This window comes from Paenibacillus sp. NPDC101420, from assembly GCF_050277435.1.
Taxonomy (GTDB): Bacteria; Bacillota; Bacilli; order Paenibacillales; family Paenibacillaceae; genus Paenibacillus_AQ.
The window spans coordinates 150224-207894 of record NZ_JBNNSE010000006.1; the positions used below are offsets into that span (position 1 = coordinate 150224).

The 57671-nt window shown below is 44.6% G+C and carries 48 protein-coding genes and 1 riboswitch (2 of these 49 running past the window's edge); of the genes, 33 read left to right on the plus strand and 15 right to left on the minus strand.

The annotated features are described in order from the left end of the window. From ACQKMP_RS23555 to ACQKMP_RS23570, 4 genes are all read left to right on the plus strand, one after another. Window positions 1–1323, plus strand: the 3' portion of a protein-coding gene (locus ACQKMP_RS23555; protein ID WP_036676586.1) for a sugar phosphate nucleotidyltransferase. Its footprint begins 51 nt before the window's first position; only the last 1323 of its 1374 coding nucleotides appear in the window; its start codon lies off the left edge, out of view; the stop codon is at window positions 1321–1323. 136 nt (window positions 1324–1459) lie between these two features. Further along, a riboswitch (cyclic di-GMP riboswitch) is annotated at window positions 1460–1539 on the plus strand. Between the two features lie 12 nt (window positions 1540–1551). Beyond that, the gene (locus tag ACQKMP_RS23560) at window positions 1552–3102 is read left to right on the plus strand and encodes a glycosyl hydrolase (RefSeq protein ID WP_427471311.1); all 1551 of its coding nucleotides are present in this window, start codon (window positions 1552–1554) and stop codon (window positions 3100–3102) included. Between the two features lie 153 nt (window positions 3103–3255). Further along, complete coding sequence (locus tag ACQKMP_RS23565) at window positions 3256–4776, plus strand: glycosyl hydrolase (RefSeq protein ID WP_427471312.1); 1521 nt, start codon at window positions 3256–3258, stop codon at window positions 4774–4776. A 51-nt stretch (window positions 4777–4827) separates the two neighbouring features. Next, window positions 4828–7533, plus strand: coding sequence for a discoidin domain-containing protein (locus tag ACQKMP_RS23570; protein WP_427471313.1), 2706 nt, complete (start codon window positions 4828–4830; stop codon window positions 7531–7533). A 436-nt stretch (window positions 7534–7969) separates the two neighbouring features. On the opposite strand, the gene ACQKMP_RS23575 is transcribed toward ACQKMP_RS23570, so the two are convergent. Further along, on the minus strand, window positions 7970–9016 hold the full coding sequence (locus tag ACQKMP_RS23575; protein WP_427471315.1) for a GNAT family N-acetyltransferase: 1047 nt from the start codon (window positions 9014–9016) through the stop codon (window positions 7970–7972). Window positions 9017–9210: 194 nt separating this feature from the next. Here ACQKMP_RS23575 and ACQKMP_RS23580 point away from each other — a divergent pair, with 194 nt between their 5' ends. Beyond that, entirely contained in the window at window positions 9211–10689 is a 1479-nt protein-coding gene (locus ACQKMP_RS23580; RefSeq protein ID WP_379423311.1) for a potassium/proton antiporter, read from the plus strand. A gap of 185 nt (window positions 10690–10874) precedes the next feature. Then, window positions 10875–11330: a Dps family protein gene (locus ACQKMP_RS23585; protein WP_042185198.1), complete on the plus strand. Its 456-nt coding sequence runs from the start codon at window positions 10875–10877 to the stop codon at window positions 11328–11330. 80 nt (window positions 11331–11410) lie between these two features. Here ACQKMP_RS23585 and ACQKMP_RS23590 read toward each other — a convergent pair whose 3' ends face one another. Together ACQKMP_RS23590 and ACQKMP_RS23595 are read right to left on the minus strand one after the other, a co-directional pair. Next, a complete protein-coding gene (locus tag ACQKMP_RS23590; protein WP_042185200.1) occupies window positions 11411–12115 on the minus strand; it encodes an AIM24 family protein in 705 nt (234 codons plus the stop codon). A 49-nt stretch (window positions 12116–12164) separates the two neighbouring features. After that, on the minus strand, window positions 12165–12632 hold the full coding sequence (locus tag ACQKMP_RS23595) for a hypothetical protein (protein WP_042185202.1): 468 nt from the start codon (window positions 12630–12632) through the stop codon (window positions 12165–12167). A gap of 226 nt (window positions 12633–12858) precedes the next feature. Here ACQKMP_RS23595 and ACQKMP_RS23600 point away from each other — a divergent pair, with 226 nt between their 5' ends. The 5 genes from ACQKMP_RS23600 to modB all read left to right on the plus strand — a co-directional run bounded on the left by ACQKMP_RS23600 (window position 12859) and on the right by modB (window position 17312). After that, window positions 12859–13545: a M50 family metallopeptidase gene (locus tag ACQKMP_RS23600; protein WP_076283905.1), complete on the plus strand. Its 687-nt coding sequence runs from the start codon at window positions 12859–12861 to the stop codon at window positions 13543–13545. 191 nt (window positions 13546–13736) lie between these two features. Then, a complete protein-coding gene (locus ACQKMP_RS23605; protein WP_379423307.1) occupies window positions 13737–14423 on the plus strand; it encodes a hypothetical protein in 687 nt (228 codons plus the stop codon). Window positions 14424–14622: 199 nt separating this feature from the next. Continuing rightward, a complete protein-coding gene (locus ACQKMP_RS23610; protein ID WP_042185208.1) occupies window positions 14623–15588 on the plus strand; it encodes a helix-turn-helix transcriptional regulator in 966 nt (321 codons plus the stop codon). 237 nt (window positions 15589–15825) lie between these two features. After that, on the plus strand, window positions 15826–16614 hold the full coding sequence (gene modA / locus ACQKMP_RS23615) for a molybdate ABC transporter substrate-binding protein (RefSeq protein WP_339245165.1): 789 nt from the start codon (window positions 15826–15828) through the stop codon (window positions 16612–16614). A gap of 35 nt (window positions 16615–16649) precedes the next feature. Then, complete coding sequence (gene modB / locus ACQKMP_RS23620) at window positions 16650–17312, plus strand: molybdate ABC transporter permease subunit (RefSeq protein WP_042185211.1); 663 nt, start codon at window positions 16650–16652, stop codon at window positions 17310–17312. A gap of 174 nt (window positions 17313–17486) precedes the next feature. On the opposite strand, the gene ACQKMP_RS23625 is transcribed toward modB, so the two are convergent. The 4 genes from ACQKMP_RS23625 to ACQKMP_RS23640 form a co-directional block, all read right to left on the minus strand. After that, a complete protein-coding gene (locus tag ACQKMP_RS23625; RefSeq protein WP_379423304.1) occupies window positions 17487–18458 on the minus strand; it encodes a substrate-binding domain-containing protein in 972 nt (323 codons plus the stop codon). 66 nt (window positions 18459–18524) lie between these two features. Next, the gene (locus tag ACQKMP_RS23630; RefSeq protein WP_231573388.1) at window positions 18525–19160 is read right to left on the minus strand and encodes a polysaccharide deacetylase family protein; all 636 of its coding nucleotides are present in this window, start codon (window positions 19158–19160) and stop codon (window positions 18525–18527) included. A gap of 166 nt (window positions 19161–19326) precedes the next feature. Then, entirely contained in the window at window positions 19327–19950 is a 624-nt protein-coding gene (locus ACQKMP_RS23635; RefSeq protein ID WP_379423301.1) for a class F sortase, read from the minus strand. Between the two features lie 42 nt (window positions 19951–19992). After that, a complete protein-coding gene (locus tag ACQKMP_RS23640; RefSeq protein ID WP_052404166.1) occupies window positions 19993–20298 on the minus strand; it encodes a hypothetical protein in 306 nt (101 codons plus the stop codon). A 188-nt stretch (window positions 20299–20486) separates the two neighbouring features. Here ACQKMP_RS23640 and ACQKMP_RS23645 point away from each other — a divergent pair, with 188 nt between their 5' ends. Continuing rightward, window positions 20487–21896: a deoxyguanosinetriphosphate triphosphohydrolase family protein gene (locus tag ACQKMP_RS23645; protein ID WP_379423299.1), complete on the plus strand. Its 1410-nt coding sequence runs from the start codon at window positions 20487–20489 to the stop codon at window positions 21894–21896. A 318-nt stretch (window positions 21897–22214) separates the two neighbouring features. After that, window positions 22215–27011 carry a glycosyl hydrolase gene (locus ACQKMP_RS23650; protein WP_427471320.1) on the plus strand — a complete coding sequence of 1599 codons (4797 nt, stop codon included), beginning with the start codon at window positions 22215–22217 and terminating at the stop codon, window positions 27009–27011. Between the two features lie 96 nt (window positions 27012–27107). Here ACQKMP_RS23650 and ACQKMP_RS23655 read toward each other — a convergent pair whose 3' ends face one another. Then, complete coding sequence (locus ACQKMP_RS23655) at window positions 27108–27503, minus strand: GrpB family protein (protein WP_339248433.1); 396 nt, start codon at window positions 27501–27503, stop codon at window positions 27108–27110. Between the two features lie 78 nt (window positions 27504–27581). Continuing rightward, complete coding sequence (locus ACQKMP_RS23660; protein WP_042185224.1) at window positions 27582–28538, minus strand: D-2-hydroxyacid dehydrogenase; 957 nt, start codon at window positions 28536–28538, stop codon at window positions 27582–27584. Between the two features lie 88 nt (window positions 28539–28626). Between ACQKMP_RS23660 and thpR the strand changes: the two genes are divergently transcribed. From thpR to ACQKMP_RS23675, 3 genes are all read left to right on the plus strand, one after another. After that, complete coding sequence (thpR, locus tag ACQKMP_RS23665) at window positions 28627–29229, plus strand: RNA 2',3'-cyclic phosphodiesterase (protein WP_379423294.1); 603 nt, start codon at window positions 28627–28629, stop codon at window positions 29227–29229. A 77-nt stretch (window positions 29230–29306) separates the two neighbouring features. Further along, window positions 29307–30197 (plus strand): cell wall hydrolase, encoded by an 891-nt coding sequence (locus ACQKMP_RS23670; RefSeq protein WP_042185228.1) that lies wholly within the window; start codon window positions 29307–29309, stop codon window positions 30195–30197. Window positions 30198–30271: 74 nt separating this feature from the next. Beyond that, entirely contained in the window at window positions 30272–30955 is a 684-nt protein-coding gene (locus ACQKMP_RS23675) for a metal-dependent hydrolase (protein WP_339245178.1), read from the plus strand. 70 nt (window positions 30956–31025) lie between these two features. Here ACQKMP_RS23675 and ACQKMP_RS23680 read toward each other — a convergent pair whose 3' ends face one another. Beyond that, entirely contained in the window at window positions 31026–32213 is a 1188-nt protein-coding gene (locus ACQKMP_RS23680; protein ID WP_042185232.1) for a UDP-N-acetylglucosamine--LPS N-acetylglucosamine transferase, read from the minus strand. A gap of 267 nt (window positions 32214–32480) precedes the next feature. Here ACQKMP_RS23680 and ACQKMP_RS23685 point away from each other — a divergent pair, with 267 nt between their 5' ends. From ACQKMP_RS23685 to ACQKMP_RS23705, 5 genes are all read left to right on the plus strand, one after another. Further along, window positions 32481–33056, plus strand: coding sequence for a TetR/AcrR family transcriptional regulator (locus ACQKMP_RS23685; protein WP_179085738.1), 576 nt, complete (start codon window positions 32481–32483; stop codon window positions 33054–33056). A 203-nt stretch (window positions 33057–33259) separates the two neighbouring features. Further along, entirely contained in the window at window positions 33260–35614 is a 2355-nt protein-coding gene (locus ACQKMP_RS23690; RefSeq protein ID WP_042185237.1) for a YhgE/Pip domain-containing protein, read from the plus strand. A 364-nt stretch (window positions 35615–35978) separates the two neighbouring features. Then, on the plus strand, window positions 35979–40574 hold the full coding sequence (gene gltB, locus ACQKMP_RS23695; RefSeq protein ID WP_427471325.1) for a glutamate synthase large subunit: 4596 nt from the start codon (window positions 35979–35981) through the stop codon (window positions 40572–40574). A 217-nt stretch (window positions 40575–40791) separates the two neighbouring features. Beyond that, a complete protein-coding gene (locus ACQKMP_RS23700; RefSeq protein WP_379423584.1) occupies window positions 40792–41703 on the plus strand; it encodes an ABC transporter ATP-binding protein in 912 nt (303 codons plus the stop codon). After that, window positions 41696–42484, plus strand: a complete 789-nt coding sequence (locus ACQKMP_RS23705; protein ID WP_427471327.1) for an ABC transporter permease — start codon at window positions 41696–41698, stop codon at window positions 42482–42484. Before ACQKMP_RS23700 ends, ACQKMP_RS23705 begins: the two co-directional genes overlap by 8 nt. Window positions 42485–42492: 8 nt before the next feature. Here ACQKMP_RS23705 and ACQKMP_RS23710 read toward each other — a convergent pair whose 3' ends face one another. Further along, window positions 42493–42942 (minus strand): bactofilin family protein, encoded by a 450-nt coding sequence (locus ACQKMP_RS23710; RefSeq protein ID WP_042185241.1) that lies wholly within the window; start codon window positions 42940–42942, stop codon window positions 42493–42495. A 40-nt stretch (window positions 42943–42982) separates the two neighbouring features. Further along, on the minus strand, window positions 42983–44101 hold the full coding sequence (locus ACQKMP_RS23715; RefSeq protein WP_256721598.1) for a peptidoglycan DD-metalloendopeptidase family protein: 1119 nt from the start codon (window positions 44099–44101) through the stop codon (window positions 42983–42985). A gap of 208 nt (window positions 44102–44309) precedes the next feature. Here ACQKMP_RS23715 and cls point away from each other — a divergent pair, with 208 nt between their 5' ends. Together cls and ACQKMP_RS23725 are read left to right on the plus strand one after the other, a co-directional pair. After that, window positions 44310–45740 (plus strand): cardiolipin synthase, encoded by a 1431-nt coding sequence (gene cls / locus ACQKMP_RS23720; RefSeq protein WP_379423287.1) that lies wholly within the window; start codon window positions 44310–44312, stop codon window positions 45738–45740. A 240-nt stretch (window positions 45741–45980) separates the two neighbouring features. After that, window positions 45981–46820 (plus strand): YitT family protein, encoded by an 840-nt coding sequence (locus tag ACQKMP_RS23725; RefSeq protein ID WP_231573468.1) that lies wholly within the window; start codon window positions 45981–45983, stop codon window positions 46818–46820. Window positions 46821–47057: 237 nt separating this feature from the next. On the opposite strand, the gene ligD is transcribed toward ACQKMP_RS23725, so the two are convergent. Then, window positions 47058–47942: a non-homologous end-joining DNA ligase gene (gene ligD, locus ACQKMP_RS23730; protein WP_427471330.1), complete on the minus strand. Its 885-nt coding sequence runs from the start codon at window positions 47940–47942 to the stop codon at window positions 47058–47060. Between the two features lie 143 nt (window positions 47943–48085). Here ligD and ACQKMP_RS23735 point away from each other — a divergent pair, with 143 nt between their 5' ends. The 4 genes from ACQKMP_RS23735 to ACQKMP_RS23750 all read left to right on the plus strand — a co-directional run bounded on the left by ACQKMP_RS23735 (window position 48086) and on the right by ACQKMP_RS23750 (window position 52071). Next, the gene (locus ACQKMP_RS23735) at window positions 48086–48667 is read left to right on the plus strand and encodes an RNA polymerase sigma factor (RefSeq protein WP_042193362.1); all 582 of its coding nucleotides are present in this window, start codon (window positions 48086–48088) and stop codon (window positions 48665–48667) included. Then, on the plus strand, window positions 48631–49821 hold the full coding sequence (locus ACQKMP_RS23740) for a hypothetical protein (RefSeq protein WP_427471332.1): 1191 nt from the start codon (window positions 48631–48633) through the stop codon (window positions 49819–49821). Before ACQKMP_RS23735 ends, ACQKMP_RS23740 begins: the two co-directional genes overlap by 37 nt. Before the next feature lie 598 nt (window positions 49822–50419). Beyond that, the gene (locus ACQKMP_RS23745) at window positions 50420–51235 is read left to right on the plus strand and encodes a hypothetical protein (protein WP_427471333.1); all 816 of its coding nucleotides are present in this window, start codon (window positions 50420–50422) and stop codon (window positions 51233–51235) included. Window positions 51236–51264: 29 nt separating this feature from the next. Next, entirely contained in the window at window positions 51265–52071 is an 807-nt protein-coding gene (locus ACQKMP_RS23750; RefSeq protein WP_427471335.1) for a hypothetical protein, read from the plus strand. 47 nt (window positions 52072–52118) lie between these two features. On the opposite strand, the gene ACQKMP_RS23755 is transcribed toward ACQKMP_RS23750, so the two are convergent. Beyond that, window positions 52119–53066, minus strand: a complete 948-nt coding sequence (locus ACQKMP_RS23755; protein ID WP_427471336.1) for a DNA ligase — start codon at window positions 53064–53066, stop codon at window positions 52119–52121. Window positions 53067–53078: 12 nt separating this feature from the next. Further along, the gene (locus ACQKMP_RS23760; protein WP_427471338.1) at window positions 53079–54050 is read right to left on the minus strand and encodes a Ku protein; all 972 of its coding nucleotides are present in this window, start codon (window positions 54048–54050) and stop codon (window positions 53079–53081) included. A gap of 139 nt (window positions 54051–54189) precedes the next feature. Here ACQKMP_RS23760 and ACQKMP_RS23765 point away from each other — a divergent pair, with 139 nt between their 5' ends. From ACQKMP_RS23765 to tsaD, 6 genes are all read left to right on the plus strand, one after another. Next, the gene (locus ACQKMP_RS23765; protein WP_156113056.1) at window positions 54190–54360 is read left to right on the plus strand and encodes a hypothetical protein; all 171 of its coding nucleotides are present in this window, start codon (window positions 54190–54192) and stop codon (window positions 54358–54360) included. Window positions 54361–54391: 31 nt separating this feature from the next. Continuing rightward, window positions 54392–54577, plus strand: a complete 186-nt coding sequence (locus ACQKMP_RS23770) for an H-type small acid-soluble spore protein (protein ID WP_042193364.1) — start codon at window positions 54392–54394, stop codon at window positions 54575–54577. A gap of 211 nt (window positions 54578–54788) precedes the next feature. Beyond that, complete coding sequence (gene tsaE, locus ACQKMP_RS23775) at window positions 54789–55271, plus strand: tRNA (adenosine(37)-N6)-threonylcarbamoyltransferase complex ATPase subunit type 1 TsaE (protein WP_427471340.1); 483 nt, start codon at window positions 54789–54791, stop codon at window positions 55269–55271. 5 nt (window positions 55272–55276) lie between these two features. Further along, window positions 55277–56113, plus strand: coding sequence for a tRNA (adenosine(37)-N6)-threonylcarbamoyltransferase complex dimerization subunit type 1 TsaB (tsaB, locus tag ACQKMP_RS23780; protein ID WP_427471341.1), 837 nt, complete (start codon window positions 55277–55279; stop codon window positions 56111–56113). Further along, window positions 56110–56634, plus strand: coding sequence for a ribosomal protein S18-alanine N-acetyltransferase (gene rimI / locus ACQKMP_RS23785; RefSeq protein ID WP_042185263.1), 525 nt, complete (start codon window positions 56110–56112; stop codon window positions 56632–56634). The genes tsaB and rimI overlap by 4 nt, the downstream gene beginning before the upstream one ends. Beyond that, window positions 56631–57671, plus strand: partial view of a tRNA (adenosine(37)-N6)-threonylcarbamoyltransferase complex transferase subunit TsaD gene (tsaD, locus tag ACQKMP_RS23790; RefSeq protein WP_339245206.1) — the 5' portion only. The gene runs 9 nt beyond the window's last position; the window shows 1041 of its 1050 coding nt (coding positions 1–1041); the start codon lies at window positions 56631–56633; the stop codon falls past the right edge of the window. The genes rimI and tsaD overlap by 4 nt, the downstream gene beginning before the upstream one ends.

The following is a 57671-nucleotide window of genomic DNA, read 5'->3' on the forward strand; positions in this document are numbered from 1 at the left end:
TCCAACGACTCACGTTCAAAGCAATTTCTAAAGGTACTTGAAAGCCCTCAAGGTGAACCAGAATCCATGGTACAACGTGTCTGGAGACAGCTGGAGGAAGCAGGGATGGCAGAATCATCTTATCTGGCCACCGGCCGCGGCCAAGTAGAAATGATACAAAGCCAACTGGGAAGTCATGTGCCGATTATCGTTGAACCGGAGCGTCGGGATACTTTTCCGGCTATCGCCTTAACAGCTACCTATCTTTATTCAGTGGCAGGTGTTTCTCCAGCGGAGACGGTAGCAATATTGCCTGTTGACCCTTATGTAGAAGCATCCTTTTTCGATACCATAGCTATGCTTGAGGGGACCATGCTGGAAAGTGGAGCAAATCTGGCCCTAATGGGTGTTGTTCCTGAACATGCCTCAGAGAAATACGGATATATTATTCCTACCACCGAAGAGGCGGGGGGAAATGGTTTTATGAAGGTGAGTCACTTTCAAGAGAAACCAGACCGTATACAAGCAGAACAGCTCATCGAGCAAAATGCATTGTGGAATTGTGGAGTGTTTGCCTTCCGCTTAGGGTACTTGTTAGATATTTTGCAGCGTAAAGGGTTGCCTTTAGGATATGAAGAATTGCAGAAGCAGTATAAGCTATTGTCTTCCATCAGCTTTGATTATGAAGTGGTAGAGAAAGAAGAACATATTGTAGTACAGCCGTATGATGGATTCTGGAAGGATCTTGGAACGTGGAATACGCTGACAGAGGAAATGAGCAGCAAGCATGTAGGAAAAGGTTTTGTAACGGCGGATTCTGAGGGGACTTGCTTGATTAATGAGCTGGATATTCCGATTACGGTAATTGGTGCGAAGGATCTGATCATTGCGGCTAGCCCGGATGGGATTCTAGTTACCCATAAAGCTGAGAGCCCACGGATTAAAGAAGTGCTGAAGACCTTTGAACAAAGACCGATGTACGAGGAACGCCGCTGGGGCCATTACAAAGTTATTGATTATGTGAAATATGATGAAGGCAATGAAGTGCTGACCAAACGGATTTTTATATCCGAGGGGAATAATATCAGCTATCAATTACATCGCAAGCGTAGTGAAATTTGGACAATCGTCAGCGGCGAAGCAAGTATTGTGCTGAATGAGAAAAAACATAATGTGAAGGCTGGGGACGTGGTACGTATACCGGAAGGAACGAAGCACGCGATCCTTGCTTTGACGGATGTCGAGTTTATAGAGGTACAGACGGGTTCTGAATTAGTAGAAGAAGATAACATTCGTATTACTTTAGACTGGAATGATATAGAACTACAACAATTCATTTCATAGGTCTAACCTATCTATTTAACCAATCCAAAATTTCTTGAAACAGGTAAATTGACTCAATTATCAAAAAAAGTCATAAAAACACTAAATATATCATTAATTGTCGTCGATACTTACGGTAAGAGAGATTATTTCTCTTAAATTGAAAAGGCAAACCTATCGAAAGGTAGGGACGCAAAGCTATAGGGCCTTCGAAAGAGTGGCAGCCTGGCTACCGAAAGGGAGATTATTTTGAAAGCTTACCGTACGTATCGATTATTTGGCGCATTTCTGACACTCGTCTTGTTTCTGACTGCACTTCCGCTTACTGTTGGAATTTCGCCGTCTGTTGTCATAGCTGCTTCAAATTCTGGAACGCCAGTTACCCCAGGAGCCTCACCTGAAGCCGTAAAGCTGCTTAACTATTTTTACTCGATCTCAGGAAAAGGTATTATTGCTGGTCAACATGACTATTTAGAAAGTCCAGATGAAATTAACAATATGCTGAAGGGAACCAGCGGACAATATGCCGCTCTTCACGGTTATGAACTGGGCGCGATCAGCGGTCAGTCAGAAGGAACGATGGCCTGGCAGCGTCAAAATGTGGTGAACAGCGCGATCAACTGGAATAAAGCGGGCGGGATCGTAGCTATGACTTTTCATGCTAACCTGCCGGGCACCTCTTATGACTGGGATAATGTGAAAAAAACACTTAGTCAGAATGAGTTCGATAGTTACGTTACACCGGGTACCAAGCAATATAACAATCTGATCGCTGAACTTGATAAGGTGGCAGTCTCCCTAAAAAGCTTGCGCGATGCCAATGTTCCGGTGCTTTGGAGACCCTATCATGAAATGAACGGGAACTGGTTCTGGTGGGGGAAGAAAAATAACTTTTCTAAACTTTGGAATATTATGTATGACCGTTTTGTTAACGTTCATAAATTAAATAATTTGTTATGGGTATGGAGTCCGAATGCTCCCAATGTTTGGTCAGATCCTTATGCGCTAACTTATCCAGGTGCTGATAAAGTAGATATTCTGGCAGCAGATATATACGAAAATGATTACCAGCAAAAATACTATGACAGCTTGTTGAGTCTAGCCGCAGGCAAACCGATTGCGATCGGGGAGAATGGTGAAATGCCTAATCTGGAGAAGCTTCAGCAATCACAAAGTAAATGGACGTATATGATGAGCTGGGGAAAAATGCTTTACGAGAATAACAGTGCAGATACAATTAAAACATTTATGAATAGCAACTATACCCTAACTAGAGATAAATTAAATACTAGTCTGGTACCGACACCTAGCGCTGCACCAGCGCCGGCACCTCCCGAAGAAGAGGGTGAGGCAGCAATTCCTCTTGTGAAGGGGCTTGCAGGAGAATATTACAACAACATACAGCTATCGGGAACAGCAGCTCTTACTAGAACTGATGCAATTATCGATTTCAATTGGCGGCAAGGATCGCCGGATGCCGCCCTCGGGATTGATCGTTTCTCCATACGTTGGAGCGGTAAAATTAAGCCATTATATGATGAGCAATATACATTTTACACTACCTCAGATGATGGCATCCGTGTGTGGGTGAATGGGCAATCCGTGATTGATAGTTGGACTAAGCAAAGTGGTACTGAGCGTAAGGGTAATATAACGCTGAAGGCTGGCCAGCTATACGATATCAAGGTGGAGTATTACGAAAATGAAGGCGATGCGAGAGTCCGCTTGATGTGGGAAAGTGCTAGTCAAGCTAAAGAGACAGTTCCAGCAAGTGCACTTTATCTTCCGGATGTCTCCTGATTGATGAAAATTAAAGGTCGATCCTTAGTGGCTCTGCGTTATTGCAGAGCTACTAAGCTATAGTCCTCATTAGGTCAGAAGACGATTGTCCGATAACAGGTATGTTTATTTAGCACCTGTGGAGGCAGTACAGCTACCGAAAGGAGGATTTATTTGCGTAAATATTATAAGCAAAACAGATTGTTGTTTACTATATTACCGGTGTTTATTATTTTTTCCTTGCTGCCTTGGGGAGAGGTTAAGGGTCTTCCGAAGGCTATGAGTGTTTCTTCCGCTCTTCCTCCGGTTATACCAAGCAATCCATCAGCTTCTGAAGAAGCCAAGCAACTGCTGAGTAATTTGGTGAATCTACGTGGCAAAGGAATCCTGTCTGGCCAGCATGATTATCTAGAAAGTCCAGATGAACTGGTTCATAAGCTGAAGAATACATCGGGACAAAATGCCGTTCTACATGGTTATGAATTGGGGGCAATTAATAATCAACCCGAAGGGACGATCGCAGAACAGCGACAAGCTGTTATAGACAGTGCAATGGAGTGGCATCAAGAGGGTGGCATTGTAGCCATGACATTCCATCAGAGTTTGCCGGGAACTTCTCCAGAATGGTCCAATGTAAACAGAAGTCTCAGTCAAGAGAAGTTTAATACTTATGTTACGCCTGGGACGGCTCAGTATAAGAGTCTAATCTCTGATCTAGACGAGATCGCTGGCTATTTGGGACAGCTGCGTGATGCCGGAGTTCCAGTCTTATGGCGACCTTACCATGAAATGAACGGCGGTTGGTTTTGGTGGGGGAAAAAGGACAATTTTTCAGCGCTTTGGAATATTGTCTATGATCGTTTTGTAAATACACATCAACTGAATAATCTACTGTGGGTGTGGAATCCGAATGCGCCGAATGAATGGGCAGATCCTTATGCTGCATATTATCCCGGTGCGGATAAACTCGATGTTCTGGCTGCGGATATCTACAATAACGATTATAAGCAGTCCTACTATGAGGATCTGCTCGCACTTGCTGATGGTAAACCTATCGGAATCGGGGAGAGCGGACAGCTGCCGAACCCGGAAGTATTAACCGAGAAACAAAATAAATGGGTCTATATGATGACCTGGGGAAAATTACTGACAGAAAATAATACGCTACAGTCAATTAAAAGCTTTATGAATGACTCGTTTATAGTATCGAGAGAGGATTACGTTCTCACAACAGGAGGCCCTTCGATAGCACCGGTAATCCCGGTAACTCCAATGGGTTTGACTGGAGAATACTATAACAATACTGATTTAGAGGGAGAAGCGGTACTTATCCGCGATGATCGTAAGATTGATTTTAATTGGCATGGCGGGTCACCTGCACAGGAGATAGATGAAGATCATTTTTCTGTTCGCTGGAAAGGGAAGCTCAAACCCAAATTCAGTGAAAAATATACGATTTCGGCATCCTCTGATGATGGAGTCCGTGTCTGGATTGACGGAAAGCTGATCATCGATAATTGGAAAAATCAAAGTGCAACCCTTCATAAAGGAAGTATCCCGCTCACAGCCGGAACACTTTATGATATCCAAATTGAATATTATGAGAATGAAGGAGATGCTAATCTTCGCTTGCTGTGGGAGAGTTCCAGCCAGAAGCAGCAGGTGATTCCACAAGGGGCATTGTTCCTTCCTTAATCTAATGAAATGATAGTGTTAGACATTCCGGAAGAAAGAGAGGACCTATGGATGGGAATAACGAGGAGAATATCTAATAGAAAAAATAGGATAACTGCAAACAAACCATTACTGTTATTACTGAAATTCACCGCATTAACCGTCTTGTTTCTGTTGTCTGTCTCTGTTTTCGGAACGAATAAGACGAACGATTATAAGGCAGGTGCCAATATACCAAGATTAGCTACAGGAAGTGATGTTGCAGCAGAAATACCGGATGGTACTGTGATCTGGAATCTGGGACAACATGATGGCTCAGCAGCTGAGTTCGCTGCGAGTGGCACTTCTGGCAGTAAGAAGGTATTTAATGTTCCTTCTTCAGCGCTCAAATCATCGGCTCTTCAGAGCTTGCCTGCAGGCTTGAATGGAAAGACCCAGCCGGAATTAACGATCACCTATCAGCTAAATAAGATCCCGGAGAATGGGGTCTTATTTAGCGTAGGAATTCTGGATGCTTATAAATCCGTGCCGCAAATGAGTGTGTTTTCCAATCGTCAATTGTCAGGGATCATTCAAATTGCGGGCGTATCGGGCACAGAAAGTGAATATAGCTTTCAAAAATCCTATGAATTATACATTCCCAAGGAGCAATTGAAGCTGGGAACGAACGAATTGAAGCTGCAAACGGTTCGCTGTTTATATTGCAGTGACAAAGAAGACGAATATTCCTGGTGGACTTGGGATAATCTCCGTTTAGAATCTCTTAACGCTCCAATTTCCGAGCCTATTCATGGCAGCTATACACTGACCGGAACAGTAGTGAATAATAAACAGTTTTACTTTGATGAAGGTGCGGTTACGCACTTGCCTTATGTTATCAAATGGCTAGGGATGGCTTATAGCGGCAATGTGATGCGTACCAGTTGTGCCAGTGATGTCGGGAGATCCTGCTCAGATATGCTGGAATATTACAAGGTATTGAAGGATTACAACATGCAGGCGGTTGCTCTGTATTTGCATACTGGTGATATTAAGCTTAAGGCAGATGGATCGTTGCCTGCTGATGCGGAGAAAAAGCTGACAGATTATTTTGAACAATATAGCCCTTATTTTCAATATTATGAGGTAGATAATGAGCCAGGGTTATTTAATCGTTCTAAGGCAGTGAACCTGACGATTGCGGACTGGTTGAATAAAAAGGGGAAGCAAATCGCGCCCCATTTACAAACTGTTGCTCCGGGCTGGGCGTATTGGCCGAGCTACAGTGAAGATTCCTGTGGTAATCAGAAGGGAACCGGGAAGGAATGTGGAGATCCGGATGGCTGGGAACGTGATCCAGAGCAACGTATGGAGCTGGAGAAGGTTACGGATTTGACCAATGGACACTCCTACGGTGACTCTTATATTTTTAGTAATGGAGGAAGCTTTACTGAGAATTTGAAGACCTTCACTGGCGCAGACAATGGACTTGGCAAAAAAATGCTGACCACTGAATTTGGTACCTCGGACAGTCATGTGGATGCCTATCAATACGGGGCAACGGAGCGGACAGCGGCTGTATTCGACCGGATCATGCGTGCGCATATTGGTTATGCGGATATGTTTGTGCAGCATGCTGCTTTTTTTAAGGATTTCAGTTTATTCAAATACGGGTTTAATTTAGAAGAGCATGATCCGGCGACCACAGAGATTTATTATACAAAAGAAAATGAGGATTCACGTGTCAGCATCATGAGAAGGCTCAGTCTTGCCTATGCTACACATGGAGCTCCGCTAACTTATCAAATTGCCAACAAAGATGTGTTAGCCGACAAGCTGGTATATGTTCGGGCCGTGGATACTTCTACATTGAAGCCTCTTGCTGGAAGCGGGGCGACTTCAAATAAGGTACTGGTTAATTTCGTTAACTTTGAGTCTACTCCACAGACCGTGAGTGTAAATGTGACTATGCCGAAAAACGGGGTGTATGAAGGGGAGCGTTTTGGAAACGGGGATACGTATGAAAAAGCAAGAAGTTATGTAACAGGTAAAAAGGCTACTCCCACGTTAACCTTTACGGAGACACTTGCTCCGGGAGAGGCTGTGCAGTATATTTTGCAGCCTTCCACTGAAGTAAAGCCGTCGGCCCCTAAAGGATTCAAAGCCGCAGCAACAAAAGGTTTAGCTGTAAAATTAAATTGGTTGGAGGCACCAGGAGCAAGCTTTGAGCTGCTTCGCGCTGAAGGTAGCGGTGGGGAAATGAAGGTGGTAGCCACCGATGTGAAGCTTACAGAATATACGGATCATAATTTACGTGAAGGGACGTTATATACCTACGCGGTAAGGGTATCCGGCTCTAATTTACTGTCCGATAAAGTTCAGATTACAGCCACCGGACTGGTTCCTCTGGATCGTACTAAATGGAAGGTATCCTCAAATGTGAATACGGCAGCATCAGCTCCTAGTCTGGCTATCGATGGGGATCGGCGCACGCGCTGGGATACGGGGAAACATCAGGCCTCCGGAGAGTATTTTCAGATTGATCTGGGTGAAGCACATGAAATTGAAAGAATAGATTTGGACAGCACGCTTTCACCTTTTGATTATCCAAGAGACTATGTAGTCTATATTTCTGACGATGCTCAAAACTGGAACAAACTCACGTCTGGTAAAGGTGCGAAAGAGCTTACTAAGATATCCTTTTCTAAAGTGAAGACGAGGTATATCAAAATTGTACAGACCGGATCCGGCGGGAATTATTGGTCCATTCAAGAGTTGCAGGTGTATTCCAGAGAATAAGGGTATCATTTGAATTTATATAATCATTTATAGCGCATACTAAATTACTGTGAGATAGATCTACAATGGAATAGGGAATTCTTCCCTATAAATTTTGTGTTTTAGGGTTGAACAGGTGGAATACAGGGAATTTCTCCCTGTATTCCAGCGGATATCGCCGTTTTTTTTAGAAAATCCTCCGTATTATAGGGAGAAATTCCGCATAACTGGGCAATTGTGAGGAAATCATCCTAAATAGAGGGAGTTTTTCCACATAAAACTCCTTCCCCAACGCCCCATCACAATTTCTTAGACTGACTGCAGAAGGTGGGGGAGTTTGGGATATCCTCATAGATCAGAATGTATATGTTACACGGCATATATTATCTTTCTCTTTCTCGCAGAAACGGAAGCCGTCCTTAAAAGGACGGCTTCCGTTTATTCTTGTTTAAATCCGTTAAATGAAACGAAGTCCAGACATATACGGCAAAGCAATAGCATCGGAATCCGCTGATCTCGCTGGATCAAAGAGCAGCGAGATCAGCTCCTTGTCGTCCTGCACGGACGACAAGTCGAGGCTATTGCGGCAGCCTTCGGTCTGCCGCAATAGCGCTTCCCGGTCTGCGATGCAGACCGTCCCGCTGTTCGCGCCGCCGCTTAAGCTGGCGCCGGCGTCCCGCAGAAGCGCGAGCAAGCCGCGCTCCTGCCACGGCACAGGCACTTGCAGCGTGCCAACGCCGCCGCACAAGGCCGCCTTGGCCAGCAATGCCGCTACCGCGCTCGGCTGGCCGGCCCATTCCACCGCCGTCGCCGCGTTCGGCGCGGGCACGTCTGCCGCCGCGGGCACAGCCACCGCGGCGAACCCCTCGATGCTGCCGTCCCGAACGGCTACGAGTGTGCGCTGGGCTAAGCCCATCACACCCGCGTAAGCCTCGGTCCCCAGCAGCAGCGCCAGCTCACCCGGACTATATACATGTCCGGCTTCGCGTTCATTGAGCAGCCGGTAGACTCCGAAGAAGTCGCCCGGCTGCATTGGCCGCAGCGTCCATTCTTCTCCTGCTGCGGCTGCAAGAGCCTGAGCTGAGCTTGCGTTCAGCTCGGCAAATTGCGTACCTCCGAACGGTACGCACCCAGCTCGGGTGTATAACGAACGATCACCCGAGACAAAAATCAGCGATGCCTCGGCCTCGGCAGCATGACTCTGGCATAGCTGTAGAAGTTGGCCCGCCAGTCCTTGGCCCCGAAAAGCGGGATCGGTGCAGACAGCACCTATGGAGAATACATTCAGGAAAGCATCTCCAGTCTTGATCGTGGAGGGTACGAGCCCCATGAAAGCAGCAACCGTTCCGTCATCGGCAATAGCCGCGTAGGAATGACTGAGTCCAGGGCGGAAAATAAGTGGAAACAGTTCTTTCATTGAAGTGGCACCCGGTTCACGAAAGACAGAATCTGCGAGCAGAGATGCTTGGTCTAGCTCCGCAGGTTTAATTAATCTCAATTGCATAACATTCAACCTCCTATATGTACACACGATGGGGAGAAAGCATTTACATAAAGTATAAGGCCCGGGGAATGAAATCTCCAATCTTGTTTATATTATTCAATGTCTCAAAAGGATATCGAAAAGGGTAATAAAGTACATAAATAAGGAAGCTTCTTATATTTTAAAGCTAGAAGAGAAAGGGAAGTGAATAATCGGTGTCCCAACTTGCAGATAATATTATATTATTACTGGCAGCACTCCTACTTGTAGGCGTATTTTCCACCAAGTTCTCCACTAAATTTGGAATGCCAGCTTTAGTGCTGTTTCTTGCTGCGGGGATGGTGCTAAGCCAATTTGTTTTTTTTAACAATGCTTCCTTAACGCAAATGGCCGGGATCTTCGCATTGGTTGTCATATTATTCGAAGGTGGCATGCAGACGAATATTAAGGATATTAAACCTGTTATTCGGCCGGCATTATCCTTATCAACGGTAGGCGTAATCATGACGACAGCCATTGTAGGGGTATTCGCTAAGCTGATCCTTGATGTGACATGGCCAGAAAGCTTTCTGTTTGGAGCGATCGTTGGATCGACAGATGCGGCTGCAGTTTTCTCGGTACTCGGCGGTAAGAACATTGATAAACGTCTGACCTCGACGTTAGAAGCAGAATCAGGAAGTAACGATCCAATGGCGGTGTTCTTGACAGTCTCGCTAATCGAATGGATACAGCATCCGGATATGGCGATATGGGGGCTGCTGTTATCTTTTATATGGGAGATGGGCATTGGCTTAGTACTTGGTTTTGTGCTGGGGAAGATCGCAGTTTTCTGTATCAATCGAATTAACCTGGATTCCACAGGTCTTTATCCAGTAATGGCGATTGGCTTTGCTGTTCTGACCTATGGTTTATCAGCATGGGTACATAGCAGCGGGCTGCTGGCTGTTTATGTTATGGGCCTTACGCTTGGGAATTCCGAGCTAATGTATCACCGTACCATTATGAATTTTAGTCATGGTTTTGCTTGGATGATGCAAATATTTATGTTCATACTGCTTGGTTTGTTAGTATTTCCACAGGAGCTGGCGGAAGTGGCATGGCAAGGTATCTTGTTATCCGTCATTCTGATGGTTGTAGCTAGACCAATCGGTGTATTTATAAGCCTGCACTTTTCCAAATTTACGATCCGCGAGAAGACTTTGATTTCTTGGGCCGGACTTCGTGGAGCCGTTCCGATTGTGTTAGCGACTTATCCGCTGCTGGCTGATCTGTCTCACGGACGACTATTCTTTAATGTTGTGTTCTTTGTCGTACTGACCTCGGCGGTGATTCAGGGAACTAGTATTTCCCCGCTAGCATCCCGATTGAAGCTTGTGGGGCAAGAAGATTCAGATCAGCCTTCCCTGATGGAGCTGGTTGCTCTTGGCAAGACAGACTCGGAGTTTAACCATATTGGAATTAACCCTTATATGCCCATTGCTGGACAGATGATTTCAGAAATAGGTCTGCCAGATGATATCTTATTTACGGCAATTATCCGCAATAAAAAGATTGTCACTCCGCATGGAAGTACTGTTATTGAGCCTGGGGATACTGTGTATGTCCTAAGTCCGAAGAGTAAGCGTGATGAGATGAGGGCTTTCTTCCGCAGCAGGAAAGGAAAGACCGCGGAGGAGGATGTTTCTTTAATCTAGAGAAGAGACTCTTTTACCAAAGTGTGACACACATAATAGGCTTCATAACATAAGCTGTGCTAGAATCGGCACAACATATAATCTCCAGAATAGTTGCAAAACACGAAAGAGTGTGTTAAATTGTATATAGATTTAGAACGAGTCTAAATACAATTATAATAAATGAACCATAGGAGGTTTTATTAATGACAACACAATTAAAGAACCATACTGAACTGCAAGCTGCTTTGAACCGCCAAACTGCGAACTGGTTCCTGCTCGGGGTAAAGCTTCATCATTATCACTGGTATGTTAGCGGATCTCAATTCTTCACACTGCATGAGAAGTTTGAAGAGCTATACAATGAAGCTGCGGGTTATGCAGATGATTTGGCTGAGCGTTTGCTTTCTATTGGTGGACAACCAGCCTCCACAATGAAGCAATATCTTGAATTGTCCGACTTACAAGAAGCTCGCGGCGGCGAAGATGCTAAAGGTATGGTACTTGAGCTCGTGAGAGACTTTAAGACTGTTGCTAAAGAACTGCAAGATGCAATTGCTACTGCTGAAGAATTGAGCGATCAACCAACTGCGGATCTGCTGATTGGCATCAGAAGCAGCATTGAGAAACATGCTTGGATGCTGAATGCCTTTATCGGCTAAGACAACATCCTTATAGGGATAGAATGCACAAAGAGCGCCTGCGTATGGTTAACGCATGGCGCTCTTTTTTTTGAAGCATTCTATTTAATAAATACTCCACCAAATGGCACGGCTTCGCGCAGAAATCGTTTAATAATTCCATCATCGTTATTATCTCTTTCAAATCGGCGATTCTGGCGTCCGGCTTGAAACAACACAGGGCCGTGGCCCGTCATCTTCCAATGATAACTCATATGCTGGCTAGCTAAATGGTTGCCGTAAACGGTAAGCTCCAGCTTCGCATTCTCAGGATAGGCAATAATGCTGCCTGCATCCACATAGAGCGGATTGTAAGGATGAAGCTCAGCTTCACATACCGTACCTTCAGTCAATATACCAATGATGCCGTTACCCGTAAATTTCACTTTCACAATATCTCGTGTAACGAGCACATTCTTCATACTTAGCACTCGTGTATCCATCGTAACTCCCTTGCTGTAGAAGAAGAGATGTTTAAAGTCGTACAATAAATCGCTCTTTCCATCAAGCTGCAGAATCTTTACCCGATAACCTGGTGGAAGGGCGGCGACAAAATGGCAAGGGCCAGACATATCCGAACGAATCAGTTTTCGCTTGCGATAGATGCCCTTTACATCCATAAATCTGTCTGCCCGTCCAGTGGCAGGCCCTTGATAAGCGATAATTTGTTGTGGGTGCAGCACATGAACCTCTTCCTTCTCCCCAAGGGTGAAGGCTACGGCTTGTCCGCTCCCGCTGTCGCTTTCATCTTGGACATCGATGTTCATATTTCATCTCCCTCATGCTGTAGACGTGATCTTTACTGAATGTTCAAGATTAGCGCAGGCGGTCTCCTTTTCTAGAACGGTGAAGCATGCTGAAACGAACAATACGGATGAGTATAAAATACCCCAGAATTAGACCAATCCCCGTAAAAATAGTCACTTTGATTTTATGATAATATTCTTCGCGTGCCGTCCGGTCATTTTGCAACTCATCAACCATCTGCGTTAGTTGGCGATTCTGCTCCTGAAGGGCTTCGTTCTGTGTCCGGTAGGCCTCCATTTCCTGCATGGTATTCGTAAGCTTATCCTTCGCCTGTTGTAGCTCTTCAGCTGTCTGCTGAAATCCTTCTTTCAATTCATTGACTTCATTTGGAAGCTCAGAGAAGCTTTTGAATCCATTATAGATATCACTGAATATATTGGCTTGTGCTACTGGGGCCGGAAGAGATATGGAAAGGGTCAGCAGAAGCAGGAGCGAACATAACAGCTGTAGATATTTACGGTATTTACGTTGTTTCATCTATATAATCACCACCCAATTTAGGCTTGTATTTCTTTTATTTTAACACAGCTTGACAGCTTCTGACAGCGTACGCTAAACGTGAATAGGGCTTCTTGGGTCAGTATTATTTGCCTGTTTGAAGTGAGGTTACACTTCCTTGTAAAGAACGATTTGGCTGTGCTCAACATGATTGAGAAGAGGGACTATTTATCGTATACTTTGGACGGAAAGGGGCTGCTGCGGAATGAATAAATGGCTTAAGACAATGTTATTTTTGGTCGGATCTGCTTTTTTGACGAGGTTGATTCCATTCTCATCTTTGTTTCGGAATTTGGACACGATGATTCATGAATTTGGTCATGCGCTGGTGACTTTACTGCTGTCTGGCAGTGTGCTGCGGATTGAACTATACGCGAATCATAGTGGGGTCACCTATTCAGCCATTCAAGATGGAGGCAGAGCGATACTGGTGTCGCTATCCGGGTATGTGCTGGCTTCCTTATTCGCATTGCTACTCTTCTATCTCTACAGTAAAGGACGGCATGATTGGGGACTTATTTTAGCTACTACAGTAGCATTGATTATGCTGGTAATGTACGTGCGGGGAAGCTTCGGAATGATGTGGTTAGGCGGGTTTATTGCGCTGAATGTTTTAATGCTGGTGGTGTGGAAAAAGGCCAGCAAATATTATTATTTGTTATTAGCTTTTTTGACCTTGGAAGAGTCTGTAATGGGAAGTTTATTTCTCGTATATGCGGCCGTTGTATCCCCATCTCGTGCGGGAGATGCCAGTAACCTGGCAAGGATGACATCGGTGCCGGCCATATTTTGGGCAGTCCTATTTTTTATATTTTCTCTGCTTTGCGCCAAATGGGCGCTGGGACTATTTTTTAAGCGGGAGCGAGTGCAGCCTAAACTTCAGAGTCGTTAAAGTTAAAAACATAAAATTTTCGTCATAAACAGACAAAAGGGGCTGTTTTTGCGAGAGTCAGTCTACTTAGTATGTAGAATGGCTCTTTTTTTGTCGATAATATAGAACCGAACATACATTCCATGACATGGAGTTGTCCGCCATTATTGGTACATTAATAGAAGACCCAAAAAAAGAAAGAGGTGGAAAATATGATGGAAAGTATTACTCCTATATTTACGTGGGGTCAAGATCGTATTTTTGCAGGTGGAAATCGGGATGTTGTTTTACTTGTCGAATGGAAAGGAAATTTGCCTTCAGAAAATAGCCGACCAAGCAGCCACAAAGTGGTTGCACGTGATATTGAACTACGAGTTTGGCTTGAGCCACATGTAACTTTTAAGCGCTGTTATGGATGTGAAATGGAGGCTGGAGAAGGGAATTCACTCTTGCTTAAGCTTGGAAAAATAAAAACAGGACAACGCAAATTCATAGGATTGGAGTTCACTACTTCTAGTTCTGTAGCAGGTAAATATGAAGCATTATCCCTACAGTGGAAGTATAAAAAACCAACTGTAGAGCGTGTTCGTGAACTTCCCGTGAAGGTACTTGAGCTGGAGTACGCGCATCATACGCGCATTCTGAGCGATACTTGCTGCTTTTATGTTGAGAAGCATCTGGAATTGTTGAAGACGGCTGAAACGGTTGAAGCAGCAGAGGCACTACGAAGTAAAGGCCAGTATAGTGAAGCTCACGAAATGCTCAATCGACATGCGGATAAGATGTTGCTACTCGCAGTACGCTCTGGAGATCCTTTGCTGCTTAAAGAGGCTGAAATGTTGTATAAACAGATCGGGTTCGAGCATCAGCAACGAAGTAAAGCCGTTGGTGGAATTTAATATAGGACTCACTGCACGAGGATGCACATAAGCGAAAAAAGACCTATACATAAATTGGATTTTTCAGCGGATTCGGCGGAAAATTATAAGAAGAATTGTAATATAAAATGTGGTAACATAGTAAAAAAGTTCTATCACAATTTTACTTTTTTTCATAAAATAATGGGTCTATTTAACCATAAATCAAGGGGAACTGAATATGACAGACCGATTAATCCGACTGATGCGCATTATTACACTTGTTCAAGCCAAGCCAGGGATATTAGCCCGCGAATTGGCGGAACGCTGCGGCAACAGCGAGAGAACGATTTACCGGGATATGGACGCGCTTAGCGCCATGCATATTCCCATAACCCACCTGGGGCATGGAAAAGGTTATGCTTTTATTGGGAATTTTGCACTCTATCCCTTGGATTGGTCGGAAGAAGAAGCAAACGCATTTTCGCAATTACGCTATATTATGGAAGATATAAAACCAGCATTACCCATAGATTTTGAAAGCGCGTATGAAAAAGTAGTCGCAGCTGAATATAAACGTAAGGCGGAGAGAGAAGAGACAATAGAACGTGCAAGAAGAGAAGTAGGGGTGGGGTGGGCAGAAAGAAGCAGTTCGCATATGGAACAACACTCATTTCTTACTCCGATCCTGGAGGCTTTATTAAAGCAAAAGAGTATTCAAGCGAATTATAGTGAGAATGCATTAGAAGAGAAAGGGATCACCATTGATCCTTATTGTCTGGTCCCGCTGGAAAGTCGTTTTCATCTCATTGGATTTTGTCATCGTCAGGGTGTTATTCGTACATATCATATCAACGATTTTTCTAATGTGAAGCCATTAAATCGTTTTTTTTCGAAGGAAGCGTTTGATGTGCAAGCCTTTATGAAGCAGAAATGGTCACTCGATAGGGATAGTTTACAGGTAGAATTCAAAGTGAAATTCTCGGAACGGGTAATGGAAGGAATTAAGAAGGACGAATTGCCTTTTAAGCCAAGTAAAGTGGATCGTCAATCTAGATGTTTTCACTTTAAGGTTGCCGTGGAACAAGATATAGGATTTGTCCGCTGGATTAAGAGATTCGAAGAGGAAGCAGAAATCATTGAACCGTACTATTACCGTGAAGTAATCAGGCAGCAGTTGGAAAAATGGAGTTCGCACTATAAATAGTGATACGCTCATTTGACCTTCGTTCAATTCGAAAGATGGGGTGCTTGAGCAACCATTTAAATGGTTGCCGGTGGCATCCTTTTTTTGCGAGTAAGTCCAAGATACTCATTTCTAACTATCTAATTATAACAATATATAACTAAACATATCCAAACACAACTCAATCTATAGAAAATCGAAAAAACGTATGCTAGAATAGCATCTACATATATACATGTGAAAATGGGAGGAATGGAAATGTTTAAGAAATGGTCAGTCAGAATCTTTGGTGTATTAGCAATTTTTTTGGTTGTGAATTTTTCTGCGGGCGCAGGGTTGGAGGTAGAGGCAGCCGCCAAGAAGACAGAGATTATAGTATCCGCCGCAGCCAGCTTGCAGGATAGCTTAGATAAAATGGCGCTTCTCTATGAGAAGAAGCATCCCGATATTGATTTGGTCTTTAATTATGCTGCATCTGGCACATTACAGAAGCAGATTGAGCAGGGTGCTCCGGCGGATCTGTTCTTCTCTGCAGGGGATAAACAGATGAATGCGTTAGTGGATGCTGGACTGATCTCTGACCATAAGGTTCTGCTTAAGAATCAGTTGGTTCTAGTCGTACCTTCGAATTCAAAAGCTTCATTAAATACAATCACTCAACTTACGGATAAATCCTTTAAGAAGGTAGCGGTAGGGCAGCCTGAATCTGTGCCCGCTGGCCAATATGCTCAGCAATCGTTAACTGCGAAGAAGGTATGGGATACGCTGCAAAACAAACTTGTATTTGCGAAGGATGTACGTCAGGTTCTGTCTTACGTCGAAACGGGGAATGTCGATGCAGGCTTTGTATATAAGACAGATGCATTGACTTCAAAAAAGACGAAGATCGCCCTTACTGTAGGCCCGCATGTTCACAAAGCTATTAATTATCCGGCGGGTATCGTGAAGGATTCAAAGAATCAAAAGGAAACTAAAGAATTTTACAATTATCTTCAAAGCAAAGAGGCTAGTGATATTTTTGCAAGCTATGGCTTCTTGCTTCCTTAAATAAGAAATCATGAGTAGAAGCGGGGTGAATAAGGATGGAAATAAATTGGACTGATTTCTTCGCCCCGGTATGGCTTTCCGTTAAAATTTCAGTAATTACCAGCATCATTGTATTTATTCTTGCAACGGCCGCGGCTAAGGCTATGGCAGGTCGCAAGTTCCCTGGTTATAGCTTGGTCGAGACGGTAATGCTGCTTCCACTTGTGTTGCCGCCGACAGTTGTCGGATTTGTGTTGTTGGTCGTCTTAGGTCGTCGCAGCTGGATTGGCAGATGGTATGAACAAATGACGGAGCATACGATCCTTTTTACATGGGGGGCTGCGGTTATCGCTGCGGTTGTCGTAGCTTTTCCTCTCGTTTACCGTACGGTGAAGGCGGGCTTTGAAGGCGTGGAAGCGGATCTTGAAGATGCGGCGCGTGCGCAGGGAGCGAGCGAACTGCAGGTACTGCGTTATGTCACATTGCCCCTTGCAGGTCGGTCACTCGCTGCTGGGTATGTTCTAGGTTTTGCCCGCGGTTTAGGAGAATTTGGCGCAACGATCATGGTAGCTGGAAATATTCCTGGCCGCACGCAGACTGTACCTACAGCGATCTATGTCGCGGTGGATGGCGGCAACATGACCCTTGCTTGGATGTGGGTGTGCTCCATTATTGTTATGTCTGCTGTGATGTTGATGTTTGTGAACCGGCGTACTTAATTATGCTCGACAGAGATCGCTCCGCTGACCTCAGTGGGAATGTCGATTGGAAATCTTGATAAATTTAAAAAAACCTAGCCCATCCAGGAGTAACCTGGGATGGACTAGGTTTTTTTTCTTTAGAAACGCACCGTTAAAACAAAACCTCTTTAATAAGAAGCAAGCTTGTGACTATCAGGTTTCGTAAATAATCGTCCCGGTTTCCGTGAGATCATATCCGTGAATGGACCCAAGCTCACTTTGAAAGGCTGGCGAGCGTAAAATATCAATCACGGTGGTGATCCAGTGCTCATTTCCCGGTTTCTTGAGCATCACTAGATCATAACACTCCTGAATCAAGGGAATGAAATCAACGCCGTCGACAATCTGAGCAGCCTTCTCGGTACCGATGGCCACATCGGCTTCTCCTCGTGACACTTTACCAGCGACTGCCAAATGACTATTCTCCTCCTGCGCATATCCAGATAGGCTTGCGGCAGGAATGCCGTGCAATCGGAGTTGCTCATCCAATAACACACGTGCACCAGCGCCTCGTTCTCTATTAATCAGTGTAAGTCCATCCTGTTGCAGATGAGACCATTCATGAAGACCTTTAGGATTTCCCTTTTGAACATACAATCCTGCACTTCGGGTCAACAGACGAACTACAACATAAGAGAAGCCTACAAGGATTTTACGAATATAGGGAAGGTTATATTCTCCAGTATCCCCGTCGAGCAGATGCGTACTGACGATGTCCGACTCGCCCTGATACATGGCAATGAGACTATCTAGACTGCCAGCGTAAGAACGAAGAGGGCGCTCAGTGGGCAGGCAACGCTCCAAATAGGTGGCTAGAATATCGAGTGACATATCCTGACCCGTAATCACGAGGCTGTGCCCTGTAGCTTTACTATTAAATTGGCCAGAATGTGTGGCAACTTGTGTTAGATTTGCTCCAGCAAAAGTCAGCGGCGATATCGATAGGGTCATGCCACTTCGAGCATTCTGTTTGTAGGCTTCTAAATCGGATTGATCCACACGCATCTGTTTTCCTACACGGTAGGAGGGAAGCTCCCCTTTTTTAATCAGATCATATACTTTTAATTTCGAGATCTTCAGTAAACGGGCAATTTCCTCAGTCGTATAGGATGTGTTATCAGACATGACAAAAGCCTCCAGAACTTCATAATAGGACAAGACTACCTTATTTTGAAGTCCTGTGCAATTAGGCTATTGTGCTTTACCTGCCTGCTGTGTATTGGATAATTTGATTAATTCTGAAACGGTGACAAATCGGAAACCTTGCTTTTCTAATTCCGGCAAAATAATTTTGAGCGCTTCTCTGGTTTGAGATTGTCCATGCACATGATCATGAAATAGGACGATATCACCATTATGTGCGTTTCGAATAACCTTGTTCGCGATACTCTGCACGCCAGGGCGATTCCAGTCACGTGTATCTTGATGCCAGGACCATAAAATAGGCTTTAGGCCCATGTTGTTTGAAGTATCAACTAGTGTCTCGTCATACATGCCACCCGGGGGTCTGAACAAAGCACTATGCTTTCCAGAAACCTTTATGATTTCTTCTTCGGTTAAATTAAGCTCCCGCTCAAACTGGGCTTTATTAATAGGTTTTCTAAAATAGACGTGATTGTAGGTATGGTTAGCTAATTCATGTCCTTCGGAAATGACTCGTTTCGCCACATCTGGATACGCTGCAATTCTTTTTCCTATGGCAAAGAAGGTGCATTTCGCATGATATTGACTCAATACCTTTAATATTTGATCGGTTTCAGAAGGGTCAGGACCGTCATCAAACGTTAATGCAATCACTTTTTGGTTAGTATGTACTTCCCAAATCATGTCTCCTCTTTTTTCGTAGTAGTCGCGGTTCTTGCTCGGGCTACCTAGAGCGGAGTTCGTGAAGCATAACAAGAGAGAGAGGGTAGTCATCATAATTTTGCTGCTAGTTTTCATGAATTCACCTATTTTTTTTATTTTAGAATGCTCCTTTGGAGGGTCAAAATATTCATAGTTTCAGTTTTGTAAAGACAATCAGCCTTTTTTCATGTTCTTTCTTCTTTCTGCTATATCTCCCTGTACAAGTAATAAGATTCATTCTGGCTTCAGCAGACTTTCCAAAAATTCGTTCCAAGGGTGCTTCAGCAGTGGTGAAGATTTCTACAGACTCTACAATATAAGTTAGTTTTCGCCCGTCCGCATTGGATACCGTTATTTCATCACCGTGCTTAAGCTTTTTGAGGTTGAAAAAAATAGCTGGACCAATATAACTATCCACATGCCCGTCTAAAATTACATTTCCCTTAGCACCTGGTAATATTCCTGGGTACAGAATTCCTGCAATATTGCTATCCTTAGGGACGTCCATTTGTCCATCTGGAAGCAATGTAACGGTCTCTATTTTGGCGCTTACTTTAATAGCTGGAATGCTAAGCTGAGTAGGCAGGATAGGTTTGGGTAATGATGGTTTAATATCGATCTTTTGAATAGCTTTAGTAGGAGTTATCGTTTCTTGCTGCTGTGTTTGTAGTGACTTCGTGTCTGGTCTGCTTTCCTGCGAATGTGAGTCAGTACAACTGGCAGTGGTTAAAGTGATGAAGGTTAATATAAATGAAGATATCCATTTTTTCATGTGTAAGAAAAGAAAGAGGGGATTCCCCCTCTTTCATCCTCCCTATTCAGTTTGTTCGCTAGCACCGCCATGGCCTGTTTTTGGCATTTTTGTTGCTTTCATGTGAATGCTCTTAGTGTTAATGCTTTTAGCCTTCATGCTCTTTGCATGAATTCCTTTAGTGGAGTGGCTCTTCATATGCATTTTCTTTTCATGCATTTTATGTTCTTTTTCTTTCTTCATTTTTTCAGCATGTACTTTTTTCTCATGTTTCGTTTCGGTTGGTGCAGCAGAAGCAGAAGCCGCAGAAGCAACGGATAGCATCAAGCAAGTGGATAAAAGAGCTACGGACAATTTCTTCATAATCATTTAGTGGATTCCTCCTAGATGTTTTTTGCCTACGAAGATTAATATCTCCATTTCAATTGCTTTTAGATTGGTGGATTGCTTCCAATGCAGTTTGGGATTGGGATAACGTTGTATTTTGATGTGAAAATTGTTATGAAAATGCCTTATAATGAAGTTCAATATATAGACATTTGGTTAGGGGTGGGAATATGACACTTATTGAAAAAAGAGAACACCGGCAATATCCGGAAATTACCCGCCTAGAAACGTCGAGAGCTGCTTATGAGCGTGATTATTCACGCTTGATTCATTCGCCTACTTTTCGTAGGCTGCAAGGCAAATCTCAAGTGTTCGGGGCTGGCACGGGTGATTATTACCGGACGCGTCTAACTCATTCACTTGAAGTCGCTCAGATTGCTCGTGAGGCAGCGAAAAGTCTGCTTAGATCTTATCCAGAGGTGGAGACAAGTAAAGCGGAGAACCCAGGACTTGTAATAGATCCAGAGGTTGTAGAATGCGCGGCCATTGCTCATGATTTTGGTCATCCTCCTTTCGGGCATAAAGGGGAAGAGGTACTAGATAACATTCTGGACCAGCTTATTGAAAAGAAGACGAATGAGGCTGCCCTGCTATCTGGAGCAACGGGTGCAGATAGGCTGCTCATTCATGAGCAGATGAAGCAGCGCTATGAGCACTTTGAAGGCAATGCTCATAATTATCGGCTGATTATGTTTCTGGAGAAGCGGGAGAACATTGATGGATTAAATCTGTCGGATGCAGTGCTTCTCGGAATTAATAAATATCCGTTTCCTGGCACCTCACTGAAGAAGGGGATGTACCTTCACGAATGGGCATATATTTCGGAGATTCGCAAAGAGTGGGGAATTCCTGCGGGTAAGAAAACGTTGGAAGCTCAGCTGATGGACCTTTGCGACGATATCGCTTATTCTGCACATGATTTGGAGGATGGAATTAAGGCTGGAAAGATTGAAGTGCATGAACACTTTATGCATGATTCCTATATTCAGCGGCTGATCGTAGAGAAAATTTCAACGTTAGAGGATTTCTTCTGGAAGGGTTGGGAGGAGGAAGGTATCCGTGCTAAGGTCGAAGAGGTGCTTAGTTCATTTCTTCGAGTATGGATGGAAAAGATGCCAACCTGCGAGAACGACTATTCCAGAACTCGGCGTGAAGTTAAGGCTTATTGGGTTAGCACCTTTGTCGCAAGTCTTGGGGTGATTCCTGATGGAGACTGGAAGAAGGTCACCTTTATAAAAGAAGGAAAAGAAGATGAGGATATGCTACGGACCGTAAGTGTGCTGAAGAGCTTCGCTTGGGTTACGATGATTCGTGATTTACGAGTACAGCGGCTTCAGAAACGTAGTGAATGGATTCTGCGCCGTCTATGGGGAGCTTTTCTTGATCCGCAGACATCCAAAGCCATTATTCCATCGGACTGGCTGCAACGCTTTGAGAAGGATCAGAAACAAGCGAATCCTATTTGGACGTGGGAACATATGGTGATTGATTATATCGCAGGGATGACGGATGCCTTTGCTGAGAAAATATACAATGAGCTATACGGGTTGAAAGTCGGATCGATTTATGACTTGGATTAGATAAAACAGAAGATTAAGTTAAGGCCAGCCTCCAATCCATTGGAGACTGGCCTTTTGTTTTTTTTTTATAGAACGGGGAATATTTTGTTAGTATTTTGTTATTATTAATCTGACTAAATTTATGCTTGTTGACCCTGATATTCAGTGTTTTTTATAACAAAATAGCTATTTATAAAAATAAGTTATTGTTTGTATGCTATTTTGATGCTAATATAATAACTAAATTGTTATTGGGAATAAATGGGGAGGTTGATAAAGAAGTCGAATCTTCTGCTTGAGTAATAATGAAAACCTTTACAAAACGGGAGGGTAAAACGAATGAAGAAGTTCAAAAAAAGCTTTGCTCTATTTCTTACAGCAGTAATGCTTGTTACAATGGCTGTGCCTGCGCTAGCTAACGGAAAAACAAATGAAAACCTCAAGGCGCACTGGGCTGGAGAAAGTGTAGAGAAGTGGCAGGGTAATGGTGTTATTCAAGGTTATCCGGACGGCTCTTTTAAGCCGGATCATAAAGTAACGCGTGCTGAGCTTGTAAGTATTATTAATAAGCTATTTGGATTTAGCACTCTTACGGAAATGTCATTCTCGGATGTACCTGCTAAAGCTTGGTATGCAAGCGCTTTATCTATAGCGAAGCAAGCTGGCTATTACAAAGGTTTTCCTGATAATAAAGCGAAAGCGGATACTGAAGTAACTCGTCAAGATGCTGCAACATTAATTGCTTCTGTTTTTTCATTGGAGCCAGGCACTAAAGCGAGTGCCTTTACAGACCAAGCATCCATCAGCGCTTACGCTAAAGAGGCTACCCTAGCATTGAGTGGAATTCTATCCGGTTATCCAGATGGTACATTTCGTCCGAACGACCCAATTACAAGGGCGGAGGTAGTCACTATCGTTGACAGATTGATTAGCGGCTACTACAACACAGCCGGTACATTCACTGGGGGAGATATCCATGGGAATATTGTCATTAACCAAAGTGGGGTTGAACTAAAGAATGTAGCTGCATCAGGCAACCTTTATTTTACCTCCGGTATTGGTGATGGTGAGGGTGTCTTGGAGAATGCAACAGTACAAGGTAATGTGCTTATATCTGGTGGCGGCGAGCATTCGATTCATTTAAAAAATTCTAAATTCGCTGTTGTAAAAGTGAATCGTCCTGAAGGAAAAGTTCGGGTCGTTATAGAGGATCGTACGGTCATCACTCAACTGACTATTGATAGTGCTTCTATTATAGAAGTAGGCTCAGGTTCTACAATCGATCAGCTTGTGATTGGTAACGGTGCAACGGGAACGTTGATTACAACAAAGGGTACCATTAGCAAGCTTGTAGTAAGTGCTTCCTCTGTAGTCTTAAATGGAGTGACTATAGTAGAAGGAACATACACTGTGAAGGATGGAGTTCTTGTAGGACAGGGAACAAGTGCACCGGCGCCTGGGGGCTCAGGTGGTACTAGTGTAGAGCCTACAGCAACGCCAGTACCGACGGCTACTCCGGAACCTACAGCAACGGCTGCTCCAACGGCAACACCAGAAGCTGGGGTTCATATCGTTGACGTAGATGCATCGGCTGCTACCAAATCGTTATTTGCTTATCTGGATAGCATGAGCGGCAAACAAGTTATGTTCGGTCATCAGCATGATACTACCGTCTCTTTTGCCGGAAAGGATAAGAACGGAAATGTTATTTCTGACGTATACAGCTCCACTGGTGATTATCCTGGGGTTTTTGGTTGGGACACCCTTAGTTTAGATGGATATGAGAATCCTCCTGGAGTTAGCGGAGATTATGAAGCGAGTAGATTAGGATTATCCGCTGCCATGAAGCAGGCTCATGATTTGGGTGGTATTGTAACGCTAAGTACACATCCGTACAATTTTGTTACGGGTGGAAGCTTTAACGATACAGGGAATTCCAAAGGAGCAACGCGCTCGGTAGTATCACGTATTTTGCCGGGCGGAGATAAGAATGGAGAGTTTAATAAATATCTAGATCGCATCTCTGATTTTGCGAACAATCTTAAGGATGACGATGGCAACCTGATTCCAGTTCTGTTCCGTCCTTTCCACGAACAAAATGGAGGTTGGTTCTGGTGGGGTGCGGCTACAACGACAAAGAGTGAATACGCGGAACTGTACAGATATACAGTTGAATACCTACGTGATGTTAAAGGCGTTCATAACTTCCTTTATGTATTCTCACCAAACGGATCTTTTAATGGAAATGAAAGTGAATATTTAACGACTTATCCAGGTGATCAATTTGTTGATATTCTTGGAATGGATCAGTATGACAACAAGGAGAATGCGGGTTCGGAGGCTTTCCTGGGTGGTCTTGTTAAAGACCTTAAGATGATTTCTCAGCTTGCTCAAGACAAAGGTAAGATTGTTACCCTATCTGAGTATGGTTATAGTGCTGCTGGTATGAAAACAACAGGCAATAATGAGCTGGAATGGTTCACTAAAGTATTGAATGCGATCAAGGCTGACCCTGATGCAGCAAAAATATCTTATATGCTGACTTGGGCGAACTTTGGTGAAGGTAATAATTTGTATGTTCCTTATAAGAATGTTCCTAATAAAGCAGATCATGAGTTGCTTCCTGATTTTGTGAATTTTTATAAAGATGATTTCACGGCTTTTGCGAGTGATGTGAAAGAAGATAATAAGTACAATCTCGAGGTTGAAGTGGCAGGAAAGAAACCTTTCCTCCACATTGTAACTCCGAATAATATCAGTACAGTAACAGATGCCGTGACCATCATTCGGGCCAAGGTACTCAATGCAGTGCCTAGCAAAGTGACCTATACTGTGGGTGATTCTGGAGTAGAAGTGGAAATGACGCTCGGTACAGACGGCTACTATAGCGCTTCATGGCAGCCAGACGCTAGTCTGAATGGCAGTTCAGCAGAGATTACAGTGAGGGCATATGGAACTGGAGATGCTACACTTGCACAGACTAATTCTGTATTCTTAAAAATCAATGAAGCGCCAATAAAGGTACTTACTTTTGATACTGACAAGGATTTGGAGCAAATCCAAAACAATGGTACTTGGTCAGGGCTCGCCAATAACGCAGAGACGATCAAGACGGTCTTGCAGCATGCGTCACTAGATGCTAACGGTAAGCTTGTTATTAACATTACTGAAGGGCTGTCTGCTGAGGATACTTGGCAGGAATTGAAGCTGCAATTGAATGATCTTGCATTGGATGGAGTGGATCTGTCTCAAGTTACACGTGTGAAGTTCTCCGTGTTAATTCCGGAGGCTGCTCAGAATGAGGCTAACAATGCTGCGGTACGCAGTGTCATTCAGTTGCCACCAGATTGGGATACAAAGTATGGCATGGACTCATCCTATAAATCTTTGTCCGATCTTGAGAAAGTTAACGTGGGTGGATCACAATATTATAAATTTGATGTTTCGATTGATCTGGATAATGCTGCTAAATCAGCCGAAGCCAATGGTCTAGCGATATCTCTGGTTGGCAGTGGTTTGGAAGTGAAAGGTGAATTGCCAATCTATTTAGATAATATCGGTCTTTATAATACGTATACTGCACCTGTTGCTGACAAAGCACTGGTAGATAATTTTGAATCTTATGGCTCAAGCGATGAAGCACTGGTAGCCAAATATCCTAAGGCTGGCGGAGATGATGTGAGCGTATCTTTAAGCTCCGAGCATAAGGCATCCGGGGATTACGGAATGAAACTGCACTATACGATTAATAATGCAGGTTATACCGGAGTAGGTAAAAGTCTGGTTTCGCTGGACTGGTCCGACTATAATGCACTCAGTATGTGGGTAGCTTCCGATGGAGACAACGCTTATGCTGAGAAAGGTGAGCCACTTAAGCTAGTGGTGCAGCTTGTCATTGATGGAGGATATTTCGAAGCCTATCCGGTCATTAATCCAGACAAGAACGGTAAAATAGTATTAAGTTTGAAGAATTTGACGGAGATGAGCTGGGGAAAAGCCGGAGAGCTTACACAGGAAAGATTGAAGCAAGTTCAGAGCTTTAATTTGTATGTGAATGCGATGGACGGACAGAGCCACGAAGGTTCGCTCTACTTTGACGATATTCAAGCGGTCTATGACGGGACACTTCCGGATATGTCGGAAGAAGGAAATGGAGGTTCCCAGGGACATGAGCCTGGCGTGTTGTACGCCTTCGCTACAGAAGCTGATATTGCAGGATGGGCTACAACCAACGGTTCGTCTGCCAACGCTCAACCTCCAGTATTTGATGCCAATGAAGAAGCGGCAAGTGTGCAATTTGATTTGATTAATACTGGCAATGATACAAATGGCAGCTCCAAAGAATCCTTCGAACTTGCTATTAATCCTGAGAAGCTGAATATTACAGGGCTGGATACGATCAGCGCTAAGGTTAAGCTCTCGAGTGGTGCAGCTAAAGCACGTCTATTCATCAAGACAGGTGCGGACTGGAAATGGAGCGACAGCGGTGATCCTGTGCCTGTAGATTCTAACGGTTATACGACCTTATCTATTTCCCTGCCTACTGCAGCAGCAGGGGTGGGCGTAGATTTGGCTGCTGTAAAGACGATTGGGATTAAAATTGAGGATGTTTCCAATGATGGAGGAACTGCGAAGCTTTATTTGAAGGAAGTATCTCTGGAGAAAGCTGTCCCGGATGTTCACTATGGCTTCGAGACGGGGAATGACGGTTGGGCTATCAATTCTGGTACAGCCACAGTATCTTCTGATGTATATGCTGAAGGTAATCAATCTTTGAAGCTTGATTTCGCATGGAATGGAGAGGATAAAGATCCTTTTATAGCAGCATCAAAAGTAGCTGCACTTGATCTGAGCTCATTCTCCAAGCTTACTGCTAAAGTTAGAATCGTCTCTGACCAGCCTGATGTTCAAGCGAAGCTGTTTCTTCAATTAGGTGGCTATGCAGTATGGGTAGATTCGGGTGCGAAGATAGCTGCTCAGGATGGATTCACGGAGTTCACGATTGATCTCAGCAACAATTCCATTCTATCGCCTGAGAATTTGAAGAAAGTAGATGCCATTGGGATTCAGTTTGTTACACCTTCTACGGCTGGAACCGCTACAGCTTATATTGACGAGATCATAGCTTCTAATTAAGCGCGCTGCGATCCAGGTTTGAAATAAGGGTCCCTGCATGTCCATTAGGATTGCCTAATAGATATGCAGGGACTATTTTGTATGATCAGTTTATAGTTAAAGATTTGAATAGTATTCAAGCGCTGTTCTTTCTAGTTCGGTGACAAATGCTTCTTTCCCATCCATATAAGCTTCAATGTCCTTCGGAAATTGATTCGCAAGATCCTCTTTTAGATTACCGTATTGTTCTGCTGCCTCGTCACTCATACCGAACTCGCCCATACATTCGTAACCGAGCTCTGTCATTTGCGCGTTGAAGTCATCAATGACTTCGATATTTCGTACAACAGGCATCATATCAATGATTGGTTTAGCTTTTAGCCCAGGAACAGAAGTGCTGCCAATATGGTGAATATCAATAAGTGCATCAGCGAAGATCTCTTTAATCTTACGAGATCCTTCTTGGAAGATAAGATTCCATTCCTCATTGTATTGTGTGACAGTAACATCTATTTCGCAAACCTCTCTTTATGCTTGATTCCTGGATTTTTTTATTATAGAACAAGTGTTCTTAATAATCAAATACTAAATTTAATATTGGCGGGCATAATCAACGAGATTTAGGGATGGAGTGCCAGTAGATAAATAGGAATTTATATTTTCGGTAAAAATATTTACGATTCGATTAGCGTATTGATCGGTTATGCCAGCAGAATGAGGAGTGATGACTACCTGTTCCATAGTCCAAAGTGGATGATCCTGCGGGAGGGGCTCGGTTTCGAATACATCCAATCCCGCACCACGAAGCTGACCGCGATTCAGTGCGTGGATTAGAGCCTCAGTATCAGTAGTTGCTCCACGTCCAACGTTAATGTAATAGGAGCCTTGTTTAAAGGCAGAGAAGATTGCAGTATTAAATAATTGCTTAGTTTCATCGGTGATAGGGAGAATATTGATGATGAAGTCGCCTTGGCTCACAGCTTCTGGCAGATGGTCAGTGGTATATACTTGATCAAAATCAGCGAGTGGCTTGCCTGAGCGACTTACTCCGATCGTCTTCATCCGGAAAGCTTTAGCGATTCTGGCAGTTTCGCTGCCGATGGCTCCAGTTCCAACAATAACGGCTGTCTTTCCGAACAATTCACTCTCACTTCCGTCAGAATTCCAGTAGCGGTTCATCTGATTGCGAACGGCTGTATGCAAATTACGTGTGAAGAGAAGCATGAAGCCAAAGATTACCGCAGAAATAGGCTCGGCATGCACTCCGCTCCCACTAGTCAATAGGATTCCACGTTCCTTAAAACGCTCTAACGGGAGCTTCTCAATTCCAGCAGACCAGGATTGGACCCAGCGAAGGGGCGAATCTGGACGAAGAAGCGTATCGGCGATGCCTTTAGCCCAGCCGATTACGATTTCAGCATCAGCTAGCAGCTGTAAATCCGGATTTTTGCCGTCACCTTGTATGAATGTATAACCGGGGGCTGCTGCTTTGATTCTTTCTTGTTGCTCGGCTGTCAGTGGTTGTAGACATACTATGGACTTAGTCATGATGTATTCCTCCTGCTCTAAGGTTTGATGAAAATGGATAATGTTATAGGATAAGGATACCAAATCTATAGGAGAAGGTGAAATTGATATGGATGCTAACGTGTCGGATAAAGATTCAGAACGATTATTTATTGCTGTGAAATTACCCGCAGAACTTGGGCAAGTTGTGGCGGAAGAGTGCTCTAACCTATCTCAAAAGTTTCATTTTGCAAAATGGACTCATCCAGAGGATTATCATATTACCCTGCAATTTTTAGGAGACACCCCAAAGACGAAAATCCCGGATTTAATCATGTCGTTGAAGCAGATGTCAGAGCAATGCCGCCCCTTCAAACTATCCTTAGACAAATGGAATACATTTGGTCTGCCAAAGGCTCCAAAAGTTTTATGGGCAGGGGTTTCTGGCGAACTAGAAGAGCTGAATTTACTGGCTGCGAGAGTACACACTGCTACACTTCCTTTAGGTTTTTCGGCCGAATCCAGGGAGTACAAACCACATCTCACAGTGGCTCGAAAGTACCTTGGAAAAATTTCATTTGATGATAAATTGCTGGAAAATTTACTGAAATTGGATGATGAAAAAAGATCAAAAATCTTTCATAGAGACTGGACGATTGATAGTTTTGTGTTGTATGCTACCAGAATGTATGCCATTCCTATGTATGAAATGATTGAAAATATTACATTTTAAAATCGGTATTTAAGTTTTCAAAGCTTCCGTTTTCGGTTACATACAATAGGAATGTGCCGTGAAATAGGAGGAATATCATGTTAATCTTTAAACAAAACCGCTGTATCGCGTTGCTTGTTGGCGTTATACTAGTGTGTTTCTCTGCCATAAGCTTAATGCAGCCTAATCAGGTTGCCGAGGGGAAAATAGATAATCTGCAGATGGATAAGCTGCAATCCACCAGCCGAGCATCAGTAATTAATTATTTGCAAGAAGAATCAAAATCTAGTAAGACGAGGGGCTCTACAAAAGTTTCACAAATGAATAAGCTTTACAGCACAGTTAACCTGTTCAGTTCCACTTGGAAACCAGAGCAGAGTGTGGAATGGCTTAGTAAGAATAAAATAAAGCCACAAAATACATCGCAGGCTTCCATAGTTCGGGTAAAGGCTGATGTGGCACAATCTAATTCAGCTGCGCAGAAAGCGACAGCGAAAAAGAGCGCTCAGACTGTGGTTAAGACAGTCTCGGCATCTCAGAAAAATCCCCTCACAACATTATACTTCTCTCGGACCGAGCTATTAAGCCAGGAGCAGCAAAGTAAAGCAACCCGGCGCTACGCAGTATCCGAAGAAGAACTGCTTCTGCTACAAAAAATTGTAATGGCAGAGGCGGAAGGTGAACCGTACCAGGGCAAGGTGGCAGTTGCCAACGTTGTTCTGAATAGGCTACGGTCAGCCAATTTCCCCGACACGATATATAAGGTCATTTATCAAAAGCATCAATTCAGTCCTGTAGCTAACGGGCGTCTTAAACGTGTCAAGCCTAATGATGATAGTATTAAAGCGGTGAACGCAGCGCTCTCTGGGGTGAAGGAAGTTCCCGATAGTACTTATTTTTTCCTATCGCTTAAGCTTGCGCAGGATCTTACCGTACATCATTCGCAGGAGTATGTGAAGACCATTGGTAATCATACGTTTTATAAATAATTGACCTTATCTGTGAACCTCAGCTATTTATAGGGTAAACTAGACTATATAACCCTGGAGGTGGAAGAATTGTCATGAAGATCACTTATTACGGACACTCAGCGCTGCTGGTAGAAACAGAGCAAGCGAAAGTTATTATTGACCCTTTTTTGTCAGGAAATCCGAACTCCGGTATTTCACCTGATGACATTACTGTAGATGCTGTCCTGCTGACTCACGGTCACTCGGATCATTTAGGTGATGCTGTGCAAATTGCCAAACAGAATGATTGTCCGATCTTTGCTGTTTTTGAGCTTGCAGAATACTGCCGAATGAAGGGTGCCAAGGTTAAACATATGAATATAGGCGGCAGTCATATTTATGATGCTATTACCGTTAAATATACTCAGGCGTTTCATTCCTCATCGATTCAGGAAGGCGACGTTTGGATTTATGCTGGACAACCCGCAGGTATTTTATTGACGATTGAGGGGAAGACGTTATTCCATGCAGGTGATACCGCACTATTCAGCGATCTGCGTCTGATTGGTGAAAGAACTGCGATTGATTTGGCGGCTCTGCCAATTGGCGATATGCTGACCATGGGACCGGATGATGCGCTCCTTGCTGCGCGCTGGCTTCAAGCGGACAAGGTCATACCACTTCATTACAATACATTCCCGGATATTGCTCAGGATGCTATGGATTTCTGTAATCGTCTGCGACAAGAGGGGATAGAGGGATTCCCGCTTAAAGCTGGTGAAAGTATAGAAATTTAATAAATCCTGATTACATGTCTATACAAAAAAAGCAGATAGCCGGGAATTTCCCCTGACTACCTGCTTTTCTTTATGGTGTAATGCACACAGGCTCTTCGCCTCGGGCTTGAGATCTTGCTCCTCTGATATCGGCTGTTTTGTCTGCGGGGTTGCCTAACATCTGCAGAACGGTAGTCGCGCAACTTTGCGGTTGATGTTTATCAGGGGCTAGACGGCGTTTACGCTGTTCTTCGAGAACAGAATACTCACGGAGCATCATAGAGAACCATTTATTCACTACCTCACAGTCAAGTACCTCTGCTAGCCCTAGCTCTACGAAATATTGGCAGTTTTTCTCTTCCTGACCTGGAATAGCTTTATAGAAGAGCATTGGGATTCCCTTAGCCTGACCTTCGGTACAGGTCATACCGCCAGGCTTTGTGATTAGAAGGTCGGAAGCATCCATAAGTTTATTGATTTCACTGGTATATCCAAGAATCCTGACGTTAGGATGATTAAGCCTTGGATTGGACTTCATTTTGGTTATAAGCTTCTCGTTACTGCCCATACAGAAGATGAGTTGGATGTTATCCATTCTGGCTGTGAGTGAATTCATAATCTCTTTGCCGAACATCAGTCCCCAGCCTCCACCCATGATGAGTACAGTAGGGATATCGGCTAGACCTAGTTCCTTGCGGAGCAGCGTCTTGTTGGACCGTTCCCAGAACTTCGGATGGACAGGTATGCCGGTGACCGTTACAAGCTCAGGAGCAATCCCTCGGCCTGTTAGAATAGATTTTACACGTGGGGTAGAGACGAGATATCGGTTGACCTCGGAATTTACCCAGCTACCATGTGCATCATAATCTGTAATTAACGTATACAGCGGGACCTCCAATCCACGACGCTTTAGTCTGGAAATGACAGCGGCCGGAATGGGGTGTGTGCAAATAATCAAATCAGGCTTTAGCTGCTCGATTACTTGAGAGGCATGTGTATAAAAAATCCGGTGAAGTGCCATCTTAGTCAACGGGTTCAATGATTTATGATATTGTGTCTTATACATCATGCCGACCAGCTTAGGCTGGCTGCTAACTGTTTTTCGGTAAGCGGAAAGAATCCATGGGGCGACCATCGGGTTAAGAAATTTACCTAGCTCGATGACTCGGCACTGGACATCCGGATTCAGCAGCTTTATTCCTTCGGCCAGAGCATAGGCTGCTCCTGTGTGGCCCGTACCGAAGCCTTCCGAAAACAGCAGTACTCTTTTCTTTCGCATAAGTTCACCTGCTACTTTCCTTTTCAATAGAAATGCGGAATTTCTTCTTAAATAGATGAGGGAAAACTGTTCTCTACTCACATTATACAAATAAGACGTAAATAGAAAGTTAAAACCCTGCAATAAATAAAAAAATAAAAGATTTTCTAAAGTATTGCAAACTGCAAAGCTACATGTTAAAGTAATGAATGACCAATTGACCGGATTAGTAAAGTGGTCAGATAGTCAGCGGTAATGATATTTTCTGGAGAAAGGAAGTGGGCACAGGTGGCAGTGGTGGATCGAAGACAGCAGGTGCTTCAGGCCGCAGCAAAATCATTTTCATTATTCGGCTATAAGGCGACTACCATGGATCAGGTTGCTAAGATCGCAAATGTCGGGAAAGGAACCATCTACACCTTTTTTACAAACAAAGAGCAATTGTTTGATGAGATCCTGCGCGATATGATGGTAGAAATGAAGATGATTGCTGATCGCGAGATCAGGCGAGACAGACCTTTCTTTGATAACCTGCATCGTGTGCTGGATGCCCTGCTGGAATTTCGAAGTGAGCAGGAGCTATTCATCAAGCTTTCCCAGGAGAGTCGCGAATTCGGAACGCCGCAGGCAGGAGAAGGGCTCGAGAAGATCGAGAACTTAGTTTTAGAATATTTAGAACGGGAGGTGCAACAAGCCCTTGAAAAGGGAGAAATCAAACCTTGCGATCCTAAAATCGTATCTGTAGTCATGTTCAGGCTATATATTGTATTGACTGCTGAACTGAATAAAACACATACTCCCTTGGACAAGGAACAGATCAAGATGTACTTTCATTTGTTTCTCGCCGAAGGACTGGCACAGTAAGCGTTGATTCAGGATAGGGATGGCGTGATCAGATTGCTTTCCCTTAACAATTTCCAAGCTGTTTTAGGCATTGAAGAAGAGCCGAAAGGCGTTTTTTTATCCCCTAAATTGACCAGATGGGGAAAACGGTCACCTAGTGTTACGTAATATTTCGCAAACAAAGCATTTTAAAGAGAGCATAAGCTCATAAGGAGAGAACCAGAATGAAATCATTATCCGTATTTACCAAGGATCTTGGCGCAGCACTGAGAAATCCAAAGGTGCTGATTCCGATGATTGCCATCCTATTTATTCCGGTGATGTATAGCGGATTCTTCCTAAAGGCATTCTGGGATCCGTATGGCAAGATGAATGAGTTACCGGTTGCTGTTGTCAACCAAGACGTCGGTGCTAATTATGAAGGAAAACAACTTCAGGCCGGAGATGATCTGGTTGAAGAGCTTAAGGTAACCGATGGCTTTCAATGGAACTTTGTTTCACTAGAAGAAGCGCAAGCAGGAATGAAGGACAATACCTATTATATGGCGATTATTGTTCCAGAAGACTTCTCTGCTAAAGCAACAACGCTTTTGGATGATGAACCACAACCGGCAAAAATTATTTATGAGCCAAATGAAGGCTACAACTTCCTGGCCGGACAGATCGGTGGAACGGCTGTATCAGAAATTAAATCTAAAGTATCCGCTAAGGTAACAGAGGCTTATGTGGAGTCTGTATTCAATCAGATTACAGAAGTTTCTGATGGATTGGGCGAGGCGGGAGATGGAGCTTCCAAGATCGCAGATGGCGCTGGTAAGCTAGATGACGGAGCCTTGAAGCTGAAAGATAATCTTCTTGTACTGACAGATGGTACAGGTAAACTTCAAAATGGTGTAGAACCACTTACTAAAGGTGTGTCTGATTTAAATTCAGGTGCTACTGCAATTCAAACGGGTTCTAGCACTTTGGCAGGCGGTTTGCAACAATTGTCGGCTGCTCATACACAGCTTCAAGATGGCGTTGCACAAAGCGCTGCCGGCAGTAAACAGCTTAGTGACGGCTTGAAGCAAGCTGTAACAGGTGCCACACAGCTTCAAGCAGGTACGAAGTCTGCTGTAGATGGTACTACTAAATTACAAGCAGGAACACAATCTTTAGTTGACGGCAGCGCGAAGCTGGAAGCAGGTCTAACCTCTTCCGTGGATGGCAGCGCGAAGCTGGAGGCAGGCTTGCAGGCTTCCGCAGAAGGTAGCACAAAGGTTACTGAGGGCGCTAAAGCGGTCGCTCAAGGCTTGCAGCAATTGGCACAGGCTAGTCCTGAGTTGGCACAGAATCCGGCCGTACAGAAGCTCCTAGCAGCTAGTGCAGCTGTTGCACAAGGTAGTGAGCAACTGCAACAAAGTCAAGAGCAGCTGGCACAGGGTGCTACTGCACTCCACAGTGGGCAAGAGCAACTGGCACAAGGTGCAACTCAACTGCACTCAGGTTCACAGCAGGTAGCTGCTGGTGTAACTCAGTTGCATGATGGAGCACAGCAATTAAATGCTGGTAGCACACAGCTTTTGACAGGACAGCAAAAACTGGCACAAGGCGCATCTGCACTTGTAACAGGTGGCAATAAGCTGAATGCAGGGATGCAACAATTTGGTGCGAAGCTTAAAGAAGCTGCAGCTGGAGGCAGCAAGCTGGCTGAAGGCGGTAAAGCGCTTGGCGATGGTACCTCAAAACTGCTAAGTGGTGTAGGCGAACTAGGTTCCGGTATCAGTGCTGTAGCAGATGGTTCGAAAAAACTGGCTGACGGTGCAGGCGAGCTGAAAGATGGTATGGATGATCTGAAATCTGGATCAACAGAACTGGCAACTAAGCTTAGCGATGCTGCTGAAAAAACAGGCAGCGTGAATAAGTCAGATAAAATGATGGAAATGTTCGCACAACCGGTTGTGATTGAGGATCAAGTTGTAAATCATGTACCAAACTACGGAACAGGGTTTGCTCCTTACTTCTTATCTCTTGGTTTGTTCGTAGGTGCACTGATTTCTACAATTGTTATTCCAATGCGTGAATCAGCTGTAATAGGCGCAAGCCGTATGAATCGTTTTATCAGCCGTACGCTTACGTTCTCAATCATGAGCTTTATCCAGTCTATGCTGGCTGCTGTGGTTGTATTGTACGGACTTGGACTAGAAGTACAAAGTGTACCGCTATTCTTCCTATTTACATTCTTGACTAGTCTAGTTTACACATGGGTAGTTCAATCCATTGTTACTTGGTTGGATCAACCGGGACGTTTTGTTGTTATCGTTATTCTTATTTTCCAATTAACAACTAGTGCCGGAACATTCCCACTTGAATTGATCCCGAACTGGATGAAATTCTTTAACCCACTGCTTCCTATGACTTACACAGTTAGTGGTCTTAAATCAGTAATTTCTACAGGGGACTTCAGTGCAATGTGGAGTGACGTAGGTGTTCTTGCAATCTTCGGTCTTGGGTTCCTTGCTCTTACTTTCGCTTACTTCATGACCCGCAGTCGGGACAATGAAGCTGGAATGAACAGTGAACAAGCTATGACTGTATAATTTGAAAAAAAGTAATTAAAAAGCGTCTCCTCCGGGAGGCGCTTTTTTTTGAGTTTAAATCATAGAACCCTTTTTCTTGCAAACATTCAAGGGTGATGAAAATTCTTGAAACGCTTTCATTGCATAAGTTCTTATGCGTCATTTATGCATAATTATACATAGATGAGTTTTTTTAAACTTTTGTCCACTAAAGCTGTGTCGCAAAAAGAAATGTTAATCAGCATCATAAAAAAGTTTAAATTGCGCTGTTGTCACCCCGGTGATAAAATAATAGCACTAATCTGGCTTGAATAATTATTAAAATTTTAATCTGAAAAATTTTCCAAAGATTACGCCATACTTTATAATAGAAAGGTTGCGTTCGATGAGACACACTGAACTGCCCGGAAAACAGGGCCTGTATGATCCCCAGTTCGAAAAAGATGCTTGCGGCATGGGATTTGTAGCCCATATTAAAGGCAAACCGTCCCATGATATTGTTAGTAACGCTTTAACAATGCTCTTTAATATGGAGCATCGTGGCGGACAAGGTAGCGAACCCAACTCTGGTGACGGAGCAGGTATCATGCTTCAAATTCCGCACCGTTTCTTTGCTAGTGAAGCCCAGAAGCTTGGCTTCGCTTTGCCGGAACAAGGCCATTATGGCGTAGGCATGATTTTTCTATCTCATAACGAGAAAGTTCGGGCTCAACATGAGGCTCTCTTAAGCAAAATTATTGCTGAAGAAGGTCAGGAAGTACTCGGCTATCGTGATGTACCTACCTATGATGAAATGCTTGGCAAAACCGCGAAGGCTGCAAAGCCTTTTGTGCGCCAAGTGTTTATCGGTCGCTCGGCCTCTGTTACGAACGAATTGTCTTTTGAGCGTAAGCTTTATGTCATCCGCAAACGTGCAGAGCTTGCGATTCGCTACGGTGGTGTAGAAGAGGCTGAAGCCTTCTATATCCCAAGCTTGTCATGTCGTAAGATCGTGTACAAAGGCATGCTGACTACAGAACAAGTCGGACAATTCTACCTGGATTTGCAGAACGAAGAGCTGGAATCAGCAATCGCGTTAGTTCACTCCCGTTTCAGTACGAATACCTTCCCAAGCTGGGAACGTGCGCATCCCTACCGCTTTATGATCCACAATGGTGAGATCAATACCTTGCGCGGAAATGTGAACTGGATGCATGCTCGCCAGTCGCTGTTCAAGAGTGAAGTGTTCGGCGAAGATCTGAGTAAGATCAAACCTGTTATAAACCCGGATGGATCGGACACTGCAATGTTCGATAATACCTTTGAGTTTCTTTATTTGAGCGGACGCTCCTTGACACAAGTAGCCATGATGATGGTTCCTGAACCATGGAGCAATCATGACAGTATGGACGCCGACAAGAAAGCTTTTTACGAATACCACAGCACTTTGATGGAACCATGGGACGGACCTGCTGCAATGGGCTTTACAGATGGTGTGCAAATCGGCGCTATTCTGGATCGTAACGGCTTGCGCCCTGCTCGTTATTATGTAACAAAGGACGACATGATTATTCTATCCTCCGAAGCGGGTGTACTGGACATTCCAGCAGAGGACATCTTATATAAAGACCGCCTGAAGCCTGGACGCATGCTGCTCGTGGATACGAAGGAAGGCCGTATTATCTCCGATGAGGAAGTCAAATCGGCTATCGCCACTGAGAAGCCTTACCGCCAGTGGCTGGATGAGCATTTGATCAGTCTCGAAGAGCTTCCAGATGCGCCTGAGCTACCAAATCCTAAGCATGACAATGTGCAGCAGCTGCAGCAAGCGTTCGGCTATACTTTTGAGGACTTGCGCAAGGTGCTTGAACCAATGGCATCTACTGGCGCTGAAGCTGTAGGTTCCATGGGTTATGATGCGCCGCTCGCTGTGCTTTCAGACCGTCCGCAGCGTCTATATAACTATTTCAAACAAATGTTTGCTCAGGTAACGAATCCACCAATCGATGCTATTCGCGAAGAGCTGGTTACCTCTACTACGACTACAATTGGACCAGAGCGTAACTTGCTTAAACCAGAACCAGAAAGCTGTCGCCAAATCTCGCTGCACACACCGATTCTTTCGAATGAAGACTTTGCTAAAATTCGTCATGTTCGTCGTGCAGGCTTCAAGTCGATGTCTATTCCGATTCTTTTCCCAGCTGAGCTCGGAGCAGAAGGAATGCGTATCGCACTTGAGCGTATGAACGAGGCTGCTGATCGCGTTATGGCTAAAGGTCATAACATTCTGATTCTGACGGACCGCGGTGTGGACCGTGAGAATGCTGCGATTCCTGCTCTACTTGCGGTATCGAGCTTGCATCACCATCTGATCCGGCAAGGAACACGGACAAAAGTTAGTATTTTGCTTGAATCCGGTGAACCTCGTGAAGTCCATCATTATGCACTTCTGCTTGGTTATGGTGTGAGTGCAGTCAATCCGTATCTGGCCTTTGAAAGCTTGGATGATATGATCGGCCAAGGCTTACTGCGGGGAATCTCGCATGAGAAGGCTGTGAAGAACTATATTAAAGCTGCGACTAAGAGCGTAGTTAAGATTCTTTCCAAAATGGGGATTTCGACTATTCAATCCTACCGGGGCGCGCAGATCTTTGAAGCTGTGGGTCTGAACTCGGAATTCGTGGATCGTTACTTTACTTGGACACCTTCCCGCATTGGCGGTATTGGTCTGGAGGAAGTAGCAACCGAGGCACTTATCCATCATAACCGTGCTTTCACGGAAAAAGACGGAAATGATAAAGTGCTTGATTCCGGTGGTGATTATCAATGGCGAAACGATGGGGAAGATCATTTGTTCAACCCACAGACCATTCATCTGCTTCAGCACTCCGTGCGTAGTGGAGATTATAAGATGTACAAGAAATATGCTGCACTTGTTCAAGGTGAAAGTGAGAAGCATCTGACGATTCGTTCCTTATTACAGTTCAAGTCAGCTTATGAACCGATTCCATTAGAAGAAGTAGAGCCAGTGGAGTCCATTATGAAACGGTTCAAGACGGGTGCGATGTCCTTTGGTTCCATTAGTAAGGAAGCGCATGAGACCCTCGCTATTGCAATGAACCGGATCGGTGGTAAGAGTAATACTGGTGAGGGCGGAGAAGATCCAGCCCGCTATATCCCGGACAGCAACGGCGATTCCCGTCGCAGTGCGATTAAACAGGTAGCTTCCGGACGTTTTGGAGTTACATCTAACTACCTTGTTAACGCTGATGAGATCCAGATTAAGATGGCTCAGGGTGCTAAACCAGGGGAAGGCGGACAGCTTCCAGGACGTAAAGTTTATCCATGGGTGGCTGAAGTGCGCGGTTCAACAGCTGGTGTGGGCTTGATTTCACCTCCGCCGCATCATGATATTTATTCGATTGAGGATTTGGCAGAGCTGATCTACGATCTGAAGAATGCCAATCCACGTGCAAACATTAATGTTAAGCTCGTCTCTGAAGTCGGAGTAGGTACGATTGCTGCTGGCGTAGCCAAAGGGCGCGCTGATATTATCCTGGTAAGTGGCTATGACGGGGGTACAGGTGCATCTCCGATGAACTCCATTCGTCATGCAGGTCTTCCATGGGAACTTGGCTTGGCCGAAACGCATCAGACGTTGATGCTGAACAATCTGCGTGACCGCGTTGTACTGGAAACAGACGGAAAAATGCTTAGCGGACGCGATCTAGCCGTAGCTGTATTACTAGGTGCTGAAGAGTATGGCTTCGCTACTGCTCCGTTAGTAGCTGTGGGTTGTATCATGATGCGTGTCTGCCAAATGGATACTTGTCCGGTTGGTGTAGCGACACAAAATCCAGATCTTCGTAAGAACTTTACGGGTGATCCACAGCATGTAGTTAACTTTATGACCTTTGTGGCACAGGATTTACGCGAAATTATGGCGAGTCTTGGCTTCCGTACGATTCAAGAGATGGTTGGCCGTACAGATTGCTTAGACGCTGCTCAAGCTTCGCAGCATTGGAAGAAGAAGGGCGTAGATTTGAGTAGTCTGCTGCATGTACCGGAAATGCCAGAGGGAAGCACACGCTTCTGCAGTAAACGTCAGAATCATGGTCTGGAAGAGACGCTTGATGTCTCTAAACTGCTGGATCTGGCTGCACCTGCACTGGAATCAGGAACGGCTGTAGAAGCATCGTTACCGATTACGAACGTTAATCGTGCCGTTGGAACCATCCTTGGTAGCGAGCTGACACGTAAATACGGGGCAGCCGGCTTGCCTGATGATACGATTCGTCTTCATTTCACCGGTTCTGCTGGTCAAAGCTTAGGTGCATTCGTGCCTAAGGGGATCACACTTACGGTGGAAGGCGATTCCAATGACTACGTTGGTAAGGGACTTTCGGGTGGTAAGATTATTATTAAACCATCTCCAAAAGCTACCTTTGCAGCTGAGGACAATATCATTATCGGAAATACTGCATTTTACGGAGCAACAGCTGGAGAAGCTTATATCAACGGTATCGCCGGTGAACGCTTTGCCGTTCGTAATTCTGGAGCGAAGGTTGTAGTAGAAGGTGTGGGTGACCACGGTTGTGAATACATGACTGGAGGCCGTGTGGTTGTTCTTGGTGAAACAGGCCGTAACTTTGCGGCAGGAATGTCAGGTGGTATCGCTTATGTTTACGATCCAGAGAGATCCTTCATCGGCCGCTGCAATCTTGAGATGGTACTTCTCGAGAGAGTGGAAGAGCCAGAAGAGATCGAAGAGCTTCGCGAGCTGATTAGCCGTCATGTAGAGCTTACAGGCAGTAAGGCGGGAGCGCGGGTATTGGATAAGTGGGCAGATAGCTTGCCGAAGTTTGTTCGTGTCATTCCGAAGGATTACAAACGGATGATGGAGCAGATTCGCAAAGTGGAGCAAACCGGATTGACCGGCGAGGCTGCTTTGATGGCTGCATTTGAAGCGAATATGCGCGAGCTTGCACGTGTAGGTGGCTAAATACCTGCATTCTGAAAAAACAGGTAATATTGAATGAAGTGATATAAGGGACTTGGACTCTTTCGTTTGCGGGAGGCCAGGTCCCTTTTTGTTCAAATCGAATCGAATCCTCGGTCTAAACAACGTTAGACTGTTTCTTTTTTGTAATTTTCTGAAAAAAACTGTATGGTAAACTTGTTTGTAAATGAAAGGAAGTGATACTGTGTCAAATACAGAAATGCTGTATGAACCTGTTGCCCGTCTGCAGGGAGTTACCAAGAAAATAGGCTCTAAGACGCTGGTGAGCAATTTAACGCTGGATATCCCACCGGGTCAAATATTCGGGTTTTTGGGACCAAACGGAGCAGGGAAGACGACAACAATACGAATGATGGTGGGGTTAATTTCCATTAGCAGTGGGGATGTCCTGATTAGTGGTCATAGTATTAAAAATAATTATAAAGAGGCTATTGCAAGTGTTGGGGCTATTGTAGAAAATCCTGAAATGTACAAGTTTCTGTCTGGGTATCAGAATCTTAGACAATTTGCACGGATGGTACCGGGAGTCAGTAAGCAGCGGATTGATGAGGTTGTGGAGCTGGTCGGGCTTGGTCAAAGAATTCATGACAAAGTGAAGACTTATTCCCTAGGTATGCGTCAGAGACTTGGAGTAGCTCAGGCGCTACTAAACCGACCAAAGCTACTGGTTCTAGATGAGCCAACCAATGGGCTTGATCCACAAGGCATACGTGAGCTTCGTGACTATCTGCGCCTACTCTGTCGTGAAGAAGGAACAACCGTATTTGTCTCCAGCCATTTACTTTCCGAAATGGAGCTCATGTGTGACAGTGTAGCCATTATTCAGAATGGGCAACTGCTTGAGGTAAAACAGCTAAAAGAGGTAGGCAATGTTACAATGCCTATCGGAGAAACCTTGTTTGAGGTTGACGATGCCGAAGCTGCACTTGCTCTCATTGGACAAGGAACTATAAAGAGCGGTGGGCTTGTAGTTGAGGCGGCACGTGAAGAAATTGCTGAGTTTAATGCCAGACTAGTGGCTGGTGGGATTAAAGTGTACAGTATCAAATCACTTGCCCGTACGCTAGAGGATCAATTCTTAGAGGTTACAGGAGGTGAAGGAATTGAGTAATTTTACAGCGTTGATACATAATGAGAATATCAAGATATATAGTCGTGCTCGCACATGGATTATGCTGATTATTCTAGCAGTGTTTAGTGCGTTTCTTCCGGCTCTTATGTATTTCACAACGGATAACCCTGCATCACGCTTAGGCGTTTGGGACAGTTTCCAAATGATAGTGAGTGTTGTATTCTTCCTGAATACGATCTTCGTTGTTGTTATAGCCGCTGACTCCGTAGCGGGCGAATTTACCTGGGGAACCATCAAAATGCTGCTGATTCGCCCGTGGAGCCGTTCCCAGATCTTACTCTCGAAATACATTAGCATTGTGTTGTTTGGCTTGCTTTGTACTGCAGTATTGATTGTTTTTGGTTTAGCTTCATCGTTTATTTTCGCCTCACCAACTGGAGACACACTGTCTTCGATTACAGCTTGGAGTCCTGCAGAGTATTCCTTTATAGATCTCCTATGCCGCTATGTCACTCTTTTCTTGACGGTTACGCTTGCTTTTATGATCTCTTCCGTATTCCGTGCAAGTGGATTGGCGATAGGGTTATCTATGTTTATCATGTTTGCCCAAGGTATTTTCGCTGCTTTACTTAATCCGGATGTGTTCGAATGGGCCAGATATTTAATTTTCACTCATATGGATCTAAGGGTCTACATGGGATCTGATATTGGTCCAGGTGGTGCTACACTAGGCTTCTCCATTGCTGTGCTGGCAGTGTATTATGTTATATTCTTAGCAGTTTCCTGGTTTGTCTTCCGTAAACGGGACGTTGCTGGATAAAAATAGGATTAACCGGCTTCAAGCGTTTCTTCTGCTTTGGAGGAACGTTTTGCTGTCTTGTCCTTTTTCGTATTACTTTTGAGCTCACCTGCTTGTTCAGAGGTGGGCTGTTCTTGCATGGCGATGGACCCATTAAGCAGGCTGCCTTCCATAATACTGAGTGCTCCTGCAGAAATATTACCGTGCAGCTCGCCAGTACCGGTCATAATGAGCCTACGGTCTGCGGTAACATCTCCATATACTTTACCAGCGATAACGATCTCTTCTGCTCTAATACTGGAGCGCACCGTGCCTTCCTCACCTACAGTGACAACACCACTGCATATAATTTCTCCGCTAAAGGTACCTTCAATCCTCAGGTTCGTATCGCAATGTACTTTACCCTCGAGCGTACCCCCATGCCCAATCAGAGAGTCAGTAGACTTGATAGTGGCACGCTGCTGCCGCTTATTCCACATGTATAAATTCCTCCTATTTCATATATTTTTACATTAACGTTTAGGGTTTAACATAATCCAATGGATCCACAGTTTTATTCTGCTTCACTACCTGGAAATGAAGATGAGGTCCTGTGCTTCGACCAGTGTTTCCAAGCAAGCCGATCTTCTGCCCCTTATTAACCTTGTCTCCCGCAGATACATTCATTGCCTGCAGATGCATATACCAGGTTTCAAGCCCGTTCGAATGCTTGATCACGACATACTTGCCTCTCGCACCCATCTGCTCGGAGGTAACGACCTCCCCGTCTAAGGCGGCATATACAGGATCGCCTAAGTTCCCAGCAATATCGACACCTGAATGGAACGCGGATAAGCCTTTGAAAGGATCTGTTCGGTAGCCGAAGCTTGAGGAGATGACCCTAGAATCGGTAGGCCAGAGTACCGCTGCATTTAGTCTGGCTTTTTCAGCTTGAGCTTTTTTTGCCTGCTGATTTGCTTGAACGTTATTCGCATGCTCCGCCAGAGTGATAGTTTGAGTAATACTTTCCACCATTTCATCGAGCATACCGTGGATCTCTTCGAAATCGTCTTTTGTTTCCTCCACTAGATTCAGCGATTCGTTCTGATAAGACGCGATATATTCTCCGCCTACCTGTGATGTGATTGTAGCTTTAAAAGATGTCTCATTTGGGATTGGCACAGCGTTACGGCTCGATAAGCCTAAGGTTGAGTTTGAAGCGGTTGATCCCGTTTTTGATTCTTTTGTTTCAGCGGCGGAGCCTTTGCTTTTGTTAATCAAAGACTGCAACTCCTGTTCCAGCGCATTTACACTCTTCAGCTTGTCTTTAATATTATCTGCCTCTTCTGATAGCTCGCTGACTTGAGTACGAAGCTGCATTAGATCCTTATCCTTGTCAGCGACCTTCATTTCCATGCGGAGATTGGTTAGTGATAGTGCGGCTGCCTCAGCTTCCAGTTGTGAGATCGACTGCGAGGCATGGAAATGCATAGAGGTGACCAGACTGGAGAGGGACAGGGCTGCTGCTGCCGGCAGGGCGAACGCAAGTGGCTTGGAGATCTGGAGTTGTTTGACTGGGCGTCCGGCATCCCTTACGACGAGCAGCGTAATCCGGTTATGATCTGGCTGACTCTTCATGGCTTCTCCTTTCTGCGGCATATGGCAGCCGCCTTACGATACACGAAGCTAACGACCTTACTTGCATTAGGCTCATCCCGAATTGTCTTACTACTCTATGTATTCCATATCTTTCAGGAACATGACAACGGTTTGTTTGAATAAAGAAAGAGAGTTACGGCAAAACCAGTAATAGAATCGTCGCAGCGAGTCTATTGGTAACTGTTTTATTAATGAAGGGGGTAGGGAATTGAAGATTTTTGCGATAATTCTAAGTCTTTTTATTATTCAGGTCGCAGTAATTGTATTTATGGAGTTTCGTCGCCCGCAAAGGGCTTTGGCGTGGTTGTTCATTTCATTCTGTTGTCCGCCGCTGGGTCTGGCATTCTATTATTTTCTGGGCCGTGATTATAGACAGAATCGAAAATTAAACAAAAGATGTACTACACTATTTCGTGAAATTCGTTCGCATGTCTCTGGCAATATTAAGGTAGTAAAGGATGTTACTGAGAGTGGGAACGCTCAGTTTGAGAATAATAAGGGTCTATTGGGTTTGCTTTCTAAGATCGCAGAAGGACCAATTACTGGTCATAACAAGAGCAGGGTATTATCATCTGCGAGAGAAGCGTATGATGCTATGCTGGAAGCTATGGAAGAAGCGAAAGAACATATACATATGGAATTTTATATTTATCGTGATGATGAGATCGGTGAGCAATTTCAAGATGTTATGATTCGGAAGGCGCGACAGGGCGTTAAGGTACGCTTGCTTTGTGATGGTCTGGGCAGTCATAAATTAAGTCGTAGGTTTATTCGAACGATGAGAAATGCTGGGGTGGAGTTCCACTTTTTTTTACCTCCGATTAGTTCTCTGTTAGACCGTCGTTTTAATTTCCGTAATCATCGGAAGATCCTGGTGGTAGATGGCCTCGTTGGCTTCACGGGTGGAATGAATATAGGGGATGATTATTTGGGGAAGGATCTCAAAATGGGATACTGGCGTGATACCCATCTGCGTCTCGAAGGAGACTCAGTATATTATATTCAGTATGTCTTCTTAAAGGATTGGAGATTGGCCTCTGGCGAAAGCACAAGCCATCCGCGTCTGTTCCCAAAACATAATTGTGAGTCACAAGAAGCCGTGCAGATTGTAGGGAGTGGTCCGGATGCTGAAATGGACGCCTCTCAAGAGATGTATTTTGCCGCCTTATGTGCAGCTAAACAGCGGATTTGGATTACTTCACCGTATTTTATTCCTGATCCTGCCATCTGCCGGGCCTTGAAAAGTGCAGTACTTCGTGGAGTGGATGTAAGAATTATCATTCCTGCGAAGCCTGATAATGTGCTTGTCTATCATGCTTCTTTGTCTTATTTAGAAAATTTACAAGACGCTGGAGTGAAATTCTACCGCTATACTAAAGGATTTATGCATGCCAAAATCATGATTATCGATAATCTGCTCGCTACAGTGGGGAGTGCAAATCTGGATATGCGCAGCTTTTATTCTAACTTTGAATTGACTGCTGTGCTGCTACATCCTGATGCTATATCCCCTCTAGTCACAGGGTTTGAGAAGGATCAAAAGCACAGTGAATTTATTGATCCTGTAAAGTTTAAGGAGAGAGGGAGAATTGTCAAACTCGGTGAAGGGCTGTGTCAGTTGTTATCTCCGCTATTATGAGCGGAAAGAGGACTAAATCTGAATTTTTCGAAGGATATAACGTGTTCCATTCATTATTAGGGCTTATTTTGTGATATAATAATTGTATAAGAAGAAATGTAAGAAAGTATAGATTATAATTATACTTCCGAATGTTTCAACACTATACTGTTAAATTGTAGGGGGAGTTCTATGAATGTGAGTCCACAAATGATTGCCAAAGAGGAAAAGAACAAGCTGCAGAAGACCGGAACACATAAAATGGCTAAGTTCGCGCAGCGAATGATCATGTTATCCATTGGGGCAGCAATGATGGCTGTTGCACTTGAGATATTCCTCGTACCGAATCAAATGATTGATGGTGGGATTACCGGTATCTCCATTATTTTATCACATCTATTCGACATTCCTCTGGGGATTTTATTGACGCTGTTAAACCTTCCGTTCTTGTTAATCGGTTATAAGCAAATCGGTAAGACCTTTGCCTTATCTACCTTATATGCAATTGTGCTTATGTCTATTGGTACTTCAATGTTGCATCATGTGAATGCTTTTACGGTTGAGCCAATGCTTGCTGCCGTTTTTGGGGGGATCATTCTTGGTGTAGGTGTAGGGCTAGTTGTACGTTTTGGCGGATCTCTAGATGGTACAGAAATTGTTGCGATTCTAGTAGCCAAGAAGCTTCCCTTCTCTGTAGGTGAAGTTGTTATGTTCTTCAACCTGTTCATCTTATCCGGAGCTGGATTTGTGTTCGGTTGGAATAATGCGATGTTCTCACTAATTGCTTATTACATTGCATTTAAGGTAATTGACATTACACTTGAGGGTCTGGATCAGTCAAAATCGGTATGGATTATTAGTGATAAATTCCGTGATATCGGTGAAGCCTTGACGGAACGTCTTGGACGTGGTGTTACTTATTTAGATGGAGAAGGCGGATTTTCCGGGGAGAATAAGAAAGTGATCTTCGTGGTTATTACCCGTTTGGAAGAAGCTAAGCTTAAATCCATTGTTGAGGATTGGGATACTGGTGCATTCATCGCAATAGGTAACATTCATGATGTTAAAGGTGGCCGTTTCAAGAAGAAAGCAATTCATTAGCTTACCATCCTAAAAGGACGCCGCAGGCGTTTTAGCTTGGCACTTTAGTACTATTAACTGAAAGAAGGTATTTTTACGAATAATGGAGCAATAAATACGGTGAACAAGACTCGATATGCCGTATTCTTATACAATATACCTTCTGTCCTTGAGTGGGACGCCTGATAAGCCCGTAGCATGAAATGATGCTGCGGGCTTATTGCTGTTTTTAGGCTCATTATTCGTGGCATTCCATCCCTATGGAAGCTTAGCAATGAGTTGTTTGACGGGCTGCGGTGGCACTTTTTCCAAAAGATCTCCCATCTGTTGCAGGCGTTCCTCAATATTGAGCAGATGAAAATCAGTAGGAGATACGTTTTGCTGAACCTCTTTCCAGAGCAATGGTGTGGATACTGTAGCAAGCGGTCTGGCACGTGGTGTGTAAGGTGCAGCTAAGGTTTTGCCACTGTAATGCTGGAGGTAGTCAAAATAGATTTTATCTCCCCGATTCTTCTTCAGACGCTCCAAGGTGAATAAATCGGGGTGCTTTTCAGTGACATAACGACCCACAAAGTGTCCGATTTTTCGCAATCCATCAAAAGTAACGCCAGTCTCGATAGGCACGATGATCTGCACCCCGGTAGCCCCAGAGGTTTTGGGCACAGAGGATAAACCAAGGGAGGTTAGGACCGTCCCTACAATTGCAGTTGCTTCCATGATACGGGGCTCGACCTCACGCGACGGATCTAGATCAATCATCCATTCACAAGGCAGCTCGCTACCTACATAATGCAAAGAAGGATGAAACTCCAAAGCAGCCAGATTACCCAGCCAGATTAGCTCAGGTAAACATTGCAGCTTGATATAGTTAATATTCTCGTGAACAGCGGTCTGGACAAAGGCTGGAAGAGGATCAGGTGCATTTTTCTGATAAAAGGACATTCCAGAGATACCATGCGGATAACGTATTACGGTTAGCAGCCGATCTCGACAATAACGCAGCAGGTAGGGAGAGAGGGCGGCGAGCTTTTCCAGATAGATCCGCTTCGTAATCCCGCAATCTGGCCATAGCAGCTTCTCTGGGTTGGTGATGGTTATCTCTTGGCCCTCTACAGTAATTGTGCCTTTGATGGCTGCTGGCATCCTGAACCTCCTCTCTGTTATAGGAATGAGGGTATTATGTGCCAGTCTGTTCCTTTTCATGAAAAAAATATTTCCAAAGTGTCCCTTTTGGATGATTATAAGAGTTATAAGGTTATACGGTTATGTGAAAGGGGAGTTTGCTGATTTTGGACGGGATCGAACACACCGTCGTTCGGGTACAGGCAGGCGAGGTAGAGTCCTATGCCCTTATCGTCGAAGCTTTTCAAAAGCCGATTTACCGCTATTGCTGCCGGCTGCTTGGGAGTCGAACAGAAGCGGAGGATGCGGTACAGGATATTCTAGTGAAGGCATATCAGCATATAGGCACATATCGCCCTATCGCGAGCTTTTCTTCCTGGCTATATAAAATTGCCTATCATCATTGCCTCAGTCTGATCCGCAAACGCCAAAGACATTTGAAGATTATGGCGCTTTTTCAACCGGATCCTCCTGCAGAAAGCCCGGAACAGTTGATGGACCGTTACATATTTAACGAACATCTCACCTTTGCCCTCTTGAAATTGAAATTAGATGAACGAAATCTGTTAGTTCTGCGAATCTTTGAGGAACAGAGCTTCCCGGAGATTGCGGAGATCCTCGATAAGAATACTGATGCTGTGAAGAAGAAATACAGGCGTACGATTACAAAGCTTGGCAAAATGATGAATGCTCAAAAAGGGGGGACGGAATGGTGGGGCAACGAAGCTGTATTGAAGAGAAAATGATAAAGAAAATGGACGCATTGGGGAACTGCGACGAACTAGATGTAAAAGCAGCAGTTATGAATCGGGTAAGGGCAATTCATGATCAACAGAAAACGATGGACGGAGAAATGGCGAACCTCAGAGACGAGCTGGAGTCATTCGGAGAACCGGGAGATTCTGTTATGCAGATGCAAAAGAAGACTATCCCGCTTCCATCTAAATTTAGGAAAAGACTTCTCTCAGGGGTCTCCGCAGCTATATTGCTGGGGATGATCGGATTTGGTGCCCTTCAGCTGTCTGGACTTGGAGGTTTAACGGAACATAGTAGCCAGTCTACAATTGATATCATCAAACCTTCGGATGGTTCGATTACCCTAGTGAATAGTGGAGGAAGGGTGGTTGTCCAGACGGTGCATACTAATAATAGTAAGCCTGTTGCCACGGCCTCTCCTGCGATTGAGAAGTATCAGACTTTATTAGCGACTTATAATGAGCAGGTGCTTGCCCGCTTGAACCCCGGAGAAATGGCTGCCTATTACGTGATTGATACTGAATTCACTAATTTGGTCAAAGGATTAGGCTATGGGAATCAATTGCAGTTCGCTTTCAATCCTCCTGTGTATTCGAAATATCAGGACTTCGTAAACGAATTAAAAGTAGCTGGCGATTTCTGGCCAGAACTGCCTTCCATACTCGACGATGGTTACGAATTCGAGCGAGCAACTTTTAAAGCCGCTTCTCCTTACGGGTCGATAGACACGGAATACAAAGAAGTTCTTGAACAATTTCAAAAGAAAGCTAAGGACGATAAAACAGGCCAAAAGCTGTTTATGGAGAAGATCGCTGTGAATGCCATAGAGAGCGCTGAGGTTTCCTACCATAAGGGGGATCAAAGAATTACACTATCCTTAATGCAGAGCGCTTTTAGGGGTTATCCAACGCAAGTGTCTATCTTGGAAGGTCAGACTGCCGAAAAATGGTCTATGACAGGTAATGGTAAAGAAGCAGTTTTTATCGCAGCGAGTACAGAGCAGGGGGCGCAGGCTTGGACTTCTCAGAATCGTTTGTATTGGTATGATGAAGCCAGCCAGACGATTCGTAGTCTAAATGATGGATTGAATAACATTTTAACCCGTGAACAATGGCAAGTGATTGCCAATAGTTTTATTCGCTAGCGACTGTTGTTCTATCCGCACAATATGAGAAGCTGTCTCAAAAGTAGTGAAATCTACTTGGGAGGCAGCTTTTTTTATGGAATAGGAAAAGTAATGGATTTTACTGTGCCATGTGACGATATGCCACGCGTAGTGTTCTATGCTACTGGTTGGGGCGGTGGGCGATGTGCTATGTGTGATTTACTTGTTTTAAACTAATTAGGTGAAAATTCCCTAAAAATAACCGATATTCGCTCTAAATGAACGAAATCAGGGAATTCCTCCCTAATAATCATAGGAATTTCTTTATTCGTTGCCGAATAGGCCAAATTTCAGGGAAGTTTTCCCTAATTACAAGGCCGATGAACAGAAATCTCTGAATTTTAGGGAGAAATTCCCCAATTACTCTATAGGTGCTTCACATATTGCATCACTTGGTGCGTCACTTGTAATGTTAAGAACAAAAAAAGAGGCTGTCCCAAAAGCCATGATGGTTGCTTGGGGCGGCCTCTTTTTTGTAAGAAAATGTCCCTTTTTCTCATGCTGGAGTGTTATAGAAGTGTAGTTGAAAACAGGGTGAGCTTACATTCACCCTTTTAGAAGGAGAGGATGTTAGAAATTGAAGCTCAATAATGATTTCAAAAAAACACTGATCGTACTCTCGGCAGCAACCTTGTTAGGAACAGGAGTAGTTGTAAGTGGGGTTGCGCCTGCCTTGTCCCTTTCGGTCGCGGCGGCAGCAGAACAGCAGAATTCAGCATCAACCGATCAGAATCCACAAAAGGAATTACAGGCGATCGTAGCAAGCTTGAAGGAAGGTACGCTTTTGGCCTACTACGTACGTGATAAAGTCTCCAATCCACAGGATACGATCAGCTTCTCCGGCAAAGGATTTGTTTTTAAAGACTACAAATCCTTTGCTGCTAAATTCAAAGCGTTGAAGGGTCCAGCTACTCCACAGCCTGGAAATCTTCCTAAAGGCTTTGCTCTGGCGACAGCCATCATTTATCCACCGTCTGTAGCAAATGATTCAGAGCTGTATTTGCAATTAGAGCAGGAACTAAAGGCAGCAGCGGCGGCAGGTGATCCCAACAAACAGTTGTTTAGCAAGATCATCAGCTGGAGCCAGACGAACTTGTCTATGCAGCTGTATGCCAAAGGAAAAGCCAATTTTAGTATTGTAACTGGAGTGCCGCCCGCCAAACTTCCCGAAGGAGCTGTGCCTTTTGTACGAGCTTCGGAAACTAAGAAAGAACTGACGGTCAACGGTAGGAAAGTAATTCTTACAACTGATTCGGCTAAAGAAGCGAGTTTCAACACTAAGCTAGTGTGGCTCGATAAATCAGGCGCGATACAATATACCCTTTCAGACAATCGGGTCAGTAAACTGACGACAAATGAAATGTTGGCTGTAGCTAAAAGCATGATCAAATAACCAAGGGGTTAAAGGAGGATATTATAAAGATGATTAAACAAAGTGCGGCTATCACGGTTTTGAGTCTGCTAGTGTTAATGAGCGCGGTAAGTGGAACAGCAGGCGCAGTGCCTGCAGGGAGCAATAATAAAAGCAAAGGTACGGTTCCGGTTGAGCAGAAATCACCACCGGTATCGCCAACGATTAAGGATTTGATTGCCAAAGAATATGCTGTTCCCCTACAAACGGGAGAAATTAAGGCTCTCTATGTTAATGACAAAAAATCTAATCCAGAGGAAGATTTGAGTGTAAGCTATATGCCATACAGATTCAGCTCTATAAACGAAGCAGCACAGAAGCTATCTTCATTAACTGGGAATTCACTCCTGATACCCGTTGCTCTACCAGACGAATATAAGCTGCAGGATGTCGTTTTAAATCCAGTGCTTCCGAAGTTTTTCAGTACAGAGTATAAAACCCTCAGAGATCAGGTGAAAGCTAAAGCACAAGCTGCTGGTAAAAAAGTGATTTCACAAAGCTTAAAGTGGAGCGATACAGAAACCTCTATCACTTATCTGCGAAATGGGGAGAGATTGAATCTAAAATCAGCTCCAGCATATACACTTCCGGAAGGAGTTACTTTAGCGCAGCTGCCTGGTGACCAGGATGAAAATTTGACCATCAACGGGGTTGAAGCAGTTTACACGGTGTTTGGTCCTCACCATGGAGATCTAAAAGTCCAGCTTGTATGGTCCAGTGCGGATGGAAGTATTGATTATACGCTTACGAATACGAAAAATACTGCGCAGACAAAAGCAGAGCTGGAGACCATTGTAACGAGTCTTACAGCGCAATAAGAAACGTCCTCTCGATAAATTCGGGAGGACGTTTTTTTGGAAAGAGTTTATCCTTTTTGCTCCATAGTACATGATTCGGGAGGAAGATCTACCCTAGCTTGAGTAACCGGCTGACGAAGAGTGCCTGAGGTATTCCATTCCAAAAAATGAACTTTGAAGACAAGCTTCGGTTTTATCCAAAAAGCACCCTTCCCTCGCTGGGGATCAGCTGTAAAGGGCATTTGATCTATTTTTAAATGCTGTACCTCTGCAGTTAAGTCGCGTTTATCCTGTACAGTCAATTTTCCTGGCCCGGCATGTCCGATATAATGCAAATTCCCTTTATCATCATACAGCCCAAGAAGTAGCGCATTGACGATGCCGTCTCGGAACGTTACACCCCCGGCTACTGCCGTAAGATCAGAAATGATTTTGCGTTTCTGCCAACGCTTATCTTTTCCACCGGGAGCATAAGTACTGTTGATATCCTTGCAGACGATTCCCTCTAAGCTCTGAATCTGAGCGGCGGCGAATAATTCTGTGGGATCGGTATAACTGGGTACGGCCTGTACGTGGGGATGCGGCAGCAGAATATCGTTTAGCAGCTGCTGCCGTGAGGATAAAGGCTGATCCATCGTCGATTGGCCATTATAAAATAGAATATCAAAAATCATATAAATGACAGGAACCTGATACCTAACGACGGAAATGGTGGAGCCATTCTTTAAGCTATCCCTCCGCATAACTTCGTGAAATGAGGGCTTGCCGTCCTTGAGTGCAATGATTTCACCATCAAGAATAACGGAATCAGCCTTGCAGTAAGCAGATACATCAGTAAGCTCAGGATATTGCGCTGTACGGTAATTTCCACGTCTGTTAATAAGCTGAGTAGTGCTTCCGTCGTAATAGGACAACATACGAACGCCATCCCATTTAATCTGTGCGATCCACTGGTTGCCTGCTGGAAGCTGTCCAGCCAGTATGGGTTCAAAAGGAATAATAGGCTGAAGCTTCATCAGCAGAGCCTCCTAAGATACGGTTGTTTTACTTTTTGGGCTGCGGCGTTTCGGTTTTGGTGCGATGACTGGAATCGGCCCGGAAGCCTCGTTTTGCTGATCGGCAGATTCGGCGGTGGCTGTTTTGGTCTTGGATGTTTTTCTTTTGGCCGCAGGAGCCGCTTTAGACTTAGTCTTTGTGGTGCCTGCTAAAGAAGGACCAGGATCTGTAGGGATATGCTGTACAGCCTGAATACTGGCCTGCAATGCTGCCATTAGATCAATTACATTGCTTTCCTGTTTGGCAGGAGCGATATGAAATTCCTCGCCTGCAATTTTATGTGAGATTAGATCAAGCATACGCTGGCGATAATCATCGGTATATTTTGCCGGATCAAAAGGCGTGGATAGCTGTGAAATGAGCAGCTTGGCCATATCCAGCTCTTTATCATTCACTGTCCCTGCTTCGGGCAGGCCAGGCACTTGCGAGACCGGTCGCACTTCATCAGGATAAAAAATAGTCTCGATGGCGAGGCAATCCTCCAGCACACGAATAGCAGCCAGACTGCTTTTGGAACGAATCGATATTTTGGCGATGCCAATTTTACCAGTTTGACGCATGGCCTCCATAAGAAGCCGATATGCATTTGTGCCAGCCTGATCCGGAGATAAGTAATAGGTTTTTTGAAAATAAATTGGATCGATCTCCGTCAGATCAACAAAGTCGAGTATGGTAATGCTTTTGCTGCTTTCGTCGGTCAATTGATCCAGTTCCTCTTTGTCGAATAGAACAAACTTCCCTTTTTCATATTCATAACCCTTGCCGATTTCTTCCCAAGCCACCTCTTTGTCACACACCGGACATTTACGTACATACGACAGTGGGCTGCCGCATTCCTTATGGATATAACGCAGAGAAATGTCCTTGTCTTCCGTAGCGGAGAACATTTTAACCGGAACATGCACTAGCCCGAAGCTGATGGCCCCTTTCCAAACGGTATGCATGAGAAACGCCTCCTGATCTAAGTTATTTGCTTTGGGTTAGTATGAGGCAGGACAGGTTTTTCTAGCCGGGTGCATTTTTTGTGAAGCATGGGAAAATATAAAATCAGGCTAATAAAGCTGAGGAGGAGAATACTAAGTCATGGAACCGCGTGGAAACGAGTGGATCGATGCGCTGAGCGAACAGGATATTCCAGCGACAGTTGTGGATTGGGACAGCATTATAGCTCCACCGGAAGCAAGTCAGGTCTCGGACTCGGAGAAGCTTGATGCGGAATCAACCCTCGAAGAAACTTCGCCATTAGAATCGTGAGATTTAGGTAAAATAAAGGAGGAGAACAGTGGTGGATGTCAAACGAGCACAGGATATTTATGCTTCTAAAGAGACGGTAAGTGTACATTTGGATGGAGAACCTGTATGGATTGAGCATGTGGATGCACAGAACGGAATGGCTACAGTTCAAGTGGGCTCTCGACCAACGAATACGCATACGGTAGGCGTTGAACGGTTAGAGGAGCAAGATCATTAACAAGGTTTGTTCAAAGAGCTGAGATAAGCTAAATTACACTTTTATAAAAGAGACTCTTTATGCTTATTATTGCGTAGAGGTCTCTTTTTCTATTGTGGACATACTGGCATGGAAGATTGAATTGGGACAGTTGTTGCGATGGATGGAGCATACCGATATAATTAATAGTAATGGTTTTTGGCAGGTATATTTTAAAAGGTGGTAGTTGTAGTTGGACAATACAGACGAAACGGTGTTCACTTACCGTTCTTACAGCCTCCAGGATACGGAGTTGCTTGCAGCTGCTCTAGCTACTGCTTCAACGCCAGGGATGATTATCGGCTTGGACGGCGATCTGGGCGCAGGAAAAACAGCATTCTCGCAAGGGTACGCTCGGCATCTCGGCGTAAAGGGGATCGTAAACAGTCCTACTTTTACAATTATTAAAGAGTACGAGGGCCGTCTGCCCCTATATCATATGGATGTATATCGGATTTCGCTTCAGGAAGCGGACGAGCTTGGACTTGATGAGTATTTCTACGGGCAAGGGGTCTGCTTGGTGGAATGGAGCAGTATTATTACGGATTTAATGCCGACGCGGCATATGCATATATACATGGAAACAGTGGGGCCAGATGAAAGAATGATTACGGTGACCGGAATCGGGGAGCCGTATGGTGAGCTTTGCCGGCAGCTGATCCAGAAGTGGGGTTAAGGAATATGACGAATCAGAATACAGAGCCGCGCAAGCGGCTTTTAGCGCTGGATACATCAACTGCAGTATTAGGCGTGGCAGTTACAGAGAATGGGGAACTACTGCATGAAATAAATGCTTCCGGAGAACGGAATCATTCGGTGCATTTACTCCCGATCATTGAGCAGGCGCTGCAAGCAACAGGAACTACTGCTGCAATGCTGGACGGGATTTCTGTTGGTGTGGGTCCTGGATCGTATACGGGGACGCGTATCGCAGTTACCGCTGCCAAAACGTTGGCATGGGCATGGGATGTCCCAGTGGTCGGTATTTCGAGTCTACATGCAGTAGCATGGGGCGGATATCAAACAGCCCTCAAGAATAACGTGATGACCAAAGCGTCGGAACAAACTACCGAGAATAACAGCTACGGGCCTGATTGGATCATTCCACTAATGGATGCGCGCCGAGGACAGGTGTATTCAGGATTATTCGCAGCTGAGGGAAATAATGCTCCTAGCCGTCTTGAACCTGATGCCATCCGGCTGATGGCAGATTGGGTGGAGTACTTAGCTGAACGTTTAGGACAGGCTTCAGCCGAAGGCAATAAGCCCGCTGTTCTTTGGTTTGTTGGGGAGACTGCAGTTCATGGCAGTGAGGATTCGCTTCGTCCATTGAAGGATCTTGGTGTTCCTATTGCAGTTCCTTATGAAATGGAAGGCCGCTGGACAGGATTTCTCGGAGAAGCGCGGCTTCAGGTAGAGAAAGATGATATCCATAGCTTGATCCCTAACTATACTCAGATCTCAGAAGCGGAGGCCAATCTGCGGTTAAGCAGAGAAGGGGGCTTAAAGAAACCATGACGGAAGCGGAATCAATGATAGCTCAAGAGGCTGAACTTGTTTTTCGTTTGATGAAGCTTACGGATATTCCTGACATTCTTATCATTGAACGGGAAGCCTTCACGATGCCTTGGACAGAGGAAGCTTTTCGCAACGAGCTGACGCATAATCATTTTGCAAAATATATGGTTATGGAGCTGGCTGGTCATATTATCGGTTATGCCGGTATGTGGGCCATCGTGGATGAGGCGCATGTGACGAATATAGCCCTGCTTGAAGCCTATCGTGGACGTAAATGGGGCGAGCGTTTGCTCGAAGAGCTGATGAAGACGGCATCTTATGTGGGGATGAAGTCTATTACACTTGAGGTACGGGTATCGAACGAGGTAGCACAGAATTTATATCGTAAAAAAGGCTTTCGATCTGCTGGCACACGCAAAGGATATTATTCCGATAATCGCGAAGATGCGCTCATTATGTGGGCGGATCTGCCAGAGTACGAGGAGCATGGGAATATGGAAGGAAGCGTGGACTTGAAATGAAGACAGAAACGGGCGCAGCTCAGCCTGTACTAATACTTGCTATTGAGACGAGTTGTGATGAAACGTCGGTCGCTGTAGTCAAAAATGGCTCTGAAGTGTTATCCAACATCATCTCGAGTCAGATTGAGACACATCGCGCCTTCGGCGGCGTAGTACCAGAAGTAGCTTCCCGTAAGCATGTGGAAGTAATTACACTGGTGATAGAAGAAGCACTCGCTACAGCAGGGGTTACACCAGATCAGTTGTCGGCGGTGGCGGTTACACAAGGCCCAGGTTTGGTGGGGGCTTTACTTGTCGGGGTAGTAGCTGCCAAGAGCCTTGCCCTCGCATGGGGTAAGCCACTAATTGGCACACATCATATTGCAGGGCATATTTATGCTAACCGTTTAGTGGCAGAGTTACAGTATCCATGCATGACACTAGTGGTGTCCGGCGGACATACTGAACTGGTTCATATGGAGCGGGAGGGTGAGTTTCGAATTATCGGACGCACCCGTGATGATGCCGTAGGCGAAGCATATGATAAAGTGGCACGAGCACTAGGATTCCCTTATCCCGGTGGACCTCATGTGGATCGTCTGGCCCGCGAGGCGACTGAGGTTGTACCGTTACCAAGAGTATGGCTGGAGCCGGGTTCTTATGATTTTAGCTTCAGTGGCTTAAAGTCGGCTGTGCTGAACGTTGTGAATCAGAGCAAGATGAAGGGTCTCACACCAGATGTCGCAGGCATTGCCCGCGGGTTCCAAGAATCTGTGGTTGAAGTGCTGGTGGAAAAAGCGGTACGCGCTGTTAAAGCTACTAGCTCCAAGCAGTTATTGCTGTGTGGAGGTGTTGCTGCTAATGCTGGCCTGCGCACGGCTTTGATCTCACGCTGTGAAGCGGAGGGCATTGAGCTTATTATTCCACCTCCGGTTTACTGCACGGATAATGCAGCTATGATTGGAGCTGCTGCATACGTGAAGTGGCAGCATGATGGCGGTACTCCGCTGGATATGGTTGCAGACCCTGGATTCTCATTGGAACAATGGTCTGTATCC

Excerpts from the sequence above, each read along its gene's own strand:
- ACQKMP_RS23570 (WP_427471313.1), top strand. The coding sequence starts at position 4,828 with ATGGGAATAACGAGGAGAATATCTAATAGAAAAAATAGGATAACTGCA.
- ACQKMP_RS23575 (WP_427471315.1), bottom strand. The coding sequence starts at position 9,016 with ATGCAATTGAGATTAATTAAACCTGCGGAGCTAGACCAAGCATCTCTG.
- ACQKMP_RS23585 (WP_042185198.1), top strand. The coding sequence starts at position 10,875 with ATGACAACACAATTAAAGAACCATACTGAACTGCAAGCTGCTTTGAAC.
- ACQKMP_RS23590 (WP_042185200.1), bottom strand. The coding sequence starts at position 12,115 with ATGAACATCGATGTCCAAGATGAAAGCGACAGCGGGAGCGGACAAGCC.
- ACQKMP_RS23595 (WP_042185202.1), bottom strand. The coding sequence starts at position 12,632 with ATGAAACAACGTAAATACCGTAAATATCTACAGCTGTTATGTTCGCTC.
- ACQKMP_RS23600 (WP_076283905.1), top strand. The coding sequence starts at position 12,859 with ATGAATAAATGGCTTAAGACAATGTTATTTTTGGTCGGATCTGCTTTT.
- ACQKMP_RS23605 (WP_379423307.1), top strand. The coding sequence starts at position 13,737 with ATGATGGAAAGTATTACTCCTATATTTACGTGGGGTCAAGATCGTATT.
- ACQKMP_RS23610 (WP_042185208.1), top strand. The coding sequence starts at position 14,623 with ATGACAGACCGATTAATCCGACTGATGCGCATTATTACACTTGTTCAA.
- modA (WP_339245165.1), top strand. The coding sequence starts at position 15,826 with ATGTTTAAGAAATGGTCAGTCAGAATCTTTGGTGTATTAGCAATTTTT.
- modB (WP_042185211.1), top strand. The coding sequence starts at position 16,650 with ATGGAAATAAATTGGACTGATTTCTTCGCCCCGGTATGGCTTTCCGTT.
- ACQKMP_RS23625 (WP_379423304.1), bottom strand. The coding sequence starts at position 18,458 with ATGTCTGATAACACATCCTATACGACTGAGGAAATTGCCCGTTTACTG.
- ACQKMP_RS23630 (WP_231573388.1), bottom strand. The coding sequence starts at position 19,160 with ATGATTTGGGAAGTACATACTAACCAAAAAGTGATTGCATTAACGTTT.
- ACQKMP_RS23635 (WP_379423301.1), bottom strand. The coding sequence starts at position 19,950 with ATGAAAAAATGGATATCTTCATTTATATTAACCTTCATCACTTTAACC.
- ACQKMP_RS23640 (WP_052404166.1), bottom strand. The coding sequence starts at position 20,298 with ATGATTATGAAGAAATTGTCCGTAGCTCTTTTATCCACTTGCTTGATG.
- ACQKMP_RS23645 (WP_379423299.1), top strand. The coding sequence starts at position 20,487 with ATGACACTTATTGAAAAAAGAGAACACCGGCAATATCCGGAAATTACC.
- ACQKMP_RS23650 (WP_427471320.1), top strand. The coding sequence starts at position 22,215 with ATGAAGAAGTTCAAAAAAAGCTTTGCTCTATTTCTTACAGCAGTAATG.
- ACQKMP_RS23660 (WP_042185224.1), bottom strand. The coding sequence starts at position 28,538 with ATGACTAAGTCCATAGTATGTCTACAACCACTGACAGCCGAGCAACAA.
- thpR (WP_379423294.1), top strand. The coding sequence starts at position 28,627 with ATGGATGCTAACGTGTCGGATAAAGATTCAGAACGATTATTTATTGCT.
- ACQKMP_RS23670 (WP_042185228.1), top strand. The coding sequence starts at position 29,307 with ATGTTAATCTTTAAACAAAACCGCTGTATCGCGTTGCTTGTTGGCGTT.
- ACQKMP_RS23675 (WP_339245178.1), top strand. The coding sequence starts at position 30,272 with ATGAAGATCACTTATTACGGACACTCAGCGCTGCTGGTAGAAACAGAG.
- ACQKMP_RS23680 (WP_042185232.1), bottom strand. The coding sequence starts at position 32,213 with ATGCGAAAGAAAAGAGTACTGCTGTTTTCGGAAGGCTTCGGTACGGGC.
- ACQKMP_RS23690 (WP_042185237.1), top strand. The coding sequence starts at position 33,260 with ATGAAATCATTATCCGTATTTACCAAGGATCTTGGCGCAGCACTGAGA.
- gltB (WP_427471325.1), top strand. The coding sequence starts at position 35,979 with ATGAGACACACTGAACTGCCCGGAAAACAGGGCCTGTATGATCCCCAG.
- ACQKMP_RS23700 (WP_379423584.1), top strand. The coding sequence starts at position 40,792 with ATGCTGTATGAACCTGTTGCCCGTCTGCAGGGAGTTACCAAGAAAATA.
- ACQKMP_RS23710 (WP_042185241.1), bottom strand. The coding sequence starts at position 42,942 with ATGTGGAATAAGCGGCAGCAGCGTGCCACTATCAAGTCTACTGACTCT.
- ACQKMP_RS23715 (WP_256721598.1), bottom strand. The coding sequence starts at position 44,101 with ATGCCGCAGAAAGGAGAAGCCATGAAGAGTCAGCCAGATCATAACCGG.
- ACQKMP_RS23725 (WP_231573468.1), top strand. The coding sequence starts at position 45,981 with ATGGCTAAGTTCGCGCAGCGAATGATCATGTTATCCATTGGGGCAGCA.
- ligD (WP_427471330.1), bottom strand. The coding sequence starts at position 47,942 with ATGCCAGCAGCCATCAAAGGCACAATTACTGTAGAGGGCCAAGAGATA.
- ACQKMP_RS23740 (WP_427471332.1), top strand. The coding sequence starts at position 48,631 with ATGGTGGGGCAACGAAGCTGTATTGAAGAGAAAATGATAAAGAAAATG.
- ACQKMP_RS23750 (WP_427471335.1), top strand. The coding sequence starts at position 51,265 with ATGATTAAACAAAGTGCGGCTATCACGGTTTTGAGTCTGCTAGTGTTA.
- ACQKMP_RS23755 (WP_427471336.1), bottom strand. The coding sequence starts at position 53,066 with ATGAAGCTTCAGCCTATTATTCCTTTTGAACCCATACTGGCTGGACAG.
- ACQKMP_RS23760 (WP_427471338.1), bottom strand. The coding sequence starts at position 54,050 with ATGCATACCGTTTGGAAAGGGGCCATCAGCTTCGGGCTAGTGCATGTT.
- ACQKMP_RS23765 (WP_156113056.1), top strand. The coding sequence starts at position 54,190 with ATGGAACCGCGTGGAAACGAGTGGATCGATGCGCTGAGCGAACAGGAT.
- tsaB (WP_427471341.1), top strand. The coding sequence starts at position 55,277 with ATGACGAATCAGAATACAGAGCCGCGCAAGCGGCTTTTAGCGCTGGAT.
- rimI (WP_042185263.1), top strand. The coding sequence starts at position 56,110 with ATGACGGAAGCGGAATCAATGATAGCTCAAGAGGCTGAACTTGTTTTT.